A 57,671-nucleotide genomic window follows, 5' to 3' on the forward strand; every position below is an offset into this window, starting at 1 on the left:
GGAGCGACACACGAGGTTCGAACTCGTGACCTCAACCTTGGCAAGGTTGCGCTCTACCAACTGAGCTAGTGTCGCATCAACAACGTTTCCGCTGTTTAGGGCTGCGAATTATAAGAGCATTTTTTTGTGATGCAAGTCCTTCCTTCAAAAAAACTTTATTTTTTTACTGAACGACGAAAAAGCAATCAAAAGCGATATAAATTACAACAATTTGGATCGCAACCTTAACAGTTAAATCTTGAAAATAGTACCTCGATAGTACTTAAGTTCTGCGATGGACTCACGAATGTCGTCCAAGGCCAAATGTGTTCCCTGTTTTGTGAACCCATTTAGCACCTCAGGTTGCCAGCGACGTGCTAGTTCTTTAAGAGTACTAACGTCAACATATCGGTAATGGAAGAACTCTTCCAGCTCAGGCATATGCTTGTATAAAAAGCGACGATCCTGCCCAATGCTGTTACCACATATTGGCGACGCCCCTTTTGGCACCCATTTTTCTAAAAATTCAATGGTTTGTGCGACTGCGTCTTGTTCTGAGATTTGACTGTTTCGAACGCGCTCAACCAAACCGCTTGCCGTATGCGTATTAGTACACCAGTCGTCCATTTTCGCCAGTTCTTCTTCCGGCTGATGAATCGCTAACACTGGACCTTCAGCCAAAATATTTAGTTCGCTATCCGTGACAATAGAAGCAATTTCGATGATTTTGTGCGTTTCAGGATCAAGCCCTGTCATCTCTAAATCAACCCAAATTAGGTTTTGATCGCTAAAGGACATGGTTACGCCGCCTATTTGTTTATCGATAAAAGAGGTACTATACCTCAAAATACGAGAAACACGATACTCATACACGGAGCCAAGAGTACGGCTCAACCATTTGAGTAAATTCACATAAAGTACAGAATTGTGGCAAAGAAGAAAAAGTTAACCAAAGGTCAGGTGCGACGCGTACGTAGCAACCAACAAAAGCGTTTGAAGAAGCAAGAAGAGTCCATCCAGTGGGATGAAAACATGCTAGGCGCCAGCAAGCAAGGTCTCGTGATCACTCGTTTTGGTCAGCACGCGGACATTGAAGACCTTGAAACAGGCGAAATTCAACGCTGTAACCTCCGCCGTGGTATTGAGTCTCTAGTATCTGGCGATCGTGTTTTATGGCGCGAAGGATTGGAGTCTATGGCGGGCATCTCTGGTGTTGTTGAAGCGGTAGAACCTCGCTCTTCAGTGCTCACTCGTCCAGATTATTACGATGGCCTAAAACCCGTTGCAGCCAATATTGATCAAATGGTCATTGTCTCTTCGGTATTACCAGAGCTATCGCTAAATATTATTGACCGCTATCTCGTTGCATCAGAAACACTGAATATTGCGCCATTGTTGGTCTTAAATAAGGTCGACCTTCTAGAAGCCGATGACCGTGCAATGTATGAAGAATGGCTCAAAGAATATGAACGTATTGGCTATAAAGTGCTTCTGGTCAGCAAGAAGTCTGGAGAAGGCATTGCTGAACTAGAAACCCTGCTGCGTGATCGAATTAATATCTTTGTTGGTCAATCAGGCGTAGGGAAATCCAGCTTAGTCAACGCGTTAATGCCGGAACTAGAGAGCGAAGTGGAAGAAGGCGAAGTCTCTGAGAACTCTGGCTTGGGCCAACACACCACGACGGCTGCACGTTTATACCACATTCCAACGGGTGGCGATTTGATCGACTCACCTGGAGTACGTGAATTTGGTCTTTGGCATTTGGAAGCAGAAGAAGTAACAAAAGCATTCGTTGAATTTCGACCATATTTAGGCGGTTGCAAGTTCCGAGATTGTAAACACAATGATGACCCAGGCTGCCTTCTACGTGAAGCTGTCGAGAACGGGGAAATTAACGAAACTCGCTTTGAAAATTATCATCGTATTTTGGAAAGCATGGTTGAAAACAAAGCAAATCGTCAGTATTCACGTAATAAAAAAGCCGATCTGTAATTGAGTTAAGGCTGTAACTGTGTAAAAAGTCTTCACCTAATACTGACAAGCAAATTAAATTTCAGTAACATCACGCGCCCTAAAGCGCGAATCTAACAGAAGTATCGGAATTAAAGATGGACAAGTTTAAAGTTGGACTGCAGTACTGGATCCCACAACACGGCCTCACTCGCCTAATGGGTAAACTGGCTTCAGCAAAAGCTGGCGGTCTAACAACAGCAGTTATTCGTTGGTTTATCAAACAATACAATGTGAATATGGATGAGGCAAAGCACTCAGATCCTAAGCATTTTAAAACGTTCAACGAGTTTTTCGTTCGTGAGCTAAAAGAAGGCGCACGCCCAATTTCTGAAGGCGAAAACGTCATCACTCATCCAGCCGACGCTTGTGTTAGCCAGTTTGGCCCTATTGAAGATGGTCAACTTATCCAAGCAAAAGGTCATCACTTCTCAGCACAAGAATTGCTGGGCGGTGACGCGAATTTAGCGGACGAATTTAAAGATGGTTCTTTTGCCACATTGTACCTATCTCCGCGCGATTACCACCGTGTACACATGCCATGTGACGGCACTCTGCGCCAAATGATTTACGTACCAGGTGACCTGTTCTCAGTAAACCCTCTGACAGCAGAAAACGTACCGAACCTATTTGCACGTAACGAGCGTGTGGTGTGTATCTTCGATACTGAGTTTGGTCCAATGGCACAGGTGCTTGTTGGTGCGACAATTGTTGGTAGCATTGAGCAAGTATGGGCTGGCACTATCACTCCGCCTCGTGGAAACACTGTCTACAAATGGGATTACCCAGCAGAGGGTGACAAGGCCGTGATCTTGAAAAAAGGCGAAGAGATGGGCCGCTTCAAACTGGGTTCTACTGTTATTAACCTGTTTGCCAAAGACGCGATTGAGTTTGACGCAAGCATGGAAAACGGTAAGCCAACCGTTATGGGCACACCTTACGCCTTGAAAAAATAAGTAAAACACCGTTAAAGAGCCCTTTATTAAGGGCTCTTTTTATTGATAAAAAGCAAAACTCCGTTCGAAATTTAGCCTCTATTTCTCAAACTCATACCTGCCTCTAAGACCCTCATTCCACAATCAATTATCCTGCGCTTAGAATGAATATTTAGAGGGGCAGCCAATGCCAAAGATGAGTGTAAACACGTTGGCGAAATTGCTGGTGTGCTTTTTAATTCCGCTCGGTGTTTTGATGATGCCGATCGATGCTATTCCTATTGACGATCTCACTTTAATTCAGCATCGCCTGTTAGCTATTTTTCTTCTTGCTGCCCTACTTTGGGTTCTCGAGCCGGTTCCCGTTTTTGCTACGTCCATTCTTATTATCGCTCTTGAACTGATCATGATATCGGATAAAGGTTTGCATCTATTTCGCAATCCACCAGCGGGGCATGATTTAGGAGAGTTAATTGCTTACACCGATATTTTCTCGGCCTTCTCTTCACCGATCATTATTCTTTTTATGGGTGGTTTTGCTCTCGCGATTGCGGCTTCCAAATACGAGCTCGACAACAACCTCGCCCGAGTGCTACTAAAACCATTCGGCACACAACCTAAGTTCATCATGCTGGGCTTGATGTTAATTACCGCCGTTTTTTCAATGTTTATGTCCAATACTGCCACGACCGTGATGATGCTAGCCCTGCTTGGCCCCATCGTCGCTTCAGCACCTAAAGGGGATTTAGGGATTAAAGCACTGGTGTTGTGTATTCCAATTGCCGCGAATACAGGCGGCATTGCGACTCCGATAGGCACGCCACCTAATGCGATAGCGCTTCAATATCTCACTGGAGAAAACGCGATAGACTTCCTATCGTGGATGACAATGGGTCTACCATTTGTGTTGGTACAACTCACTGTAGCTTGGTTCTTGTTGCAAAAGCTGTTTCCGTCTAGCGAACCAGAAATGAAACTAAAGCTAGATGGTACATTCAAAAGGAGCTGGCGTGCGATCGTCGTCTACATCACTTTTGCACTAACCATTGTGCTTTGGATGACAACGAAAGTGCATGGCATGAATACATACGTTGTCGCGATTATCCCACTAGCAGTGTTCACGTTAACGGGCATTATGGGAAAAGAAGAGCTCAAGCTGATTAACTGGGATGTTTTATGGCTGGTTGCCGGTGGTATAGCAATTGGTATTGCCTTAGACAAAACGGGCTTAGCCGAAGCATTAGCGCACGCCATTGATTACAGCCTGCTATCACCATTTGCCGTTGTTTTAGCCCTATCGGTAGTGTGCTGGTTAATGGCGAACTTTATGTCTAATACCGCAACGGCAAACTTATTGATGCCTATTGCTGCCGCTATTGGTACATCCATGCCAAGCCTTATTGCGGTTGGTGGCCTACAAGGTTTACTGGTTGTCGTCGCCTTCTCCGCATCACTTGGCATGATCTTACCGGTTTCCACACCACCAAACTCTTTGGCTTATTCAACAGGCCTCATCGAGAGCAAAGACATGGCGAAAGTAGGCCTGATTCTCGGTTTGATTGGTCTACTTATCGTGTATGGCGCAGTTTTGGTACTGTTTTAATCGAAGAGCTCCATGAAAAAGCGTGTTGTCATGGAGCTGCTCTCCAGCTACTGCCCTTACAGAGCGGCTTTTACATCCCATAAATTTCGTGCATATTAAGACTCCTCTACTCTACAAGGACGTCGACACATCATGGGTTACGAATGGCTTGCTTTATGCGCCGCTTTTCTGTGGGCAGTTTCTAGCCTAATTTCGGTCATTCCTGCACAACACCTAGGCGCATTTTCTTACAGCCGCTGGCGTATGGGCTGCACAGCCGTGATCTTATCAACAATGGCTTGGATAACTGGCGGCTGGTTAACGGTTTCTTGGGAACATGTAACGCCAATGATGGCCTCAGGACTGATTGGTATTTTTATTGGCGATACCGCTCTATTCGCGTGTTTGAATCGTATGGGGCCAAGACAAGCCGGGTTACTCTTCTCTTGCCACGCCGTGTTCTCTGCCATCTTGGGCTACTTCTTATTTAGCGAAGTCATGACCACAATAGAACTACTGGGCGCATCATTGGTATTTAGCGGCGTGGTGATGGCGATATTCTTTGGCCGAAGAGGTCAAGTGAATAACGTCTTGGAAGACATTAAAGGTAACATCTGGGTGGGTATTGGACTTGGCTTAACCGCAGCAATGTGCCAAGCATTGGGCGGCATCATCGCCAAGCCAGTAATGCAAACCAGTATTGACCCAGTTGCGGCTTCTGCTATTCGAATGATCAGTGCCTTTTTCGCCCACAGCATGTTGTTAATTCTAGGAGTCAAAGTCGCTCGCTCGACGCAACACATTACTTGGCGCATATTTGGTATTACTGCGCTTAATGGTTTCTTGGCGATGGCCGTCGGCATGACGCTAATCTTATACGCACTGCAAGAAGGAAATGTAGGTATGGTTGCACTTCTATCTTCAACCACGCCAATTATGTTGCTACCACTGCTCTGGATTTACACTAAACGCCGACCAAACCGATTTGCATGGTTGGGCGCAGCCCTAGCTGTGATTGGTGCGGGCATTTTGGTTCAGTAACCTTACAGACCAGCCCTTATTGCCAGATACAAAAAAGCCCGAGTTTAAACTCGGGCTTTTGTCATTCGGAGCCGTTAGTTAACTATTTAACTAGTACTTCACCCGTCATTTCTGCTGGGATTTCTAGACCAGCTAGAGAAAGCATGGTTGGTGCAAGGTCAGACAGTTTACCGCCTTCTTTGAATTCAACCGCTTTGTCACCTACATAGATTAGAGGTACTGGTAGGTTAGTATGAGCAGTGTGGATGCCGCCAGTTTCAGGGTCGATCATCATTTCTGCGTTACCGTGGTCCGCAGTGATCAATAGTTGACCGCCAACTTCTTTGATTGCTTCAACCACTTTACCCACGCTTTCATCTAGAGCTTCGATTGCTTTCTCAGCCGCTTCATAAACGCCAGTGTGACCAACCATATCTGCGTTCGGGTAGTTACAGATGATGGTATCGAACTTACCAGACTTAATAGCCGCAACCATCTTATCTGTTAGTTCTGGAGAGCTCATTTCAGGCTGCATGTCGTACGTTGCAACTTTTGGAGAAGCAACCAATTGACGCTCTTCGCCTTCAAATTCGTTCTCAACACCACCGTTGAAGAAGAAAGTCACGTGTGCGTATTTCTCTGTTTCAGAGATACGTAGCTGAGTTTGACCTTGTTTAGATAGCCACTCACCGTAAGTGTTTTCTAGAGACGCAGGTGGGAATGCGATAGCTAGAGGGATATCAGCCGCGTATTGAGTCAGCATCACAAAGTTGATTGCTGGGAATACTGCACGCTCAAAGCCGTCAAATGCAGGAACGAATGCACGAGTGATTTGACGTGCACGGTCAGCACGGTAGTTCATGAAGATAACCGCATCACCATCTTGCATGATTGCGTCTTCTTGACCTTCTGCTTTGATAGCTGTTGCTTTAACGAATTCGTCGTTTTCTTCACGAGCGTAAGCCGCTTCTAGACCTGCAACTGCCGTTTCTGCTGTGAACTCAGCTTTAGCTTGAGTTAGAAGATCGTAAGCAACTTGGACGCGATCCCAATTGTTGTCACGGTCCATTGCGTAGTAACGACCTACTAGAGAAGCAACGCGGCCTTTACCTAGTTTCGCAAATAGGTCTTGGAAACGTTGTAGTGAGTTTTCAGCACTACGTGGTGGTGTGTCACGGCCGTCTAGGAAGCAGTGTAGGTAGATTTTCTCTGCGCCACGAGCCGCTGCCATTTCAACTGCAGCGTAAATGTGGTCTTCGTGAGAGTGAACACCGCCTGGAGACATCAGGCCCATGATGTGTACTGCTTTTTCAGCTTTCACAGCAGAGTCGATTGCTTCAACTAGCGCAGGCGTTTGTTCGAACTCACCATCAGCAATTGATTTAGTGATACGAGTCAGGTCTTGGTATACAACGCGGCCTGCACCAATGTTAGTGTGACCAACTTCAGAGTTACCCATTTGACCATCAGGAAGGCCAACATCCATGCCTGAAGCAGAGATTAATGTGTGTGGGTTATTCGCAATCAGAGCATCCATTACTGGTGTTTTCGCATTCGCAATTGCGTTACTTGCTGTGTCTTCACGGTAACCGTAACCGTCAAGGATAACTAGAGCCAGTGGCTTCTTAGCTGACATAGTGATGACCTCATCAAATTTAAGTAACTTTTGGCGTAGGGCCTCGCTGCCCTATCTAACCTTGAAACAAAACTAGCGTAATTTTACTACACTTTTTAACCAAAACTGTAGGTTAAGATCAAATAATGTTTGCGATTTATTGTTGCTATCTTACAAGTTAAGCGAACAACGAGTCAGTGCCGACAAACGTGTTCCACAAGCATAGTCATTCCTAATACGCTTTGTACACCCCAGTCTAAGTTCGGTTTTCTTACGCTTCTCATTCTTATTTTTGCACTTGAAACAGTGCTAATTTAAAGCAACATCAAACAAGATGGGTTAATACCTATTGTTCTCTTTTCTCAGTAAAACAGAAGTCACTTAAACCGATAAGTCCAATAGGCAAAAGCAATCAAGCTACCAGAGCGAAATGTACGGATAGTAAGGGCATAACGGGTTTATAGAGATCTCAATTATTCGTTAGAAAATTTTAACCCTCTCGCCTAAGAGCCGTAACCTCGCTATACTCCTGCTTTATTTTTCCGCCAACAGCGTAAGAGCTCAAGACATGCAAGAGTACATTGAATTTTTCCAACAGAACATGATTCTATCTTTGGTTTGGGTAGGTCTTCTTGTCGCCTTTATCATGAACATCGTGAAATCAGCGACAGCCGCATACAAAGAAATCAACGTAAACCAACTGACTCATCTTATGAACCGTGAAAACGGCGTTGTAGTGGATATCCGTACCAAGGACGAGTTCAAAAAAGGTCATATCACCGACTCACTTCACATTTTACCGTCAGACATCAAAGCGGGTAACTTGGGTAGCCTTGAAAACCACAAATCAGACCCAATCATTGTTGTATGTAAGACAGGACAGACCGCTCAAGAAAGCGCAAACCTACTAGTAAAAGCTGGCTTCGAAAACGTGAGCCTACTAAAAAATGGTTTGATTGCGTGGAACGAAGCGAACCTGCCGTTAGTTCGCGGTAAGAAGTAGGAACGTGGCAAGAACGAAAGTTCGCATTTAAACGCGCTTTTACCAAGCCTCGCGGACAAAAAACTGAGCAAATTGAAAGCAGTTGGAGCACTAAGTTGTGACGCTTTGCACGTAATACACGCTTCATCTAGTCAAGGTAGATTGGCTCAGTTAGTCTCAGGACATACCAGTTTTCTGAGCTTAGACGTTTCTAGGCTCAACAAATATTGATTTAAGGATTAAAAAATGGCTGAAGCAGCACCTCAAGACGCACAACAAAACTTCGCAATTCAACGCATCTTCCTAAAAGACGTTTCTTTTGAAGCGCCGAACTCTCCAGTAATTTTCCAGAAAGAGTGGAACCCAGACGTTAAACTAGACCTAGACACTCAAAGCCGTGAGCTTGGTGAAGGCGTTTACGAAGTGGTTCTACGCCTAACCGTTACTGTGAAGAACGAAGAAGAGACTGCGTTCCTATGTGAAGTTCAACAAGGTGGTATCTTCACTGCTGAACAAATGGAAGCTGGTCAACTTGCACATTGCCTAGGCGCATTCTGCCCGAACATCCTATTCCCATACGCTCGTGAAACTATCTCAAGCCTAGTCGTTAAAGGTACGTTCCCTCAACTGAACCTAGCGCCAGTAAACTTTGACGCGCTATTCATGAACTACCTACAACAGCAAGCTCAACAAGGCGAAGCTGAAGCGTAATTCACGTTTTATAAGTGACGAATAGCCACAGTGCTGACGTCACCGACTCAAATAAAATGCACAGAGCGTCTACCATTCGATGCAATGTGCATTTTTTATTTCTGACAAAAGTTCCTAGTTCCTAATCGCCAGAAGGCGTAAAATTTGACGATTAGGAACTAGATTCTACTAGTAGCAAGACAATTAGGCGGTAGCATGACACAAGCAAATACAAACAATGCTTACGGTAAAGACATCGCAATGACTGTGATTGGCGCAGGCTCATACGGCACCTCTTTGGCAATCTCACTCGCTCGTAACGGCGCGAACGTTGTCCTTTGGGGACACGAGCCAGAGCACATGGCTCGCCTAGAAGCAGACCGAGCTAACCATGCCTTCTTACCAGGTGTTGATTTCCCTGAAAGCTTGATCATTGAATCGGATTTAGAAAAAGCCGTTCAAGCAAGCCGAGATTTGTTGGTTGTGGTTCCAAGCCATGTCTTTGGCATCGTGCTAAACAGCTGTAAACCATTCTTGCGCGAAGACTCTCGCATCTGTTGGGCAACCAAAGGGCTTGAACCTGAAACGGGGCGCCTACTGAAAGACGTTGCTTATGACATTATCGGTGAAAACTACTCACTAGCAGTATTGTCTGGCCCAACGTTTGCGAAAGAGCTCGCAATGGGTATGCCGACTGCAATTTCAGTTGCGTCTCCAGATTCTGAATTTGTTGCGGATCTACAAGAAAAAATCCACTGTAGCAAAACCTTCCGCGTATATGCCAATAGTGACTTTATTGGTATGCAATTGGGCGGCGCTGTGAAAAACGTTATTGCGATTGGTGCGGGTATGTCTGATGGTATCGGTTTTGGCGCCAACGCCCGTACTGCATTAATTACTCGTGGCTTGGCTGAAATGAGTCGCCTTGGTGCTGCGCTAGGTGCACAGCCAGAAACCTTTATGGGCATGGCGGGTTTAGGCGATCTTGTCCTGACATGTACCGATAACCAATCACGTAACCGACGCTTTGGCTTGGCATTAGGCCAAGGTAAAGACGTTGATACGGCTCAAGAAGAAATTGGCCAAGTGGTTGAGGGTTACCGCAATACAAAAGAAGTATGGCTACTTTCTCAACGTATGGGTGTTGAGATGCCGATAGTTGATCAAATTTATCAAGTATTGTATCAAGGAAAAGATGCGCGCTTAGCAGCGCAAGATTTACTTGCTCGTGACAAAAAAGCCGAAGGAAAGTAGCAATCTACCGCCCTTTGCAGCTCATCTGAGAAAAATTGAAGTTGTCGGGTCACGGAAGAACCACTCTGGATATTGAGAATGAAACACTGCGAAAAACAAAAAGTCTGGAACAAAATTGTCTCAGAAGCCCGTGAAATGTCAGAACAAGAGCCTATGCTGGCAAGCTTCTATCATGCCACCATTATCAAGCATGAAAGTTTATGTGCCGCTCTGAGTTATATTCTGGCTAACAAATTGAACACCGCTTCCATGCCAGCGATGGCTGTGCGTGAAGTGGTTGAAGAAGCCTTTGCGGCTGATCCAACCATCACTGACGGTGCGGCTTGTGATATTTGTGCCACGGTCAATCGCGACCCTGCTGTTTCAATGTACTCAATGCCATTGCTGTACCTAAAAGGCTATCACGCACTGCAAGGCTACCGAGTAGCAAACTGGCTGTGGAAGCAAGGTCGTCACGCTCTTGCGACTTACCTACAAAATCAGATTTCGGTAGCATGTCAGGTCGATATCCACCCTGCAGCGCGCATTGGTAGTGGCATCATGCTCGACCATGCAACAGGCATCGTGATTGGTGAAACTGCCGTGGTCGAAAACGACGTGTCTATACTGCAAGATGTCACCCTTGGTGGTACTGGTAAAGAATGCGGTGATCGTCACCCGAAAATTCGTGAGGGTGTGATGATCGGAGCTGGTGCAAAGATTCTTGGCAATATCGAAGTCGGTGAAGGCGCGAAAATCGGATCTTGCTCTGTGGTATTGCAAGCCGTGCCTCCTCACACAACGGTGGCTGGCGTGCCTGCAAAAATCGTCGGACGTCCAAAAACGGACAAACCCTCTCTCGATATGGATCAAGGCTTTAACGGCAAGTCGCAAAGCTTTATCCATGGAGATGGTATTTAATCGTCAACAAACCTTTTTGACAACAACGTGGTAGGTAACTCTCAAGTGCGAAAACAAAATCACCCTGTTCTACGCTCGGCTATTTTATTAACTTGTGCTTTATCTGCCACTTATCCCATTACCTCCTCTGCTGTGAGTCAGCAAGAGCTCAAAGGCGTATCCAGTGAGATAAGCCGTCAGCGCAAATCGCTCTCTTCCCAAGAAAAGCAGCTCAATGAGTTACAGAAATCACTAAAAGATCAAGAGCTTGGTATTTCTAAGCTTGAGCGTGAAATACGACAAACCAAGTCTAACCTCGCACAAGCAGACAAAAACATAGAAAACCTGGAAGAGAAAATTGCCTTGCAAGAAGCACAGCGTCAAGAGCAAGAAGAAGAACTCAAACAGCTGCTGCAAACGTATTACGTAACCGAGCGAGCGAAGGCCAATGGTCACTTGTTAAATCAAGGTGTGGAAGAAGACCGCATGAGCCAATACTTCCAGCATTTAGCTAAAGCACGTGCTGAAGTGATTGATGCGATCACCAAAATAACCCAAGAATTAGCGCACAACAAAAACCAGCTCGAGCTAGAAAAAAAGCAAATCGAGACTCTGCTCAAGCAGCAATCCGAAAAACGTACAGCGCTAGCGAGTACACAATCCAAGCGTAAGCAAACCCTGAATAAAATTCAGAGCAGTATCAAGAATGACAAACGCTACTTAGCAGAGCTGCAACGCAACGAAACCCGTTTAAAAGCAGAGATCGCCAAAGCAGCGAAGCGTAATGCGGTGCCAATGGACGGACTCGGCAAACAGCGCGGTAAGTTGCCTTGGCCACTAAAAGGCAGTGTGTTACACAACTTTGGTACGCGACAAACCGGGCAGGTAAACTGGAAGGGCATGGTGCTGTCTGCCAACTATGGTCAACAAGTGAAAGCCGTTTATCCTGGTACTGTCGTATTTGCGGAGTATCTGCGCGGATACGGTTTAGTGGTACTGCTCGACCACGGCAAAGGTGACATGACCCTCTATGGTTACAACCAAGCCTTAACTAAAAAAGAAGGCGACCGAGTCACCGCCGGCGAAGTGATTGCTCTCGCGGGTGATACGGGCGGTCAAGACAGGCCATCGCTGTACTTCGAAATTCGTCGTAATAGTGAAGCGCAGAATCCGAAATCTTGGTTAAAGCGCTAATTATCTGACTTATTGACTTGTCATAAAAAAGGAGCCACTCGGCTCCTTTTTTGTATTCATATTTTGGAAAATACTATGCGTAGTAGGTTTCTACCGCATCAATAAAAGCATTCACATCATCTTTGCTTAACGCGTTGATTCCTGCCGCCGCCTCTCGCCCCCCACCTGTCGGGAACTGACCACACACGGCCACGGCACCTTGTTTATTGTTTAACGGGGCACGGAGTGAAACCGTATAAGTCCCATCTGCATTTTCAGTAAGTACCGCATGCGCAGAGTCAGGGTTTTGGTTTGCCAGCCAGTTGCCATAAACACCACTGATTCGGCGTGATGCCGCCGTGTTTGGTAACTCAAACAACTTCAGCTTACCGCTCTCATGCATGGCAGGCACTGCGAGAGCCGCCTCCATGTCTTGTTGGTAAGCCGATTGCAATTGGTAGTATGGCGAGGCCTTATCTTCAATAGCTTCAAATGGCGACGTGTACTTCAGCAAAGCTCGGTACAGCTCCGCAGGATGAAAGTGTAAATCTTCGACCTTCGATCCGTAGCCGTTGTAGTTAATTAAAGTACCCAGCTCTTTTAGCTGCTCTTTCTGTTGCTGCGACAAGCCCGCGTTATTCGCTAACTCATCGGCTTTAGCAATCATGTTATCGCCATAAGCCGCCGTAATCGCCCAGTCATGAAAACGCCCATCAAGCAACTTATCGACAATCAACGCCGTGCACATGTTGGCATCGAGATCGATGTGCGCATCCAAATTACCATGCTGAGGAATGTCGCCCGCTTTGTGATGATCGGCGTAAAAGACGTGCGCGCCTTGAGCCAAAGCTTGCTCTAGACCTGCCATGTTCTTTTCCATCGAAATGTCTAACACAGTCAGCTCATCACCCGCTTGCACGTCTACTTTTTCCACCAGCTTGATGTCGCGCTTTACACCGGTTATTAACTGGGCATCGACAGGATCAGCCAAACGCAATTGTAGAAGAGCAATGATGCCATCAGCATCACCATTAAAAATGTCGTAATTCATGGGGCGATAGTTCCTTTATCGAGAATCTTATCCCTGCAAGGGTTTTTAGCGTATGGGACTATTGTGCGTGGCATATTTGACAAGTCAACTCGAGCCACGACTCGAAAATGAGAGTGACTCTCGAAATATTAAGCAGTTTGACGTTTAACTGTGTAGATTGCTAACCGCATCTTCTAATAACAGTAGCTGCTCTAAGCCCTGCTCAGTTGCTAATGGCTTAACGACATTAAGCATCTGCAACATCCCTTGCTTCACCATTTGCTCGGTAATGTTGGTTTTTGAAGCCATCGCGGATTGATACGCCAACCAACTACACGCAATCAAGTGCAATGTACATACCAATGACTTCAACTGTTGTTGATCGACTTTCAACAGCTTCATCGTTACGAACTCTTGCATAATAGCAATGAGGTTCGCTTGCAGCTTCTCTTGCACATCGATGTACTGTTCGTGTAGCTGTTCATCTCGTGACAGGATTTCTGGTAAGTTTGCGTAGAAAAAGCGGTATTTCCACATCAAGGTAAAAATAGAGTCTAGGTAGCTCTTCAGCATAGTAAGGCTCTCTTGCGAACCTTGAATAGGGGTAAATCTTTCTAAAAGTTCTGCTGAATAAAGCGCAAAGATCTCACGAACGATTTCTTGCTTATTGCGGAAGTGGTAATACAGATTACCAGGGCTAATTTCGATGTGATCGGCAATGTGATTGGTGGTGATGTTTCGCTCACCATGTTGGTTGAACAACTCCAGTGCCGCGTAGACGATTTTGTCGCGCGTTTTCATTGTTATCGTGTTCCCTCTTCATTAACGAATCGAGTATAGCGACTTCACCAACCTAGGTCGATAGAGGCTCCAAATACGGTAACATAACAGACCAGTTAAGATGCCAGTTGAGTTGGCGACAAGGTCTAACCAAGAAGTTTGTCGCCCTACATACCCTTGCAACCACTCAATAACGGCGCTGAATAGCAAAATACCAATCGCCACCGCCCAACGTTGACGCCAACGCCACACGCAAAAGCAACCTAAAAACGCAAAGCCGCTATACGCCATAGCGTGCTGCATTTTGTCGAGATACGCGATATTGCCCCAGTCTTGCAGTTCACCTGAACTCAGAGATAAAAAAGCGATCAATATGGCGTAGCTAAAGATGACGAAACGTGCAGCCGTCAGGTTCATTGGACGTCCTTATGCAATTGGAAATGGAAAGGCCGTCACTTGATCAATGTGGTCACAGCCTAGCGCCAGCATGATCAAACGATCGATACCCAACGCGACCCCTGCACAATCTGGCAACCCTGCTTCCAGTGCAGAGATCAGATGATAATCGATCGGCTGTGGTTTTAAACCCATTTCGATACGCTTTGCGTTATCTTGTTCAAAGCGCGCTAATTGCTCTTTCGGGTTATCCAGTTCATGAAATCCGTTCGCCAGCTCTATCCCCTTAAAGTACACTTCAAAACGATCCGCGACGCGATGATCTTGAGGATTGATTTTCGCAAGCGCCGCCTGTGATGCAGGGAAGTCGTACACAAAAGCCGGCACGTCCTGACCAATTTTGTTTTCTACTCCCACGCTAAATAGTAGTTGCAGCAGCGTATCGCGATCTTCTTCTGGCTCAGCAATGTCACTCAAACCCAGCTTGCTTGCCGCCGCTTTCAGCTCAGTCATCGAGCCTTCCAGTGGACACACACCCAACACATCAATGAAGGCTTGCTGATACGTCATGCGCTGCGCTGCGCCACACTTCAATACCAGCTGCAACAGGTCATCCATTTCATCCATCAATTTATGATGGTCAAAGCCAACGCGATACCACTCCAACATCGTGAATTCAGGGTTGTGGTAGCGACCATTCTCTTCATTACGAAATGCTTTGTTGATTTGATAAATACAACCGCTGCCCGCAGCCAAAAGGCGCTTCATATGGAATTCTGGGCTGGTCATAAAAAACAGCTTACTGCCATCGGCATAGCCTGGGCCAACAAACTCGGTTTGGAAAGTATGCAAATGGATGTCAGTCACGGTTGCGTGACTCATGGCTGGCGTATCGACTTCCATCACCTGTCGGTCAGCGAAGAATTGTCGAATCGACGCGATTAACGTCGCACGTTGACGAAGTTGGTCAATGGAAGCAGTAGGTTGCCAGTTGGTTTGCATAACAAGTCTCTCAAACTTTAATTCAGCGAGGAAAGTCTCATTCTACATGCTTTTTCCTCTTCAAGAAGAGAGGAATATCCCTTCTTCTTTTTACTAATGTGCTCGCAAATTTGAGGCAAGCATTACTCGTGCCGCAGAACAAAAAACACTCAGTTAAAATCCTATTATCCATGCGGTTAATGTCACGCAACACGGGTTTAACATCCCTAATGTTAATGCTTGAGGGCCAAAACCTCGATGCCGTGATAGCAGTCACATAACCTATAAATTCTATGCCCTTAAGTGCATTACCGAAGCAAAAACCCAATTACATCAATTTTTCTGCCATGTGGCTCATCTACACTAACCCTACTACTTTTGGGGAGTTCTTTTTAAGGAGCGCCTCGTAATGACAATAACAAGCGGATTTCCGCAATCACACACTGGAGGATAACTGTGCAAATTATCACCACAGATATCGCAGTCATCGGCGCAGGCGGCGCTGGTCTTCGTACTGCTATTGCAGCGGCTGAAGCAAACCCAGACTTAGAAGTCGCTCTGATTTCTAAAGTTTATCCAATGCGCTCCCACACGGTCGCTGCAGAGGGTGGCTCAGCAGCAGTTATCAAGGATGAAGATAGCTTAGACAACCACTTCAACGACACTGTTGGTGGTGGTGACTGGCTATGTGAACAGGATGTTGTTGAATACTTTGTAGAGAACGCGACTCGCGAAATGATCCAAATGGAGCAATGGGGTTGCCCATGGAGTCGTAAAGAGAACGGTGAAGTCAACGTACGCCGCTTTGGTGGTATGAAGGTTGAACGTACTTGGTTCGCTGCAGACAAAACTGGCTTCCACATGCTTCATACGCTATTCCAGACATCAATGAAGTACAGCAACATCAAACGTTTTGATGAGTACTTTGTGGTGGATCTGCTTGTTGATGAAGGCGAAGTTCAAGGTCTGATTGCTATTCACATGTCTGAAGGCGAGCTTGTTACTATCAAAGCAAAATCTGTTGTTCTAGCAACAGGTGGCGCGGGCCGTGTTTACCACTGTAACACCAACGGCGGTATCGTAACGGGCGATGGTATGGCAATGGCTTACCGTCACGGCGTTCCTCTACGTGATATGGAATTCGTTCAATACCACCCAACCGGTCTTCCAGGCACAGGTATCCTGATGACGGAAGGTTGTCGTGGTGAAGGCGGTATCATCGTTAACAAGAATGGCTACCGTTACCTACAAGATTACGGCATGGGCCCTGAAACTCCAGTTGGCCAACCGAAGAACAAATACATGGAACTGGGTCCTCGTGACAAAGTTTCTCAAGCTTTCTGGCACGAACAACAGAAAGGCAACACCATCAAACACCCACTGGGTGACGTGGTGCACCTAGACCTTCGCCACCTTGGTGAAGAGTACCTACAAGAGCGTCTACCGTTCATCTGTGAGCTAGCAAAAGCTTACGTAAACGTAGACCCAGCAAAAGAGCCGATTCCAATTCGTCCAACCGTTCACTACACCATGGGTGGTATTGAAACGGACGGCGGCTGTGAAACTCGCATTAAAGGCCTATTCGCGGTTGGTGAATGTGCATCTGTTGGCCTTCACGGTGCGAACCGTCTAGGTTCTAACTCACTGGCTGAATTCGTGGTATTTGGCCGCGTAGCTGGTGAAAACGCAGTGAAACGTGCGGCAGAATTCAAAGGCTGGAACGACGCGGCAATTGACGCGCAAGTAAAAGCAGTTGAAGAACGCATCGCGAAACTGATGAACCAAGAAGGCGACGAAAACTGGGCAGAGATCCGCACAGAAATGGGTCACACCATGGAAGCGGGCTGTGGTATCTACCGCCAAGAAGATTTGATGCAAGCGACTATCGACAAAATCACTGAGTTGAAAGAACGCTACAAACGCATCAGCATCAAAGACAAAGGTAAAGTGTTCAACACAGACCTTCTATACGCAATCGAAGTGGGTTACGGCCTAGAAGTCGCAGAAGCGATGGTTCACTCTGCGATTCTACGTAAAGAATCGCGCGGCGCGCACCAGCGTCTAGACGACGGTTGTACAGAACGTGATGACGTGAACTTCCTAAAACACTCACTTGCTTTCTACAAGCCAGAGTCAGCACCAAGTATCGATTACAGCAATGTGACCATCACTAAGTCACAACCAAAAGCTCGTCTATACGGTGAAGCAGCAGAAAAAGCAGCGGCTGAAGAGAAGAACGCAGAGGAGCAAGCATAATGTCAGCAAATCGCATTCAAAAAGTAGACATCCTGCGTTACGACCCAGAAAAAGATGCAGAACCATACAAGCAAACATTCGAAGTCCCATTCGATGAAACCATGTCTGTACTTGACGCACTTGGTTACATCAAAGACCACCTAGACAAAGATCTGTCTTACCGTTGGTCTTGCCGTATGGCGATCTGTGGTTCTTGCGGCATCATGGTGAACAACGTACCGAAACTTGCTTGTAAGAGCTTCCTACGTGACTACCCAGACGGTGTGGCTATCGAGCCTCTAGCGAACTTCCCAATCGAGAAAGACTTGATTGTTGATATGACGCCATTCATCGAGCGCCTAGAAGCAATCAAACCATACATCATTGGTAACGATCGTAAACCAGAAGACGGTACGAACTTGCAAACGCCAGAACAGATGGCGAAATACAAGCAGTTCGCTGGCTGTATCAACTGTGGTCTGTGCTATGCCGCATGTCCTCAGTTTGGTCTTAACCCAGAGTTCATCGGTCCTGCTGCACTAACGCTAGCCCACCGCTACAACCTAGACAGCCGTGACAACGGTAAAGATGAGCGCATGAAGCTTATCAACGGTGAAAACGGTGCTTGGGGTTGTACGTTTGTTGGTTACTGTTCTGAAGTTTGTCCGAAGAACGTTGACCCAGCAGCGGCAGTAAACCAAGGCAAAGTGGAGTCTTCTATGGACTTCGTGATTGCTATGTTGAAACCTGATGGTTCACCAAAGAAAGTGGAGGCATAAGGATGAGCAATCGTAAACCTTACGTTCGTGAAGTTAAACGCACTTGGTGGAAGAACCATCCTTTCTACCGCTTCTACATGCTACGTGAAGCGACGGTGCTTCCGTTAATCCTATTCACTCTGTTCCTAACTTTCGGTTTAGGTTGCTTGGTGAAAGGTCCTGAAGCATGGCAAGGTTGGTTAGCGTTCATGGCGAACCCAATCGTCGTCGCAATCAACATCGTTGCACTACTCGGTAGCCTATTCCACGCTCAAACTTTCTTCAGCATGATGCCACAAGTAATGCCAATTCGTTTGAAGGGCAAACCAGTGGACAAGAAGATCATCGTATTGACTCAGTGGGCCGCTGTTGCGTTCATCTCACTGATCGTTCTCATCGTGGTGTAAGGAGCTGAGCAATGAAACCGAATTATAGTGTAAACACATCACCAAAACGTTCTGATGAGCCAATCTGGTGGGGTCTGTTTGGCGCAGGTGGTACTTGGTTCGCGATGATCACGCCAATCACGGTATTGGTGCTGGGCATCTTGGTCCCACTAGGCGTGATTGATGCAGAAGCGATGAGCTACGAGCGTGTCTCTGCATTCGCAACCAGCATCATCGGTGCGCTATTCATCATTGGCACGCTAGCATTGCCAATGTGGCATGCAATGCACCGTGTACACCACGGCATGCACGACCTTAAATTCCACACTGGTGTGATTGGTAAAATTGCATGCTATGCATTTGCAGGCCTCATCACTGCACTAGCAGTTATCTTTATCTTCATGATTTAAGAGACTGACCAAAAAAGAAAAAGCTGGCTAAATGCCAGCTTTTTTATTGCTTTGGGTTACCCATGATCTTTTTGCTTTTTAAGCTTTTGACCACCCATGATCTTATTGCTGTGCGACCTTCTTTGTCTGGTCCATAAGACCCAGAGCACCAAAGCCAGTAATCACATCTAGGTTTGTTTTCAAGCCCGTTTCGTCACTTCCACCAATGTAATTTTGTGGCATCTGAACTTGGAAGTTTTGCAAATTGTTGTACAGCGAGTTCGCTACGTCTCGATTCAATTCTGCCAAGTAAACTTCACGGTTTGCTCCTAACGCTGCATACTTACCTTTTAGGACTTCAGATTCTGCGCGACCTTTCGCTAATATCGCTTTCGCTTCAAACTCAGCAGAAAGTGCGTTCGCTTTTTGAATCGCTAAGTTAGCCTCTGCGATAGCTAGCTCTTTCTCCTTCTCGACTTCAGCAAGTCGTTTGGTCTTTTCCACTTCAACGATTTCACGCTCTGCAATCTGACGTGCAACTTCCACTTCTTTTTGCTGAGCAATAATTGCGAGTTCTTTACCACGCTGGGCGTCTTGCACCTCACGTGTTCGTTGAATCTCTTTGCGTAACTGCTCGGTCTCTGCCTGTGCTTTCGACGTTTCTTGTTCCTGAATCGCGCGAATACGATCCGCCACTAAACGCTTTTTATCTGCCAATAGCTGATCTAATTGCTTTTCTGGCTGCGGGTCACCAATGGTCACCTGCGTCACTTGAATACCGTATTGTTGTAACGGATTGTCTTGACGAATCGGTTGCCCGGTTTTGTCTACGACAGGTACGGTTTTCCAAACCAGTTGATTGGTGCGCTGTAATTGGTTCGGATTAGCTTGATTCGCCCCAACAGGCGCAAGATCCAACTCTTCCACTTCAACCTGACGTCGCTCTGTTAGATAAATCCCCTCTCGTAACTGATCGCCAAGTTTCGATTTGAACTGGTTCAAACCACCTTGGAAAAACTCTTCACCCGTGTATTGGGTTGCGGTAATCACCGTTACGTTACGTGCGTTCTTTACAAGCAGCGCATCGATCAAGTTACTGTTGTTGCGGAACTCTTTATGCATCTTCTTCACCGCTTCAGGGTCATTACTGAGCTTAAAGCGGAATGTTACGGGGATCTGACCAATATAGGTGTCGGCAAATCGAACCTGAATCGCATCAAGACGTTGATAAAAATCTTCGCCCTTGCTGTTACCGAATGACACGGTGATCACTTGGTCATACTTGGTGATTTTGGACAGAAATGGCATACGAAAATGAATGCCAGGTTCAGTAAACACATCCAACTCACCAGTAATATTATTCTGATGCACGTAGCTGTAACCCGCATCGGTCATCAGCACCGAGCTATTAATCGTTAAGCCTATTGCCAACAGCGGTACGCCAAATACGGCTGCTTTTAATCCTTTATGTAGTAACTGACGTCTTTCTTCCACCTTTAAACCCCTTCCTAAACCTCTGCTTTCCATTTTGTTCTCCTTTTTGGATTGTTACTGAGTTAAATCGATAAAAATCAGATTGCTATGCAACTCAGCAACAAGTACTAATGTATCAAAATGTTACATTAAGGAATAATCGACAGATTCATGGAATAAATAAGATTTTTACGAATAATACAAAATCATCAAAAATTTGCGGAGGATATCGATGTTTTACGCAGAGGGATTAAAAGAGAAGAATCACAGGCAATAAAAAAGGCCGCCGAAGCGACCTTTCTAACAATCATATAAAGTGCTTACTTCACACGACCTACGTATTCAGCAGTACGAGTATCTACGCGAATCACTTCACCAATTGAGATGAACAGAGGAACACGAACAACAGCGCCAGTTGATAGCGTCGCTGGTTTACCGCCAGTACCTTGAGTATCACCTTTCAGGCCTGGGTCTGTGTCTACAACTTCTAGCTCAACGAAGTTTGGTGGAGTAACAGTAATTGGGTTACCGTTCCAAAGAGTGATCATACAAGTGTTGTTTTCTACCAACCACTTAGCGTTTTCACCTACCGCTTTTGCATCCGCTGCGATCTGTTCAAACGTTTCACTGTTCATAAAGTGGTAGAATTCGCCGTCTGAATATAGATAATCTAGGTCGATATCCATTACGTCTGCCACTTCACAAGTGTCACCAGACTTGAATGTTTTCTCTAGCACTTTACCAGAAAGAAGTTTACGAATTTTAACACGGTTGAACGCTTGGCCTTTACCTGGTTTAACGTATTCGTTTTCCAGAATTACACAAGGCTCGTTATCAAGCATTAACTTAAGACCGCCTTTAAATTCATTGGTGCTAACTGTAGCCATTTTTTCCTCTTACATTCTTAGAGCTAAATTCAATGCCGCACATAATAACCCGAAAAGTCGAATCTGTTGAGCAAAACTGGCTCAAACAGTTGGCGAATGGGATCTCTGATCCTGCAAGATTGCTCGAAATACTGGAAATTGATCCTTCACCGTGGCAAGACGGGTTTGCCGCGCGCAAGCTGTTTGCACAGCGTGTACCGCAAAGTTTTGTCGATAGGATGGAGAAAGGCAACCCTAAAGACCCTCTTTTACGTCAGGTTTTACCACTGAGCGACGAATTTGAGGTGCATCCGGGTTACTCCAATGATCCATTGGAAGAGCAGGACAATGAAGTCCCTGGCATGCTACACAAGTATCGCAACCGCGCCCTGATGATTGTCAAAGGTGGCTGCGCGGTAAATTGCCGTTACTGCTTTCGTCGTCACTTCCCTTATCAAGAGAACAAAAGCGGGAAACAAGCCTGGACCAAGTGCTTAGAGTACCTGGCACAACAACCAGAGTTGAACGAAGTCATCTTCTCAGGTGGTGATCCATTAATGGCAAAAGACGATGAACTTCATTGGCTTTTAGAGCACATTGCTCATATTCCTCACATCAAACGTCTGCGTATTCATAGCCGTTTACCTGTGGTGATTCCAGCTCGAGTCACTGATGAACTATGCCAACTGCTGCAAGCATCAAGGTTACAAATCATCCTCGTCACTCACATCAACCATGCCAACGAAATCAATGACGAATTTTCTGAACAGATGTTCAAGCTCAAAAGAGCGGGCGTTACGCTTCTAAACCAAGGCGTTCTGCTGAAAGGCGTGAATGATTCGGTAGAAGCTCAAGTGGCGTTAAGTGAGGCCTTATTTGATGCGGGCATCTTGCCTTATTACCTCCACGTTCTTGATAAGGTGCAAGGCGCAGCGCACTACTTTATTTCGGACGAAGAAGCGAAAGCTATTATGCGCGGACTCATCACGCGTGTATCGGGTTATCTGGTACCAAAACTCACACGAGAAATTGGTGGTAGGCCAAGTAAAACGCCGTTGGATTTGCATTTAGAATAAGCTCTGACACTCAATTAAATTTGTCGTCTAGATTGATTATTTTTGTTCGCTTTGCACGGTAAGTCTATGCATACTCCGCACTTTTGGAGGTCAAGATGCATACAGCATTCGAACAAATTTTCGATCTTGGCCCATTCAGTTGGCCTGCCCTACTATGCTGCGCCATTAATGGGCTCATGATCGGTATAGAGCGCCAAACTCGTGGTAAACCGGTTGGCATTCGCACAGCAATATTAATTATTTCAGGCACCTACCTGTTTATGTCGATGGCAGTGTCGTTATCGCCAAATACACTTGATCAAGCACGAGTGCTTGGTCAGATCATTACTGGCGTCGGCTTCTTAGGTGCTGGCGTTATGATGACACTTGATGGAAAAATCCATGGCGTAACATCCGCGGCTGTAATATGGGTGCTAGCAGGTTTAGGTTTGATGATAGGTTTGGGTTATTTAACGCAGTCGGTGGTTATTACTCTCCTGACACTAACCGTGTTGTTAGGTGTGGATAAAGCAGAAAACCACATCAAAGCATTACGCCGCGGTGTTCATCAAAGAATTCAACAACGCAAAACTTCATCACGATTAATTAAATAGTTAACGCTCCGAGAAACTCACTTCATCTCATCAGTAATTAAAGAGCCCTCGACGAACATCGAGGGCTTTCTGTATATAAAGATTCTGACTTTCTCAGGGATTACTTAGCAAAGTTGATGAGTGGGAAACACTTGAAGAAACCGTTATCCGCACAGTTCAAAAGACCAATTTGCACGCCATCGATTTGATCGGTCATGTTGAAGAAACCAAACTGGAAATTAGACTTCTTAGAGATACTCGCTAAGCCCACATCCGCCATGGTGTAGCCTTCAGAATAGTTCACCGCGCTCCAGTTCAAGCCTTTTACGTTGTTCGTAATGTTAACAGCACCCAAGTTAACACCCGTCGTCTGACCTTGGTTCCAGTTAACTAAGCCTAAAGACGCGCCTTTCATTTCTTGATTTACTTTTGCTGCGCCAAAAAACAGACCGAAGTTCACACCTGTCGTACGATCCGTTTCTGACATACCAAGCAGTGAAAAGTCGACACCTTTAACCTCATTTACCTGTCCATGCAACACAGCTAAACGAACACCACCAACTGAAGAATTCGAAGGTGCGTTTGTGTTATCGATAGTAGAGAACATCACAGGTGTACTGTCGGCAAAAGCAACAGGTGATGCGATAGCGACTGCAACCGCCAATGACGTCATAAGCTTTTTCATTTTCATCTCCATGATGGGAAGCAACAATTTACAACATAGTGTAATGTTCAGATTTTGCTCTGTCCCAGTTCAAAAAGTGTTAGCAATAGGTCAGATTTAACCATCTGACTCAAAAGAAAAAATATTTCTCTTCGATTTTTTGCTTCTGAAATGGCGCTTTTTACGCTCAAAAATTTCATGATAAGCCACACCAGGACGTCATGTTTCTCAGGTGGCACGCATAAAAAAGTCGAGGCATCTGCCTCGACTTTTAAAGGTTTGGTCGGTTATCTTTCCGCTATAAGGGCTTCCTTAGAGCGATGAGATAAGCTGGCTTACATCATGCCGCCCATACCGCCCATGCCACCCATGCCGCCCATGTCAGGCATCGCTGGCGCGTCTTTTTGCGGTAGGTCAGTAACCATCGCTTCAGTTGTGATCATCAGACCTGCAACCGATGCTGCGAATTGTAGTGCAGAACGAGTAACTTTAGTTGGATCTAGGATACCCATTTCTAGCATGTCGCCGTATTCGCCTGTTGCCGCGTTGTAGCCGTAGCTACCTTCACCCGCTTTCACGTTGTTCGCAACAACTGAGTCTTCCTCACCTGCGTTCTTCGTGATTTGACGGATTGGCGCTTCCATTGCACGTAGTGCAACGCGGATACCAACGTTTTGTTCTTCGTTGTCACCCGTTAGGTGAGCAATCTTAGATGCCGCGCGGATAAGTGCAACACCACCACCAGCAACAACACCTTCTTCAACCGCTGCGCGAGTTGCGGCTAGCGCATCTTCTACACGGTCTTTCTTCTCTTTCATTTCAACTTCAGTCGCAGCACCAACTTTGATTACTGCAACACCGCCAGCCAGTTTAGCTACGCGCTCTTGTAGTTTCTCTTTGTCGTAGTCTGAAGTTGCGTCTTCGATTTGTTGACGAATCTGAGCAACACGGCCAGAGATCATCTCTTCTTCACCGATACCATCGATGATAGTCGTGTTTTCTTTCGTGATAGAAACACGCTTTGCTTGACCTAGATCTTCTAGTGCAACTTTTTCTAGCTCTAGACCGATCTCTTCAGAAATCACAGTACCGCCAGTTAGGATAGCGATGTCTTGTAGCATTGCTTTACGGCGGTCACCGAAACCAGGTGCTTTCACAGCTGCAACTTTTACGATGCCACGCATGTTGTTCACAACCAATGTTGCTAGCGCTTCGCCTTCTACATCTTCTGCAATGATAAGCAGTGGACGAGATGCTTTCGCGACAGCTTCTAGCGTTGGAAGAAGCTCACGAATGTTTGAGATCTTCTTGTCTACTAGAAGAATGAATGGGTTTTCTAGATCAACACTGCCTGATTCTTGGTTGTTGATGAAGTAAGGAGACAGGTAACCGCGGTCGAACTGCATACCTTCTACTACGTCTAACTCGTCTTGTAGCGCCTGACCTTCTTCAACCGTGATAACGCCATCACGACCCACACGCTCCATTGCTTCTGCAATGATATTACCTACGCTTGCGTCTGAGTTTGCAGAGATAGTACCAACCTGCGCGATCGCTTTTGTGTCGTTACATTCAACAGAAAGCTCTTTTAGTTGCTCAACTGCCGCAGCAACAGCTTTGTCGATACCACGCTTAAGATCCATTGGGTTCATGCCCGCCGCGACTGCTTTTAGACCTTCGTTAACGATAGATTGCGCTAGTACCGTTGCTGTTGTTGTACCGTCACCCGCTGCGTCGTTTGCTTTAGACGCAACTTCTTTAACCATTTGTGCGCCCATGTTCTGGAATTTATCTTCCAGCTCGATTTCACGCGCTACTGATACACCATCTTTAGTGATAGTTGGTGCACCAAAAGATTTGTCTAGAACGACATTACGTCCTTTAGGACCCAGTGTTACTTTTACTGCGTCAGCCAGAACGTTTACACCTTCCAGCATTTTAACTCGTGCGTCATTACCAAATTTAACGTCTTTAGCAGCCATCTTTGATTTCCTTTCTAAAATTCTTTGTGTGTAATTTCGTAATTGAATCTGAGCAAAAAATTACTCAATGATTGCTATTATTCAACGATCGCCATGATGTCGTTTTCAGACATGACAAGCACTTCTTTACCGTCGATTTTTTCAGTTTTTGTACCGTAACCTTCAGCGAAGATAACGGTATCACCGACTTTAACGTCTAGTGGCAGTACGGTGCCGTTTTCTAGGATGCGGCCTTTACCCACAGCTAGAACAACACCGCGAGTCGATTTTTCTGCAGCAGAACCAGTCAGAACGATGCCACCAGCAGACTTAGATTCAACTTCTTTACGTTCAACGATAACTCGGTCATGTAATGGACGAATGTTCATCGGTCGTCTCTCCTGAAAATTTCCATGTTTATTTGATAATTGTCCTTAGGGACTGTAGCCCCAGACACGTGATCCCTATATAAGGGGTCGAAGCAGCGATCCCAAGGGGGTGGCACAAAATTTTTGTGACTTAGTTAAAATAACGAACAACTAGGCAACGGTTTGCGTTAGAAATGCTCACTCGCTCGACATCTCGCTTTCTTGTATCCTTGCAGTTTGCTCACCAGATAGTTGTCACACATGCAGGAAAATAACAAGCTGGAACCCCAAGCGACCGATAAGCATGGTTTGTTGACCGCACCCATTCCTGAAACGCTGCGGAAAATGACCGTACCCATGACCATGGGCATGATCGCAATTTTGATGTTTAACTTGGTGGACACGTTTTTTATCTCGTTGCTTGGCACTCAAGCGCTAGCAGCTATCAGCTATACCTTCCCTGTCACCTTTGCGGTTAACTGCATTACGATGGGGATTGGGATGGGACTATCGACCAATATTGGTCGCTTGCTTGGGCAAGGTCATGCACCACAAGCTGCTCGGTTCACCACCCACGGTTTGTTATTAGCCGTGTTACTTGTGGCTATCGCGTCTTCTATTGGCTTTACCACCATTGCGCCATTGTTTCGTTTTCTTGGTGCGTCTGATGATCTCATCCCTCTTATTGAGCAGTATATGCAGGTCTGGTATCTCACCATTCCTCTGCTAGTGATCCCAATGGCGGGCAACAGTGCTATCCGAGCTACTGGCGACACAAAAACACCAGCAAAAGTCATGATGTTGGCTGGTTTGATTAATGGCATGCTCGATCCATTGTTGATTTTCGGTTATGGCCCTTTTCCGGAACTTGGCATTCAAGGCGCAGCCATAGCAAGTGCCTTTAGCTGGTTAGGTGCTTTGTGTGGCTCATTCTATGTGCTAATTAAACGGGAAAAATTGCTTGCTCAACCCCAATGGGCTTTGCTGAAACAAGACTGGCAACAGACACTAAAAATTGGTACCCCTGCAGCGCTATCAAACGCGATGAATCCGTTGTCCGGTGCCATTCTGATGATGCTGTTATCCAACCACGGTACAGCGGCGGTTGCTGCTTACGGCGCAGCGCAGCGTATTGAGTCTATATTGATTTTAGTATTGATGTCGCTGACCTCTGCCCTCACACCGTTTATGGCACAAAATTTAGGAGCCAAACAACCGCAACGAGCCTTTTCCGGTTTATTTATTAGCATGCGTTTTGCAGTGGTATTCCAAGGGTTTATCTTCTTGATGATGGTACCGCTGAGCATTCCTCTGGCTGCGCTGTTTTCTCAGGAAGATGCGGTGAAAAACCTGCTTTGGCATTATTTACTGGTGGTGCCATTTAGTTATGGCTTCCAAGGCATCGTGATGATGTTAGTCAGTGGTTTGAATGCGATGCACAAGCCATTGCGTGCATTCCAGTGGAGCTTTATGCGGCTGTTCATTTTTACCTTGCCATCGGCGTGGGTCGGGAGCCAAATCTACAGCATTGAAGGCTTGTTTATCGGTATCGCGGTTGGGAATACGTTGGGTGGGCTACTGGGCTACTTGTTTGCGCTGCGCGAGCGCAAATTAACGCTCATAGAGCAGAGCAGCGTGTCTTAACACTCGTCTATCACTAGTTTCTTTTTGTTGATTATCAAATACAAAAAAACCGCGGAAAGCCGCGGTTTTGTTTATCTATTTCAAGCTTGCTTAGAACAACTCTTCAGCAACTTTGTATAGATCGTTGCGTACTGGACGCTTCATGTTTTCGATTGCGTCGATGATATCGTGGTGAACAAGTTGCTCTTTCACGATACCTACACAACGACCACCATGACCTTCGATCAATAGGTGAACAGCGTAGTTACCCATACGAGATGCTAGTACGCGGTCAAATGCAGTTGGACGACCACCACGTTGGATGTGACCAAGTACTGTTGCACGAGTTTCACGACCTGTCGCGGCTTCGATGTCACGTGCTAGTTCATTAGCATCCATCATTAGCTCAGTAAGCGCGATGATCGCGTGTTTCTTACCTTTAGCGATACCATCTTGGATGTTGCTGATCAGCTTGTCTTTGTCTAGACCAGTTTCCGGAGTGATGATGTATTCACAACCGCCCGCAATTGCAGACATCAGAGTCAAATCACCACAGTGACGGCCCATGATTTCTACAATTGAAATGCGTTGGTGAGATGAAGAAGTATCACGTAGACGGTCGATTGCATCGATAACGGTGTTTAGTGCACTTAGGTAGCCCACAGTGTAATCCGTACCTGCGATATCGTTGTCGATTGTGCCCGGAAGACCGATACATGGGTAACCCATTTCAGTCAGTTTCTTCGCACCCATGTACGAACCATCGCCACCGATTACCACTAGTGCATCGATACCATGTTTTTTCAGGTTCTCAATCGCTTTTTCACGAACTTCCACTTGTTTAAATTCAGGGAAACGTGCAGAACCTAGGAACGTACCACCTTTGTTGATCACATCTGAAACGCTAGAACGATCTAGCTTCTCGATGCGGCCTTCGTATAGGCCTAGGTAGCCGTCGTACACACCGAATACTTCCAATCCTTCGGATAGTGCTGTACGTACTACGCCGCGTATCGCAGCGTTCATACCAGGTGCGTCACCGCCACTTGTTAAAACACCGATCTTCTTAATCATGCTCACCCTCGATCTTTGGCAATCAATTATTTAATTTTCTTTTAGGCCCCTTGTTACCAAGCAACCTGCATAATCCAGAACTGTGCGTTATGTTACATTTCCTCTACAGGATTACCAATGAAAACGCACTTTTTTATGTAACTTTTCTACTTATGTAAGAGTATTACAGTTTCTCTATGAAACTTTGTTGATTCATATCAGGATCACGAATCTTAATAAGTATTGATGGAAAGATAGTCAATAAGTACCTGTTTGTCGTCGGGCACTGATGGATTTTTCAAGCCTACCAATCTTGCGCTTTCTGCTCTTTCTCAGGTCCGAAAACGACAGACAATGGATCTTGATGGATCAATACGTCCGCATCAGGAAACAGAGCCAATAAATTATCTTCCACTTTATCAGCGATGTAATGCGCCTCAATTAATCGTAAGTTATCGTCTAGCTCTAAATGCAACTGTATAAAGCGCGTCGGTCCGGACATTCGCGTGCGTAACTGATGCACGCCCAATACCCCTTTTACGCTCAAACAAGCTTGGTTAATTTGCTCAAGTTCTTCATCGGGCAACTTTCTATCAAGTAAGGTTTGAATCGCTTCGCTGACCATTTTGAAAGCGCTATAAAGAATGAAGACACCAATACCAATCGCAAACACAGCATCCGCTTGAGTCACTCCAAAATAACTGAGCCCCAGAGCAACCATGATCGCAGCATTCATATACAAGTCAGTCTGATAATGCAGAGAATCCGCCGCTATTGCTTGGCTCCCCGTCACGCGAACCACATGTTTTTGGAACATCACCAAGCCAAGTGTGACCACAATCGCAAACAGCGATACATACACACCTAACTCCGGTGCGTGTAAAGCATGCGGGCGGAAAAATCGGTCAATCCCGTTAAGAATCAAAAATACTGCCGAGCCCGAAATAAACATTGCTTGGGCTAGGGCCGCTAAGGACTCAGCTTTACCATGTCCAAACGCATGTTCGCGGTCTGCCGGTTGTAAGGCGTAACGAACCACCACAAGATTCACAACCGAAGCCGCGATATCTAACATGGAGTCAATCAATGACGCCAATAAGCTCACTGAGCCGGTTACCCACCACGTGATGACTTTTACTATCAGAAGAAGCGTCGCCACAATGGTTGCAGTCCAAGCGGCGGTCGTAACTAAACGTGCGTATTGCTGTTTCATAATCAAAGAGTTAACTAAAACCATACGTTGAGTATATTGAATGACCATGAAATAACCAGATCAAAAAGAGGCAACCAATGGCTGCCTCTTTATATAACATCAATTCATGACTTAATTATTGCGCGACTTTTCCATGCGCTTGTGCATTCTGTCGCCACACTCTTGCATACGTTCATTTTGTAGCTCAACAAATTTCGCTTTCTGCTCAGGTGTTAATACGCTAAGCATTTGGTGCTTTCTTTCTAGCATTTGCACGCGACGTTCCGTTTGGCGCTCAACCATCTCTTTTGCTAATTCGGTAGCTTGAGCTTCATCAAAATTATCCGCCAGCAAAAGCGATTGCACTTTTGCGTGATGCGCTTGACGCTCAGTCATACGTGCTTCTTTGCCATCAGAGAATTTTGCTTTCATTTCCGCTTTGTTTGCTTCACGCATTTCTTTTAGCTGATCTTTTTGTGCATCAGTCAGGTCTAGTTGACGCATGACACCTCGGTCCATACCCATGCCGCATTCGTCACGAGGACCTTTATGATGGTTTTTACCACCGTAAGCGAATGCGCTTGCGGCGCCAAGAGTAAGAGGTAGAACAACAGCAGCTAACACAAGTTTTTTCGCAGACTTCATAATACGATTCCTTACACAGGTGAGTGGTTCTTCTGAGCTGTTCTCACAGCGCTTGAGTATAGAATACGACCCGCTAGGTAAAGCGACGTATAGGGAGCGTAAAGAATCGTAAAGAGTGATTTTTCTCCTCTTCGTTGCGCATCATTCCAATGTAATATTAGGCTATCGGTAACTTACTATAGGTGCCCCCATGGCAAACATTCTTTTAATCGATGACGATATCGAGCTAACTAGCTTATTAAAAGAAGTACTCAGTTTCGAAGGGTTTGAGGTCAGCGAAGCAAATGACGGTGAAGCCGGCTTAGCCGCGATCAATGATAAGATTGATTTGATTTTGTTGGATGTCATGATGCCAAAACTCAATGGCATGGAAACGCTGAAACGCTTACGTGAAAATTGGGAAACTCCCGTCTTGATGCTGACCGCTAAAGGGGAAGAAATTGATCGCGTGATCGGCTTGGAACTGGGCGCGGATGATTATTTACCAAAACCTTTTAGTGACCGAGAGCTGTTAGCGCGAATCCGCGCGATTTTACGCCGCACTAGCAGCACACAAAAAAATACCAAAAACAGCGATTGCATTGAGTATCAAGAAATCCGCCTCTATCCCGGTAAGCAAGAAGCGTATTGTGAGCAACAGCTACTCGATCTCACGGCAACCGAGTTTGCGCTACTCACCCACTTCGTACAAAACCCAGGACAAGTGCTGACCAAAGAGACACTGAGCTTAGATGTGCTTGGTAAACGACTCGCTGCTTTTGATCGCGCTATCGATATGCATGTCTCGAACTTACGTAAAAAATTACCAGATCAAAGCAATGGCAAGCCGCGAATTAAAACCCTGCGTGGTCGTGGCTACATGCTGCTTGAGGAGGATTAATGCGCCTATCACGCATCAAACTGCCAAACATCAATAGCCTGTATGGACGCATCTTTGCCATTTTTTGGTTCACCATGTTATTAGTATTGATAGCCGTGCTATCACTGCCACATTTGGACCCACGCAAAGCTCGCGATATTCCAGAAGAACACTACAAACGTATGGTAGAAACGCGTGACTCAATCCAACAAAAATACAGCCAGCAAACTGATTTAGGCCGCATACTTTTTCGTATCGAGGGCAACCGCCACGGCAAGCACGACCCTCGCCCACGAGTCTTTTTTTCTGACTACAGCGGTAATGTTCTTACGACAGAAAAACGCAGCAATTTTCAATTGCGTGCCATGCAAAACTTTGTCACCAGTATCGAAGATTACAATAATCCAAAGCAGAAGCTGTATGGTCGATACATGATTGCGGGCCCAATTCCTATCACTTTGGCAGGTTCCGATATCTTGATGTACGTGGGCTTCAAGTGGAATGAGCCACCACCTCTACTCCTGCGTCTGTTTGATCACCCATTCCAGCTCTTGCTTGCGGTCATGCTGGTTAGTACACCATTGCTGTTATGGCTTGCTTGGGCTTTGAGTCAGCCTGCACGTCGTCTTGAAGCCGCTGCTCAACGTGTGGCGAAAGGTGAATTTGTCACAGACCCAAATTTAGAAAAAGGTACGGCGGAATTTCGTCAAGCAGGCAGCAGCTTCAACCAGATGGTCGAAGCGGTTAATCAAATGATTTCAGGACAACAACGTTTGCTATCCGATATCTCTCACGAGCTGCGCTCACCTTTAACTCGTCTGCGTATGGCAAGCGCATTAGCGACGCGTAAACAAGGCGAAAGCCCAGAACTGACTCGTATCGATACCGAAGCGCAGCGCTTGGAACAGATGATCAGCGAACTATTAGAGCTTTCTCGCATGCAGGCGAACAGTCATATGACTCGCGAAACACAGCCACTAGAAAGTTTATGGGAAGAAATCATTAAAGATGCGCAGTTTGAAGCAGAGCAAATGGGCAAACAGCTACACTATTCAGAATTACCTAAGCGCAATATTTCCGGTAACCCTAAACTGCTGATGAGTGCGGTGGAAAATATCGTTCGTAACGCCATTTACTACGGAAAAGATGAGGTACAAATCGACATCAAAGCCGATGACGATACGCTTCGTATCACGGTTGACGATAATGGAGAAGGTGTACCAGAAGAGGAACTGGCCGCGATTTTTCGCCCGTTCTATCGCGTTTCCACGGCACGCGATCGCCACTCTGGCGGCACAGGTCTCGGCCTAACCATTACCGAAAGTGCCATTCGCCAGCACAGTGGCACGATCGCAGCCAGCCGAAGTCCGTTAGGCGGATTGCGCATGAGTATCACCTTACCGATCAATTGTTAGTCTCAATTTGATGAACTAACAATAATTCGCACCATATTTCTAGAGTGAGTGATTCACAGCCCCACCCTCACTTTAGAAATTGGCGAGGCTTCTTAGAATACCCTTACAAAGATCAAAGTTGATAATAATTATCGTTAGCATTAAAGTAAATTTTCCAATTAAGGAGGATTTACTATGTCACATACATTTCCCGCTCTGCCTTACCCGTACGATTCACTAGAGCCGTACATCGACGCGAAAACCATGGAAGTGCATTACAGCAAACATCACAAGACGTACTTTGATAAGTTTGTAAATGCCGTTGAAGGGAGCGAGCTCGAAACTCAGTCATTAGACGAGATCTTTGACAATATCTCTAAGCTCAGTCCAGCAGTACGTAATAATGGTGGCGGCTATTACAACCACATCATTTATTGGAATTGCATGTCACCAAACGGTGGCGGAGAGCCTCAAGGCGCGCTTGCTCAAGCAATTAACGATAAATTTGGTAGCTTTGCGCAATTTAAAGAGGCGTTTGCCCAAGCTGCCATCAATACCTTTGGGTCTGGCTTTGCATGGCTGATCGTAAAAGATGGTGAGATTCACATTACGTCCACCAGTAATCAAGACAACCCTCTGATGGACGTAGTGGATGTGCGCGGTGAACCAATCCTCGCATTAGACGTGTGGGAGCACGCGTATTACATCAGCTACCAAAACCGTCGCCCAGAATATATTGATGCGTGGTGGAACGTCGTCAACTGGCGAGCAGTTGAAGAAAACTATGCTCACGCTCTCTTATAAAGAGCATCACTACTCACGGTATTAACATCCGCGCTAATGCCTGCTTTCATACCCAGGTCAATCTTGCTGAATCTCGCATATCTCGGTGACTTGGGTATATACTGCCCCTCTCTTTGACCAACTCTATTTCAATACCATGTTTGATATCGCTTTATACGAACCAGAAATCGCGCCGAACACCGGCAACATCATTCGACTATGCGCCAACTGCGGTGCAAACCTTCACTTAATTGAACCTCTGGGTTTCGATCTTGAAGAGAAAAAAGTCCGCCGTGCTGGTTTGGATTACCATGATTTAGCTCGCGTAACACGCCATAAAAACTATCAAGCGTTCTTAGAGTATTTAGAGAAAGAGAAGCAAGGTAACTATCGATTGTTTGCCTGCACCACCAAAACCACAGGTCACCACGTTGATGCACAATACCAAGCGGGTGATGTTTTGATGTTTGGTCCAGAAACTCGTGGCTTGCCTGCTGAAATCATCGATAGCTTGCCAATGGAGCAGCGTATTCGCATTCCAATGATGCCAGATGCGCGCAGCCTAAACCTTTCGAATGCCGTTGCGATCATTGCTTTTGAAGCATGGCGTCAAATGGGCTTTGAAGGCGCATTGTAAGCAGCACGAATTCCAAATACAGAAAAGGGCGCTTGGTGCGCCCTTTTGTTTTCTTTACTGTCTAACTCAATCAGTTGAGCTTGTTGCGATCATCATCGTCTTTACGCTCGTATTCCCCTTCGAAGGTCTTGCCATTATCTGACTGGGAATCAAAAGGGTCACGACGGAACGGGTCTTGCTCAAATGGCCCCTGGTTAGAGAAACCACCTTGGAAGCCACCACCATGCATGGTTTTCACCACCATTTTGCTCATCAAGTATTTAGCTATCGCGGCGCGTGGCGCAGGAAGCAACACCAACATACCAAGGGCATCGGTCATAAAGCCCGGGGTTAACAGTAGCACGCCAGCCACCGCTAACATTACGCCTTCAAAAATTTGCTGGGCTGGAATTTCACCTTGTTCAAGACGCCCCTGTACTGACATCAGTGTTTGTATACCTTGGCTACGAACCAACGACGCACCAACAAATGCAGTGATTAAGACTAGTGCAATGGTCGGCCATAAACCTAAAAAGCCGCCCACCTGAATAAATAAGCCGATTTCAATGATCGGAACAAAAATAAACGCTAATAATAAGATAGGAAACACACGCCCTCCTTTGTTTAATTCAGTGTAATGGTAAAAGCAGACTAAGCTCAAACGAATCGTTGTAAAAAAGCGTGTTCATACTGGTCTCCTTCTCTTTTAGACAAAGTAGCGGGAACGCGTTTCATTCAATTGCATACCGATTTTTTCGTGCTTTTAAAGTGCTAATTTCGAACTCTAAAAACTCATGTTTGTCGAGGAAAATCGAGTACCTATAAAGGGTTATTAATAACCCGTTCATACTTTGCAAATTATTGACTCATGAAAAACGAAAAAGGTGATCTAGTTACTATTTTTATGCGCTAGGTGCAGTATCATGTGCCACATAAGTCAGGACGGATTTTCCAGCCAAAAATTCTGATGAATGGATTCTAGATTGCAGAAATGGCTAATAAATAACTTTATTATCAGAATTATCATCTAAGGATCCTGCTATGGCTACCCTATCTGATGCTCCAAAAACAGCAAACCCAGCCACTCGTATTGAAGAAGATCTATTAGGTCAACGTCATGTCCCTGCAGATGCGTACTACGGTATTCATACGCTACGTGCGATCGAGAACTTCAACATCTCCAATATGACCATCTCTGACGTACCAGAATTTGTACGCGGCATGGTAATGACCAAAAAAGCAGCAGCGTTAGCAAACAAAGAACTTGGCGCTATTCCAAAAGACGTTGCAAACTACATCATCGAAGCGTGTGATTTGATCCTAGAAACTGGCAAGTGTATGGATCAGTTCCCATCAGACGTATTCCAAGGCGGTGCAGGCACTTCAGTTAACATGAACACGAACGAAGTGATCGCAAACGTTGCGCTTGAGTTGATGGGTAAAGAGAAAGGCCAATACGAATTTGTTAACCCAAATGACCATGTAAACAAGAGCCAATCAACCAACTGTGCGTACCCAACAGGTTTCCGTATTGCGGTATACAACAGCGTACACAAGCTAATGGAAGCAATTGAGTACCTAAAAGGCGCATTCGAACTTAAAGCCGTTGAGTTTAAAGATGTACTGAAAATGGGCCGTACTCAGCTTCAAGACGCAGTACCAATGACAGTAGGTCAAGAGTTCCATGCGTGGGCGGTAACACTAAACGAAGAGATTCGTGCTCTAGATTACACATCTAAACTCCTCCTAGAAATCAACCTAGGCGCAACCGCAATCGGTACTGGTCTAAATACACCAACTGGCTACCAAGCGCTTGCAGTAAAACACCTAGCGGAAGTAACAGGCCTTGACGTTGTTGCAGCAGAAGACCTTATCGAAGCAACGTCTGACTGTGGTGCATACGTAATGACTCACGGCGCGCTAAAACGCCTAGCAGTGAAACTATCGAAGATCTGTAACGACCTTCGTCTACTTTCTTCTGGTCCTCGTGCGGGTCTAAATGAATTGAACCTACCTGAAATGCAAGCAGGCTCTTCAATCATGCCAGCTAAAGTAAACCCAGTTATCCCAGAAGTAGTAAACCAAGTTTGCTTCAAAGTTCTCGGTAACGACAACACGGTTTCTTTCGCAGCAGAAGGCGGTCAGCTACAGCTAAACGTTATGGAACCTGTGATCGCACAAAGTGTGTTTGAGTCTATCTCTCTACTACACAACGCGTGTGTGAACCTACGTGATAAATGTATCGACGGCATCACTGTGAACAAAGAAGTTTGCGAAAACTACGTTTACAACTCTATCGGTATCGTCACTTACCTAAACCCATACATCGGCCACCACGAAGGTGACATCGTAGGTAAGATTTGTGCAGAAACTGGTAAAAGTGTTCGTGAAGTCGTGCTAGAGCGCGGTCTGCTTACAGCAGAGGAGCTTGATGAAATCTTGTCAGTAGAAAACTTCATGCATCCTACTTACAAAGCAAAACGTTACGAGTAATAACGAATCCGAAGGGGGCCACTCAGGCCCCTTTTTTAGGCTCTCATACGGTTAACCACATTTTTTATATGCTTTTATTGCCGCTAAACCACTAGGTTCTCATTCTCTGAGCATTTACTCCTGTTCCTGAGTGTTCAAAAAATCAGAATCAAATAAAAAACTAAAGAGGTATCAATATGGTCATGGTCGAACTCTTCGTGGTTCTGCTCTTCATCTATTTGGGGGCAAGAATCGGTGGTATCGGCATTGGTTTTGCCGGTGGTGCTGGGGTCATTGCGTTGTCTTTGATCTTGGGCGTACCAACAAGCCAAGCTTACATTCCCGTTGACGTAATTTTGATCATCATGTCTGTAATCACCGCTATCGCAGCAATGCAAGTAGCTGGTGGTTTAGACTGGATGGTGCAAGTTGCTGAAAACTTTTTGCGCAAGCATCCTGAGCGCATCACCTTTTATGCGCCTATCGTAACTTACCTAATGACATTAATGGCGGGTACTGGCCACACGGCATTCTCTACTTTGCCAGTGATTGCAGAAGTAGCGAAAGGCCAAGGCGTGCGCCCTTCTCGTCCACTGTCTATCGCGGTCGTAGCATCGCAAATCGCTATCACCGCATCACCAATCTCAGCGGCTGTTGTAGCGTTCGCGGCAATGCTGCACCCATTTGGCGTTGACTACCTAACACTACTAGCAATCTGTATCCCAACGACGTTCATCGCGTGCATGATCGGTGCGTTCGTGGCGAACTTCATGGGCTGTGAGCTAAAAGACGATGCTGAATACCAAGAGCGTCTAGAAAAAGGCTTAATCAAGCTAAATACAGAAGCAAAACGCGAAATCCTACCAACAGCGAAGAAAGCGACATTCATCTTCCTAGGCGCAATCGCATTCGTAGTATGTTACGCAGCAGCAATTTCTGGCTCTGTGGGTCTTATCGAGAACCCTGCTCTAGGCCGTAACGAAGCTATCATGACGGTAATGCTAGCAGCTGCGGCAGCTATCGTAATGAGCTGTAAAATCGATGCTGGCAAAATCCCAGCCGCAGCAACATTCCGCTCTGGTATGACAGCGTGTGTGTGTGTTCTTGGTGTGGCATGGCTAGGTTCTACGTTCGTTAACGCGCACGTTGACGGCATCAAAGAAGTGGCTGGTGCGCTACTAGCAGACTACCCATGGATGCTAGCACTTGTTCTATTCTTCGCTTCAATGCTGCTTTACTCACAAGGTGCAACCACTGTTGCGCTGATGCCAGCAGCACTAGCAATCGGTGTCGCACCACTTACCGCAGTTGCATCTTTCGCCGCAGTAAGTGCGCTATTCGTGCTGCCAACTTACCCAACGCTACTTGCCGCGGTTGAGATGGACGACACGGGTTCAACTCGTATCGGTAAGTACGTATTCAACCACCCATTCTTTGTACCTGGTGTGGTAACCATCGCTTCTGCGGTAGCACTTGGCTTCGCATTCGGTGGTCTACTGATCTAGTAGAAACAGAGTCTTACTCGGGGAGCTTCGGCTCCCTTTTTTATTGCCTGTTGTCTTGATTTATGCTCAATAAATCTTCATTTTCATGAAACTTATTGACTCGCCTCCGGGTCTGATTGAGTTACACTAACGGCAATTATCTAAGATGAATTGACTCTTTTATGCGCGCATTACTTTCCGTTTTACTCTTAGGGCTCATTACCTTTTCCACTCCGTCTTTAGCTTTATTTGGCAAAGACCAGTTTAACAGTAGCCAGAACAACAGTTTTGGTAGCAGCAGCGACAGCTTTGTTCCGGTTGATCAGGCGTTTCCATTTAACTTCTACCAGCAAGATGACAAATTGATGCTCGATTGGCAGGTACGTGACGGGTACTACCTATATCAAGAGCGCTTGTCTGTAGCTGGTGAGAAAGTATCGCTAGGCGAACTGCAAATGGAAGACGGCACACCGCATAAAGATGAATTCTTTGGTGACGTGCATATCTATACTCAACCTCTCTTCGTTAATGTACCAATGCATGATTGGCAAGACGGTGCTCGCGTAGTCGTGCAATACCAAGGTTGTGCGAAAGCAGGCTTCTGTTACCCGCCAGAAACTCGCGTGATTCCTATCAACGCGTTTACTTCGTCGAACTCAGATTCAACAACGGCGACAACTGCATCAAAAGCAGAACAGGCACCAACAGCAACGCCACCAGCGGCGCAATCATCTACGTCTGATGACACATCATCAGCGCCAGTAACACAGCAAGATAGCCTTGCAGCCAACCTTGCTGATAACTGGTGGACACCACTTCTGTTCTTGGCGCTTGGTGTGGGCTTGGCGTTTACACCTTGTGTGCTGCCGATGTACCCAATTCTGACCAGCATCGTGCTTGGCAGTGGCAAACTGAGTCAGCGCCGTGCGCTAGGCTTGTCGTTTGTCTATGTACAAGGCATGGCGCTGACTTACACCCTACTCGGCCTTGTGGTGGCATCTGCAGGTATGCAGTTCCAAGCGGCAATGCAACACCCTTATGTGCTGATTGGCTTGAGCGTACTGTTCATCGCACTCGCTTTGTCTATGTTTGGTCTGTACTCATTACAGCTACCAAGCAGCGTTCAAACGTGGTTAAACAACCTCAGCAACAAACAGCAAGGCGGCAGCAGTGCTGGCGTGTTTGCAATGGGGGCAATATCTGGCTTGGTGTGCTCACCATGTACCACGGCACCTCTATCTGGTGCGCTACTTTACGTAGCACAAAGTGGCGACTTACTCACCGGTGGGGTCGCCCTTTACGCGCTAGCGATGGGCATGGGTATTCCGCTGATCCTTGTAGCGGTATTTGGCAACAAGTTGCTACCAAAAGCCGGCGGTTGGATGGACCGCGTGAAAACGCTGTTCGGCTTTATTCTGCTTGCCGCACCTATCTTCTTACTAGAACGCATCATGCCAGAAATGTGGTCAACGATTCTGTGGTCAGCACTGGGTATTGCTGCTTTTGGTTGGCTATACCACATCAAAAACAGTCTAGAGTTTGGTGGCTGGAAACAAAGTGCCGTGGGCATAATCGCCGTCTTAGGTTTGCTAGCCGCAGCACAACCTATCTTAAATTACTGGTTTGGCAACAGCACAACACAAACTCAGCAAGCCACTGTTAGCTTTACTCGCATTGCTAACGTGGCGGAGCTTGAAGAACAACTGGCACTTGCGAAAGCGGCAGGTAAACCCGTCATGCTCGATTTCTACGCCGATTGGTGTGTAGCATGTAAAGAGTTTGAAAAGTACACCTTCCATGACCCAAGCGTCGAAGCAAAACTGCAAGACTTCGTTCTTCTGCAAGCGGACGTGACCAAAAACCAAGTGCAAGACATCGAACTACTGAAGCACATGAATGTACTTGGTTTACCAACAATTGAGTTTTGGGATGCCAGTGGCGAACACGTTTCAAACGCTCGTTTGACGGGATTCATGCAAGCTGAGCCTTTCTTAGAGCATATCAAGCAGTTCTGATAACCAGATATTCAAACGCCAGTGATGTCCACTGGCGTTTTTTATTGCTCAGATTTGAATAAGAACATTGCGTTTATATGCAATTTTCCTAATAAAAGTCGATTTGGTTCAGACTTTTAGCGAATAAATATTGTCCACTCTCTCAAAGCTGGACAATAATAAATTTAACGAAATAGTCAAAAGTGTTTAACGTCATGGATTCGACCTACACCATCATTATTGCAGATGATCACCCACTCTTCCGGAATGCCTTGTTTCAATCTATCCACATGGCTATTAGTGGTGCAAATTTGCTGGAAGCGGACTCACTCGACGCACTTCTGGCTTTGTTGGAGCGAGAGGAAGAGCCAGATTTAGTGCTATTGGACCTCAAAATGCCAGGAGCAAATGGTATGTCTGGCTTGATTCATTTGCGAGCAGAGCATCCAGATTTACCTATCGTCGTCGTTTCAGCGAGTGAAGAGCCGGCGATCGTGACGCAGGTGAAAAGCCATGGTGCATTTGGTTTTATTCCCAAGTCCAGCGACATGCGCGAATTAGTGAACGCGCTCAATCAAGTGCTGAATGGCGACCCATACTTCCCTGAAGGGTTGATCACCAATAACGCGGCATGTAATGACTTAGCGGAAAAGATTGCTGCGCTAACACCGCAGCAATATAAAGTGTTGGGAATGTTGTCCGATGGCTTGCTGAACAAGCAAATCGCTTACGAATTGAATGTTTCAGAAGCCACCATAAAAGCGCACATGACAGCGATTTTCCGTAAGCTCGGTGTAAAGAACCGCACGCAAGCCGTGATTATGCTGACGGAAATGAGCGACTAGATTGACGTCTTATCGTCAGACTTACTTTTTTCGTTTGGCAATCGGATACCGACTTTAGTGACCTGCTGATCAACAACATCAGCGACGATCCAATGCAAACCTTGCCACTCGAAATGGTCTCCCAATACTGGCGTGCTACCTAATTGCTCTTCGACAAGGTTTCTCAAACTTTTATCCAGCGGTTCATCCCCCAGATTCAAACCATACATCACGGCAATATCGGCAAGCTTCACTTCAATATCGAGGAAGAAGTCACCGAAGAATCGCGCTAGCGACGCTTTCTCTGGGGCTTCACTAAACAGTAAGCTCAGTGCATCTAAATCCTTTTCTTGTGCTAATACACACAAGGTATCATCTTCCTCAAGACGCGTACTGCCGGATGGGTGCAATAGCTCTTTACTGCGAAATACAGCGGCGATACGCGTTCCTTCCGGCATCGAAAGACTACGTAATGGCTCACCAATGCACCATTTATCTGCTTTAAGTCTATAGATAAACAGCTCCCACTCACTGGTCGGGTAAATCTCTACACCCGTACGCGAAATTGGCTCAGGCTTAGAAGGTAGCTCGACCTTTGCAAGAGACATCGCCTTAGTCAACGTGCCCCCTTGTACTATCAAAGACACCATTACTACAAAGAATGCCAAATTGAAGTACAGTTGAGCATCTGGCAACCCTGCCATCATCGGAAATACCGCGAGGATGATAGGTACAGCACCACGCAGTCCTACCCAAGAGACAAACCACTTTTCACGTGGCGTGAAACTCTTGAATGGCAGTAAACCAATCCAAACTGAGATTGGTCGGGCAAACAAAATCATCCCGAAAGCAAGCGCAAGACCTGGCAACGCAATAGAGAGTAAATTGGATGGCGTAACCAACAAACCAAGCACCAAGAACATACCAATTTGAGCTAGCCACGTCATACCATCTAAAACATGAAGAATAGAGTGGCGGCTGCGTGTTGGACGGTTACCTAATAAAAGACCAACAAGGTAAATCGACAAAATACCACTGCCACCCAAAGTGTTAGATAAAGCGAAAATAAGCAAGCCACCACTGACCGTTAAAATAGAATACAGCCCATCTGGTAATTGATTGCGATTGATAACTTTCCATAAGATCCAGCCACCAGCGAAGCCAAGTAACGCGCCAATACCAAACTGCTTAAGAAAACTGAACGCCAAAAAGCCCGCACTTAAATCTGCGCCAGGGTTCGCTAAAATAGCAATCAGAGTTACGGTCAGAAACACCGCCATTGGGTCATTGGTGCCGGATTCAATTTCCAGCGTTGAACCAACACGTTCGTTCAGGCTACGACCTTTGAGTAGAGAGAAGACCGCGGCAGCATCGGTGGAACCAACAATCGCACCAACCAATATGCCTTGCAATAAATCTAAGTCGAATAACCACGTTGCCATCAGCCCGGTCAAAATGGTGGTGATCGCAACGCCAAATGTCGCCAAAGAGACCGAGGGCCATAACGCAACCCTAAAGCTGGCGACCCGCGTTCTCATCCCACCATCAAGCAAAATGATGGCTAATGCGAGGTTACTAACCAAATAAGCGATGGAAAAGTTATCGAATAAAATGCCGCCTAAGCCATCTTCCCCCGCCAGCATTCCAACGGCTAAAAATACCAAAAGAATTGGGATCCCCAACTTAGAAGACACTGGGCTTAAAAGAACGCTAAGTGCGATTAACAACGCACCTATTAGAAAAAAACTGTTAATGGTGTCTGCGTCCATTCTCACCCTCCCTTAATGAAAAACGATAATAATTGTGATGAGCAAGGCTACTTCGTTAATGAGGTAATGCCCTAATCCGCCTCCCCTTTACACCGTCTCAAAATGCGAGGTTGTACGAGAATGACTCAGTTATATTACTTTATTGTGAGTTAAAACGGTGATTTGATGCGAAAACTTTATGTAAATAAATTACTTGTGAGCTTTCTTATCTACGCCTTCTCTCATTGAGAGCCACAAGATCACCACCAATATTTACACAGCATCTCCAAATTCAATGAAGAAAAGATTAATGGCCAGTCTTAATCATGCTTGTTTATCCAATCAACCTTTAGACCTTTGGCTAACTTAACAGTTTATTAACATAACATTTTACCCCTTTATTCGCTGCAAAAGCCCATAGTATGGAGGTTCCTCATTTTTAACACCCCGACTAAAGTTGAAAAGAGTTATTGCCAACACCTTGCTAATGTACACATTGAAACATTTCATTAACAACAATACCAATCGTAAGGAGACGGCAATGGCATTTGAAAGCGAAGAAAGAGCCAAAGCCTATTGGGACAAAAACGTGAAGCTCATGATCGGCCTAATGGTCATCTGGTTCGTCGTGTCTTTCGGCTGCGGCATTTTATTTGTCGACGTACTAAATCAATTTCAACTAGGCGGTTACAAACTCGGTTTCTGGTTTGCTCAACAAGGCTCCATCTATGCCTTCCTAGGAATTATTTTCTATTACGCATGGAAGATGCGCCAAATTGACCGTGAATTCGGCGTGGACGAATAAGGAGTCACTCAGATGGATTTGAAAACTATTACCTACCTGGTCGTTGGCGCCACGTTCATCCTGTACATCGGGATTGCTATTTGGGCTCGCGCCGGCTCAACCAAAGAGTTTTATGTTGCTGGTGGCGGTGTAAACCCGATTGCAAACGGTATGGCAACCGCAGCCGATTGGATGTCCGCAGCGTCGTTTATCTCAATGGCAGGCTTAATTGCCTTCATGGGCTATGGCGGCTCAGTATTTCTAATGGGTTGGACTGGTGGTTACGTTCTGCTTGCGCTGTTGCTAGCACCTTACCTACGCAAATTTGGGAAGTTTACGGTGCCAGAGTTTGTTGGTGAACGCTTTTACTCCAATACCGCACGTATCGTAGCGGTTGTTTGTCTTATCATCGCATCAGTGACTTATGTTATCGGTCAGATGAAAGGCGTAGGTGTTGCGTTTGGTCGCTTCTTAGAAGTGGACTACTCCACTGGCCTATTAATTGGTATGTGTATCGTTTTCATGTACGCGGTTCTTGGCGGCATGAAAGGCATCACTTACACGCAGATTGCTCAATATTGCGTACTCATTCTTGCTTACACTATCCCTGCAATCTTTATCTCTCTGCAACTCACTGGTAACCCAATCCCACAAATTGGTCTGGGGAGTACCATGGCTGGTACCGATGTCTATCTACTCGATCGGCTTGACCAAGTTGTGACCGAACTCGGATTCAGTGAATACACGACCCAAGTACGTGGCGACACACTTAATATGTTTGTCTACACCATGTCACTGATGATTGGTACTGCCGGTCTACCACACGTAATTATCCGTTTCTTTACCGTGCCGAAGGTTCGCGACGCACGTACATCAGCAGGCTGGGCTCTGATCTTCATCGCAATCCTTTACACTACAGCACCAGCGGTATCAGCGATGGCTCGTCTCAACCTAATGAATACGGTAAATCCAGCTCCGGGTCAGCACCTAGCGTATGACGAGCGTCCTGCGTGGTTCAAAAACTGGGAAACAACTGGACTACTCGGTTTTGACGATAAAAATGGCGATGGCAATATCCAATACACTTCAGATGCGTCCACCAACGAACTGCGCGTTGATAACGACATCATGGTATTGGCTAACCCAGAGATCGCTAAACTACCAAACTGGGTGATTGCACTTGTGGCAGCAGGTGGTCTTGCAGCTGCACTATCTACCGCAGCAGGTTTACTACTCGCCATTTCTTCAGCTATTTCCCATGACTTAATCAAAGGGGTTATCAATCCGAACATATCCGAGAAAAAAGAGCTACTTGCTAGTCGAATATCAATGGCAGTAGCGATAGCAGCCGCAGGCTATCTCGGTTTAAATCCGCCTGGATTTGCCGCAGGTACGGTAGCACTCGCCTTTGGTCTTGCCGCCTCATCCATCTTCCCTGCATTGATGATGGGCATCTTCAGCAAGAGCATCAACAAAGAAGGCGCAATCGCCGGTATGATTGCGGGTATCAGTATTACGCTGTTCTACGTATTCCAACACAAAGGCATTCTTTTCGTTGCTGATTGGAAATATCTAGAAAGCTGGGGAACAAACTGGTTCCTGGGTATTGAGCCAAACGCGTTTGGTGCTATTGGCGCACTATTTAACTTCATCGTCGCATTCGCTGTATCCAAAGTAACTGCAGAAACGCCACAAGAAGTAAAAGACCTAGTCGAACACGTTCGCGTACCAGTAGGTGCTGGTAGCGCAGTGGATCACTAAAAACTAATCAAAACCACAAAAGCCCCGTTTGGAACCAGCCGTCCGGGGCTTTTTTATTCTCACTTTTCAGTTACCATATTCGCAGTATGTCGTTGCAAGGAAGCCAAGATGTTCAAAAACAAGCACTTTATTCTCGCTCTACTGATTGCGCCAGTTCTCTCTTTGATCGCTTACTTCGGTACCGATATGGCCCTCAGCGAGAAACCCCACGCGGCGCAAGAAGGGGAAACTTACAAACTCGCGAGTAAGTCTAATTGTCGTTACACCAGTGGTCTGTGTGATATGGAAAATGGCGATTTTAAAGTGAAATTTCGCTCTGAAAAACTCACTAAAAATAACTTAGAATTGTCACTCAACGCCGCTTACCCACTTGAAGGGGTTAAAGTTTCTATTGTGAGTGACAAAGAGAAAAACGCTCAACCGATTGATATGAAGCCCGCCGATCAAGCTGGCCAAAGCTGGTACATCACCTTACCAAAGCCTGCATCTGCAGAAAGCTGGTTAAGAGTCGTCATTCAATCAGGCGGCACACTGTATTATGGTGAAACACAAACCGCATTTGTGAAGTACGAAACCTTATTTACTGAATAACGGCGACAAGCTAATTCACCGGTATTCAAACGACAGTGACTTAGTTTCACTCAGCATAAATGAATTCCTACTCAGCCGACGCCTTTGCGTCGGCTTTTGTTTCCGTAAGTCTTTCTTCAACAACCTCTTACTCTAAAAAGGGTTGCCAACCCATAATTTAATTGATAATAATTATCATTACATTTAATGAGAGGTGGTTATGGACAACAAACGGGACATCTTTAACGCATTTTTTAAAGCCCAAGATAGATTCCTTCTCGCCGCACCACATGGCTTTGAGCCAGACGTGATTCATGACTATATTCATTGGGGAATGGTGTTGTCTTCTTGTTATGAACACGATGCCGATGAAGAAAATCTATTGTTGTGTGAGCTGTTTTTACGTCAGGTTTATTTCCATTTACTAGACGCAATTCAAGACTCAACTCGCAGCCGTATCTTCCGTCGTGTCTGTCTCGATTCTATCCATACGCCATTATTCTGCCTCAAACGCTATTACTACCAGTTTGAACAAGGCGACGTGAAATTTCTCGCACTACAACAACAATTACGCCTGATTCAAATCTCACTCGATTAACCAAAAGGATCCCTACCATGAGCACCGAATTCCGCATAGAAACTGACAGTATGGGCGAAGTAACTGTCCCTGCAGATGCTCTCTACCAAGCCCAAACTCAACGCGCCGTCGATAACTTCTCATTCAGTCAACATAAAATGCCATCTGGTTTTATCAAAGCGTTAGCACACATCAAGCAGACTGCGGCACTCACCAACGCACAGCTAGGGCTGCTTGAAGGAGATATTGCCAACGCGATTGCTGACGCAGCTCAAGCAATTATCGAAGGCAATCATATTGAGCAATTCCCAATTGACGTGTTCCAAACAGGATCAGGCACTAGCTCAAATATGAATGCGAATGAAGTAATTGCAACACTGGCCTCCCAGCATCTAGGCGGCACTGTTAGCCCTAATGATCACGTCAACATGGGGCAAAGCAGCAACGATGTGGTACCGACGGCCATTCAAGTTAGCGCAGCATTAGCCATCGAAAAACAGCTCTTCCCGGCCCTTTCACACCTCAGCCAAACACTAGAGTCTAAACAGCAAGCATTGAAAGATGTTGTAAAAACCGGTCGCACCCACTTAATGGACGCGATGCCAATTACCTTTGCTCAAGAACTTGGCGGTTGGCAGTTCCAAATCGAGCATGCAAAACAAGCGATTGAACAAACACTTCCTGCTGTAAAAGCCTTAGCCCAAGGTGGTACGGCGGTTGGAACGGGGATCAATGCCGATCCACGCTTTGCAGACTTATTCGCTAGCAACCTAACCCAATCAACTCGCATTCAGTTCACGGCCAGTGATAACTTCTTTTTCAATTTAAGCAGTCAAGATGCGATCGTCGCTCTGTCGGGACAGCTCAAAACAGCAGCAGTTGCGATCATGAAGATCGCAAACGATCTTCGTTGGATGAATTCAGGCCCATTGGCTGGTTTAGGTGAGATTGAATTACAAGGCTTGCAACCGGGTTCTTCCATCATGCCTGGCAAAGTAAATCCTGTGATCCCAGAAGCCGCAGCGATGGCATCAGCGCAAGTCATTGGTAATGACACCACCATTACCGTCGCAGGCCAAGCGGGCAACTTCCAGCTTAACGTCATGCTGCCAGTTATTGCTCATAACGTATTGGAGAGCATCGAGTTACTCTCTAACAGCGCAACCGCTTTAGCTGACAAAGCCATTACGACGTTTGAAGTTCGCCAAGATAACTTGGATGTAGCACTCGCCAAAAACCCTATTTTGGTCACGGCTCTCAACCCGGTCATTGGTTACCTAAAAGCGGCAGAAGTCGCGAAAAAAGCCTACAAACAGGGACGCGCGATTATTGATGTCGCGGAAGAAGAAACTGATTTGGATAGAGCCACACTAGAGCGATTGCTTAATCCAGCCAAACTGACCCAAGGCGGCGTCGCAGAATAAACGGCAAACTCAGCCTATCAACTAAGATTACAAACATCGAGACCTCCATTCGGAGGTCTCTTTTATAGCGATTTTTCAAACACTCCAATCCTAAGCGACTCGATTGAGCACCGAACGCAGCTTAAGCGGCTTAACTGGCTTAGCAATAAAGCTGAACCCATTTGCTTTGATGCCATCAAGCATATCATCGGTACGATCTGCACTGATGATGACGCCTTCAAAGCTGTGGCCTAATCTCAGGCGGCATTGCTGTAGCACTTCTAAACCAGTACGACCATCATCAAGTCGGTAATCGGAGAAAATTACATCCGGAATCCAACCATCCTCAAGCGCTTGTAGACTTTCAACTAAATCAATCGCAACTCGTGTATCGCAGCCCCATCGGGAAAGTAAGTTTTCCATGCCGACTAGAATGTCAGGCTCATTATCGACACATAGGATTCTCAGATGACCAAGTTCAGATTGCTTACTCATTGCCACGTGCACTGGATGAGGCTGAACATGATCAGCTTTATCTAGGGTGATGGAAAAAACACTGCCTTTTCCAACCCAAGAGCGCATCGAAATTTCATGCCCAAGTACCTGAGCAATTCCTTTCGAAATCGCCAAACCAAGTCCGAGGCCTTGGTCGGAACGAACTTGAGTTCCGCGATTAAACTCTTCAAAAATCTCTTGCTGCTTCTCTTCTTCAATCCCCACTCCATTATCCCATACATCAATACGCACTCGCCCTTTCACGCGGCGAACACCGAGTGCGACTTTGCCATTCGGGTTATAACGAAACGCATTGGTCAGGAAGTTTTGCACCACACGGCGCAGCAGTTTGGGATCCGACTTAACCATGAGTGAGGACGGAATCATGGTGAACTCTATACCTTGCTGTTTGGCTAACGCACTAAACTCAGCATTCAAATTCGATAACACATCATTTAACGCAAAGCCATGCACGTTGACTTCCAACTTGCCCGATTCCAAACGCGAGATATCCAGCAAATCTCCAATTAAGTCTTCGGCAGCCTCTAAAGCACTTTCAATGTGTGCTGACAGCTTTTTGGCTTCGCTGTCTTTGGCGACTTCCGATAGTGAAGATGCAAATAGACGCGCCGCGTTGAGCGGTTGCATCAAGTCATGGCTTACTGCCGCCAAGAACCGTGATTTGGACTTCGATTCCAAATCCGAGCGCTGCGTCGCTTCCACCAGCTGCTTGTTAAGTTGTTCTAATTCTCGAGTCCGTAGACGTACCCTTTCTTCCAATGTCTCGTTGGCGTCTTTCAGTGCTTGCTCTGCATCACGGAATACGGTGATGTCGGTAAAGCTCATCACAAAGCCACCACCTGGCATTGGGTTACCTTGCACCTCTATCACGCGACCATCGGGACGAACCCGAGAAGAGGTGTGCCGAGTCCCTTGCTCAAGGTGATAAACACGGCGACGGACGTGGTCATCAGGGTCACCAGGGCCACACAACCCCTGCTCTGCATTGTGCCGAATCACATCCGCAATCGGTCGACCTACTTGAATCAGGCCTGGCGGAAATTCAAAGAGTTCTAAATAGCGTTGGTTCCACGCTACCAAGCGTAGTTGCTTATCGACGACCGCAATACCTTGTCCAATATGCTCAATCGCGCCTTGGAGTAAACCCCGACTAAAATCGTACAGTTCAGAGGCTTCATCGACGATAGTCGCCACCTCTTCAAGCTGCATGTTTCTTCCTTGCAGAGCGGAAGTAAGTACTAACTTAGCAGAAGATGCTCCAAATACCCCTGCTAGCACACGCTCCGTATGCCGAATCAGAGAAGATGGCGCTTGTTGATTCGGCATCAACTCTTCTCGTTGCTGGCTCCAGTAGGCTTGAAACGCCGCTTTAACTCGCGTTCGTCCTACAAATCTGGACGCTAGCATTTCCAGTTCTGCAACCGTAACGCGGCTCTGGTACAGACTCATATTTTCGCTTTCAGGCAACGGTGTACCAACGAATGATGCCGATTGTAAGCGCTCACTTAGGCTTGGTCGGGTAGCCATAGAAACCACAACAAAACACACTGCATTAGCGACCACGCTGAGGATCATCCCCCAATCTGAAATCGCGATATCAAAGCTAGCCAATACCTCTGGTGGCGTAATCAACCAGATCAGGAAGTTATTACTGGCGTCTCCGGCAAGCATGTCTGTTTGGCTCATTAACGTAATCAACCAGGTAGCAAAACCCACCGCGAGGCCAACATACACACCTTTCTTATTCCCTTGACGCCAATACATACCGCCAACCAGCGCAGGAGCGAATTGCGTGATAGCCGCGAACGAGAGAAAGCCGATAGCAGAAAGTGAATGAATGGTGTCCAACGCTTGATAGAAACACCACGCGCCAATCAACAAAACTAAAATCAAACCACGGCGGATCCGCAGTAATAATTCAGAAAAATGGTGATGGTTACGCTGCGTCAGTCGCATGCGACGCAATAGCAATGGCATAACCAAGTCATTCGAGACCATGATCGCTAAGGCAATCGTCGATACGATAACCATGCCACTTGCCGCTGAAGTACCGCCTAGAAACGCAAGCAAGGCGATTTCACTCGCCCCTACCGACATCGGCACACTGATGACATAAGTATCAGGCGAAGCGCCACTCAAGAGACCTTGCCCTACCCACGCAATAGGTAAAACAAAAATCCCCATTAAGATCAGATAAATGGGGAACAACCAACGAGCCACATGCAAATCTTGAGCACGTTCATTTTCCACCACCATCGTATGGAATTGTCGCGGAAGGCAAACGATCGCCAGCATCGTGAGTACAGTATGAATCAATATAGTCGGGATATTTGGTGACTGATACGTCTGTGCGGCAACATCAATTAAGCTCAAATTCTCGGTGTTCATCGCCAACCAAACAATGAAGACACCAACCACTAAAAAAGCCAGCAGTTTGATAATGGATTCGAAGGCAATTGCCATCATCATCCCACGATGGTGTTCCGTGTTATCAATGTGGCGGGTACCGAATAGCATCGTAAAAATCGCCAATGCGACCACAACAAACCACGACACGCTACCGTTTTGATAACCAAAATCAGTAGCCAGCTCCGGAGCAATAATTTCAAGCCCCATAGTGATACCACGCAGCTGTAAAGCGATGTACGGCAAAATTCCCGCAACCGCTATGAGCGTAACAACCACGGCCAAACCTTGGGATTTACCGTAGCGTGCTCCGATAAAGTCAGCAATCGACGTGATGTGTTCCCGTTTAGCAATCAAAATAAGCCGAGCTAAAACGCGCCATCCGATGGTAAACACTAAAATGGGAGCAATATAGATGGGCAAGAAAGACCAAGGATTACTGCTGGCCTGCCCGACCGTGCCGTAGAAGGTCCATGATGTACAGTACACCGCAATGGAAAGGCTATAAATCCAAGGCCGCCAGCGCGCTAGCCACCTTTTCTGAATATCGCCGTACCACGCGATGATAAATAAAGCTCCCAAATACGCTAAAGAAACGGGAACCACCAGCCATCCTTGCATCCGATATCCTTTCTTGCCTTTCTTGCTACTTTTAAAGCAAGAGAATAAAAAAACCTCTCCATGAGGGAGAGGTTTCATTTAACACTGCTTTGATAACGGAGACAAAGCTTAGTTTTTAACCTTTGTTACATAAGTCTAATTCTGTGTTTCAAGTGGCTTGTCTGATACATCAACCACCTGATGTGGGTCTTGCGAATCAAGCTTGATGAACAGAGCCAATAACCCCATCGCGGCCATGCCCCAGAACACAAGAGGTCCCCAGTGCTCATAACCCCAGCCACTCAATACGGTCATTAACGCGATAAATGCGCCCAACGGAATCGCGTTATACAACGCTTGCAACGCTACGATCTTATTTTCTTCGGAGTTTTGGATATATTGGATCGCGGCAATGTGCGCGGTAGCGAAAGTCACACCATGCAATAGTTGAACAACCACCAAAGCAATAATTGATGTTGTCGACGCCGTAATACCCCAACGCATCATTACACCAACGGCAGCAGCAATAAACAGCGCGCGTATTGACCAACCTACGAATAAGCGCTTACTCAATGCAAACACTGCCACTTCTGCGGCTACTCCTAAGCTCCACAAGTAGCCAATGACATCTTCCGAGTGACCAGCGGCCTTCCAGTGAATCGCACTAAAGCCGTAGTAAGCCGCATGACTGCCCTGAATTAGTGACACCAACACTAAGAATTTTAGTATCGGCTTGTCGGTCAAAAGAGCGGTCAGCTTTGGACGTTCTGCGCTTTGCCCACCGTGCGTTACAGGCATTGGGTTAGTCGGTCGCATAGCAAACAGCAACGAGATAAACACGCCGAACATCGCAGTGTACAAGATCATATCGGAGCCAAATTCAGCCACCAGGTAGCCCACTGCCGTCGAGCCTGCGATAAAGGCGATCGAACCCCATAGCCGCGTGCGGCCATAATCGAGCATTTTCAGGCGAGCGTAGTAATTTGCCATCGCGTCCGACAACGGAATAATCGGTCCACAACAAAGATTGAACAACACTGTCGCTAGTGCCATTAACCAAAAGCTACCACCCGTAAAAAAGTGAAATCCAACAAAAAGGAGGGCAGCGAAACTCAACCAACGTAAAGCAGGCATAAGATGTTCGACTTTGTGTACTCGTGGGGTGATCACGATATTGGCAACACAACGTGTCGCAAGGCCTAACCCGACCAGCAAACCGATATCTGTCGAAGATACGCCCTGATCCTTAAACCAAAGTGACCAAAATGGCAGATACACGCCATACGCAAAGAAGAATCCGAGAAAGTACTGGGAAATCCAGCCATACGGAGAAGGTTTCAACATTACTAATATCCTAAAACGGGAACACCAACGTTCGAGCCGGGAATTATGGATCGCCATGCGTATTATAAAAAGGGAAGAATAAGAAACTTATCGTTTCCTCGATGGAATACTAACTTTGCGACATTTGGCATCTTCAAGCGAAAACATCGTAATTTAGACCAAAGTCGTCTGGCTTCCGGTAAGAAATTTGTCAGACTTAGAGAGTGTTCCTTCCATCATTATTGGGTGTTCTCATGCCTGACAAATTTAACATGCAATCTCCACCGTTCGATCGCTTAACTGAAGCACAACAAACGCGACTGCGATCGTCTCTGGACGTCGCCTACTATCGAGCTCGAGATGTTATTTTATCCTGCGGACAGAAGAACCCCCACTTACATATTCTGATCAAAGGCGCGGTAGAAGAGCGCTCCAACGATCAACAGGAAGTGTTCGCACATTATGCCAACGACGATATGTTCGATGTACGCTCGTTACTTGAAGACAAGGTACGTCATCACTACATCGCGCTTGAGGACACGCTCTCTTACCTACTGCCGAAAGAAGTTTTCCTTGCCCTTTACAACGAAAATGGCCAGTTTGCAGCCTATTTCGATAACAATTTATCGAAACGGCAAGAGCTCATCGAAGCGGCCCATCAACAGCAAAACTTAGCGGAGTTTATTCTCACTAAAGTTGACCGCAGCATTTATCACCCACCGATGATCCTTGAACCAAATACACCAATTAACGAGGTAACACGTTCCTTAAAAGAAAATGGGATTGACGCTGCATTGGTTCAACTCCATGGCGATGATCCACGATTGGAAAAATGGCCATCAGCCCACCCGTACGCAATAGTGACTCGTACTAATATGCTGCATTCTGTGATGTTGGATGGTTGCGCGCTCGACACACCAGTGGGTGAGATCGCGAGCTTTCCTGTTTATCACGTTGATGATGGTGACTTTCTATTCAACGCCATGATCACAATGACCAGAAACAGAATGAAACGCCTCATGGTATGTGAAGGCAACAGAGCCGTTGGCATGCTGGATATGACCCAAATTCTCAGCGCGTTCTCAACCCACTCTCACGTGTTAACGCTCAGTATTGCTCGAGCAAGCAGCGTGGAAGAGCTCGCTTTGGCCTCAAACCGCCAACGTCAATTGGTCGAGAGCTTATTGAAAAACGGCATCCGCACTCGCTTCATCATGGAGCTTATCTCAGCCGTAAACGAACAAATTATAGAGAAAGCGTTCGAGTTAGTGATACCACCAGCCTTGCACGACCATTGTTGCTTGATCGTACTCGGCTCTGAAGGCCGAGGAGAGCAAATTCTCAAAACCGATCAAGACAATGCCCTGATTATTCAAGATGGTCTGGAATGGCCTCATTGCGAACAAGTGATGCGATCCTTCACACACACCCTACAACAGCTCGGTTATCCACTTTGCCCTGGTAAAGTGATGGTTAACAACCCGAAATGGGTCAAAACACAGCAAGAATGGATAAGTACCCTAAACCACTGGATAGCTAAAGCCGAACCAGAACAAATCATGGACTTAGCCATTTTCAGTGACGCCCATGCTGTTGCTGGGAATTGCGAGCTGCTGGCTCCAATTGCGGCGCATCTTCGTGACACAATGAAAGATCGCATGTTGATATTGTCTGACTTTACTCGCCCTGCCTTGCAGTTTTCGGTGCCCCTAACTCTATTTGGCAACGTAAAAAGTGCTAAAGACGGATTGGACATTAAACGCGGCGGTATTTTCCCAATTGTACACGGCATTCGCGCCTTGTCTTTGGAGTATGCCATTGAAGAGAAGAACACGTTTGAACGCATTGAAGCTCTGAGAAATAAGCGCATCTTAGAACCCGAAACAGCAGATAATCTCAACGAAGCACTAAAATTGTTCTTTAAACTTCGCCTTAATCAGCAACTCAAAAAGCAAGAAGCGTTGAATAACATTGATATTAAACAACTGGATAGAACTGAGCGTGATTTGCTTCGCCACAGCTTACATGTGGTGAAGAAATTTAAGCAATTTTTAGGCTTCCATTATCAAATTCGTGATTAACCCTGATTTTCATAAATCACAGAGGCGTAGGCAATGAACTGGTTACAACGCAAATACTGGCACTACAAACTGAAAGGTTCGCCTTATCAGTCGCTGTTTTGCACGCCAGATAAAACAGAATACGTCTCTCTTGACTGCGAAACCACCAGCCTTGACCCAAATCGCGCCGAGCTGGTTACTATTGCAGCCACCAAGATCATCGACAACCGCATCATCACCAGTCAACCATTTGAAGTCCGCTTACGCGCTCCGCAATCGCTCGACTCTGGCTCGGTCAAGATCCATCGAATTCGCCACCAAGACTTAGCCGATGGCATCAGTGAAAAAGAGGCGCTGCTCGAGCTGCTCGACTTTATCGGCAACCGACCACTTGTGGGCTATCACATTCGTTACGATAAAAAGATCTTAGACCTTGCTTGTCTGCGGCAACTTGGCTTCCCACTTCCTAACCCACTTATCGAGGTCAGTCAGATTTATCACGATAAGTTGGAACGACATTTGCCGAATGCCTATTTCGACTTAAGTCTGGATGCCATTTGTAAACACCTCGAACTTCCTATCCAAGACAAACACGACGCCTTGCAAGACGCGATTTCTGCCGCTTTGGTCTTTGTCCGCTTAACGAAAGGCGATTTACCCAACCTAACCGCGCCGTATACATAAAAATCAGTTGACCTAGCTCCCAGAAATACTTTTGTTTCAGCGATTTCCCGGCGCTTCCATCACTCTCATCCTAAAGTCTAATTGTGGAAATACGCGCGGTGACTGACAGTTATAAGCGCAACGTCGTCATTACCACGACCAAGTTATTTAGAACCAAAAAACAGCCCTACAAAAATATATTCAAAATCTTATCTAGATTGGTGTAAGGCCGAGAAATAAGGCACAAGGAGAGAAGCCATGAGCGAAGCCCACGTTTATCCGGTAAAAGAAAATATTAAAACTCATACACACGCGGATAATGATACTTACTTAGCCATGTATCAGCAGTCGGTAACCGATCCAGAGGGCTTCTGGAACGAACACGGCAAAATCGTTGATTGGATCAAACCTTTCACCAAAGTAAAAAGCACTTCTTTCGACACTGGCCATGTTGATATTCGCTGGTTTGAAGATGGCACACTGAACGTCTCGGCTAACTGTATTGACCGTCATCTTGCAGAACACGGGGACGACGTCGCCATCATTTGGGAAGGCGATGATCCAGCCGACGACAAAACACTCACTTTCAACGAACTGCACAAAGAAGTGTGTAAATTCTCCAACGCATTGAAAGAGCAAGGCGTACGCAAGGGAGACGTGGTGTGTCTATACATGCCAATGGTGCCAGAAGCCGCTGTGGCTATGCTCGCTTGTACCCGTATTGGTGCGGTTCACACCGTAGTATTTGGCGGTTTCTCACCAGAAGCACTATCCGGCCGTATCATCGACTCTGACGCTAAAGTCGTGATCACCGCAGACGAAGGCGTACGTGGCGGACGCGCTGTTCCACTGAAAAAGAACGTGGATGAAGCACTAACCAACCCAGACGTAAAAACCATCAATAAAGTCGTCGTGCTTAAACGTACAGGTGGTGATGTTGAATGGCATGAACACCGTGATGTTTGGTGGCACGAAGCAACAGCCAACGTTTCTGACGTTTGCCCACCAGAAGAGATGAAAGCCGAAGACCCGCTGTTCATCCTCTACACATCTGGCTCGACAGGTAAACCTAAAGGCGTACTACATACTACAGGCGGTTACCTCGTCTACGCGGCAATGACCTTTAAATATGTCTTCGATTATCAACCAGGTGAAACCTTCTGGTGTACCGCGGATGTGGGCTGGATTACAGGCCATACTTACCTAATTTATGGTCCACTAGCGAACGGGGCCAAAACCATTCTGTTTGAAGGTGTTCCAAACTACCCAAGCACGGCTCGTATGAGTGAAGTGGTTGATAAGCACCAAGTGAACATTCTCTACACTGCGCCAACCGCTATTCGTGCACTAATGGCAAAAGGTAACGAAGCGGTAGCAGGGACATCACGTTCAAGCTTACGTGTTATGGGTTCAGTAGGTGAGCCTATCAACCCTGAAGCGTGGGAGTGGTACTACAAAACGATTGGTAACGAGAGCTCGCCTATCGTTGATACTTGGTGGCAAACAGAGACCGGCGGTATCTTAATTGCACCACTACCAGGTGCAACAGACTTAAAACCAGGCTCAGCAACTCGACCATTCTTCGGAGTCCAACCTGCACTGGTTGATAACATGGGCAACATCATTGAAGAAACCGCAGCAGAAGGTAACTTGGTGATCCTTGATTCATGGCCAGGTCAGATGCGTACTGTTTATGGCGACCACGAGCGCTTTGAACAGACCTACTTCTCAACCTTCAAGGGAATGTACTTTACTAGTGATGGGGCTCGTCGTGACGAAGACGGTTACTACTGGATCACGGGCCGTGTTGATGACGTACTAAACGTGTCGGGTCACCGCATGGGTACCGCTGAAATAGAATCGGCTCTTGTCGCACATCATAAAATTGCTGAGGCCGCTATTGTGGGCATTCCGCATGATATCAAAGGCCAAGCTATCTACGCTTACATTACCTTGAACGATGGTGAATTCCCGTCAGCAGAGCTACACAAAGAAGTGAAAGATTGGGTGCGTAAAGAGATTGGTCCAATTGCAACACCAGATGTACTGCACTGGACGGATTCCTTACCGAAGACTCGTTCTGGTAAGATCATGCGTCGAATCCTGCGTAAAATTGCAACGGGTGATACCAGCAACCTCGGAGACACATCAACGCTTGCCGATCCGAGCGTTGTAGATAAACTTATCGCAGAGAAAGCAGAATTGGCATAAATTCAACCAACTGTTTTAAAAGCACTTTAAAAACCGCCATCACTCATGGCGGTTTT

The 57,671-nt window shown here is 46.3% G+C and carries 50 protein-coding genes and 1 tRNA gene; 32 read left to right on the forward strand and 19 right to left on the reverse strand.

Annotated elements, in window-relative coordinates; genetic code table 11:
- Nucleotides 1-2 precede the first annotated feature (2 nt).
- Both R7R24_RS21465 and orn read right to left on the reverse strand, forming a co-directional pair.
- A tRNA-Gly gene (locus R7R24_RS21465) sits at nt 3-75 on the reverse strand.
- Between the two features lie 156 nt (nt 76-231).
- Nucleotides 232-777: an oligoribonuclease gene (orn, locus tag R7R24_RS21470; protein ID WP_017635574.1), complete on the reverse strand. Its 546-nt coding sequence runs from the start codon at nt 775-777 to the stop codon at nt 232-234.
- Between the two features lie 129 nt (nt 778-906).
- Here orn and rsgA point away from each other — a divergent pair, with 129 nt between their 5' ends.
- The 4 genes from rsgA (at nt 907) to R7R24_RS21490 (ending at nt 5,547) form a co-directional block, all read left to right on the forward strand.
- The gene (gene rsgA, locus R7R24_RS21475; RefSeq protein ID WP_025768798.1) at nt 907-1,971 is read left to right on the forward strand and encodes a small ribosomal subunit biogenesis GTPase RsgA; all 1,065 of its coding nucleotides are present in this window, start codon (nt 907-909) and stop codon (nt 1,969-1,971) included.
- Between the two features lie 116 nt (nt 1,972-2,087).
- A complete protein-coding gene (asd, locus tag R7R24_RS21480; protein ID WP_005381465.1) occupies nt 2,088-2,945 on the forward strand; it encodes an archaetidylserine decarboxylase in 858 nt (285 codons plus the stop codon).
- A gap of 166 nt (nt 2,946-3,111) precedes the next feature.
- Nucleotides 3,112-4,527, forward strand: a complete 1,416-nt coding sequence (locus R7R24_RS21485; protein WP_025768799.1) for an SLC13 family permease — start codon at nt 3,112-3,114, stop codon at nt 4,525-4,527.
- A gap of 132 nt (nt 4,528-4,659) precedes the next feature.
- Complete coding sequence (locus R7R24_RS21490; RefSeq protein WP_005386417.1) at nt 4,660-5,547, forward strand: DMT family transporter; 888 nt, start codon at nt 4,660-4,662, stop codon at nt 5,545-5,547.
- Nucleotides 5,548-5,629: 82 nt separating this feature from the next.
- Here R7R24_RS21490 and gpmM read toward each other — a convergent pair whose 3' ends face one another.
- On the reverse strand, nt 5,630-7,162 hold the full coding sequence (gene gpmM / locus R7R24_RS21495; RefSeq protein WP_005381471.1) for a 2,3-bisphosphoglycerate-independent phosphoglycerate mutase: 1,533 nt from the start codon (nt 7,160-7,162) through the stop codon (nt 5,630-5,632).
- Nucleotides 7,163-7,709: 547 nt separating this feature from the next.
- Between gpmM and R7R24_RS21500 the strand changes: the two genes are divergently transcribed.
- The 5 genes from R7R24_RS21500 to R7R24_RS21520 all read left to right on the forward strand — a co-directional run bounded on the left by R7R24_RS21500 (nt 7,710) and on the right by R7R24_RS21520 (nt 12,140).
- A complete protein-coding gene (locus R7R24_RS21500; RefSeq protein WP_005386415.1) occupies nt 7,710-8,144 on the forward strand; it encodes a rhodanese-like domain-containing protein in 435 nt (144 codons plus the stop codon).
- A gap of 225 nt (nt 8,145-8,369) precedes the next feature.
- Nucleotides 8,370-8,834, forward strand: a complete 465-nt coding sequence (secB, locus tag R7R24_RS21505; RefSeq protein WP_005386410.1) for a protein-export chaperone SecB — start codon at nt 8,370-8,372, stop codon at nt 8,832-8,834.
- A 195-nt stretch (nt 8,835-9,029) separates the two neighbouring features.
- Nucleotides 9,030-10,067, forward strand: a complete 1,038-nt coding sequence (gene gpsA / locus R7R24_RS21510) for an NAD(P)H-dependent glycerol-3-phosphate dehydrogenase (protein ID WP_005381474.1) — start codon at nt 9,030-9,032, stop codon at nt 10,065-10,067.
- Between the two features lie 78 nt (nt 10,068-10,145).
- Nucleotides 10,146-10,967, forward strand: coding sequence for a serine O-acetyltransferase (cysE, locus tag R7R24_RS21515; RefSeq protein ID WP_005381475.1), 822 nt, complete (start codon nt 10,146-10,148; stop codon nt 10,965-10,967).
- Nucleotides 10,968-10,994: 27 nt separating this feature from the next.
- Entirely contained in the window at nt 10,995-12,140 is a 1,146-nt protein-coding gene (locus tag R7R24_RS21520) for a murein hydrolase activator EnvC family protein (RefSeq protein ID WP_191116270.1), read from the forward strand.
- 73 nt (nt 12,141-12,213) lie between these two features.
- Here the strand turns inward: R7R24_RS21520 and R7R24_RS21525 are convergent, their stop codons facing one another.
- The 4 genes from R7R24_RS21525 to epmA all read right to left on the reverse strand — a co-directional run bounded on the left by R7R24_RS21525 (nt 12,214) and on the right by epmA (nt 15,327).
- On the reverse strand, nt 12,214-13,170 hold the full coding sequence (locus tag R7R24_RS21525; protein WP_191116271.1) for a DHH family phosphoesterase: 957 nt from the start codon (nt 13,168-13,170) through the stop codon (nt 12,214-12,216).
- A gap of 144 nt (nt 13,171-13,314) precedes the next feature.
- Nucleotides 13,315-13,950 carry a TetR/AcrR family transcriptional regulator gene (locus R7R24_RS21530; protein WP_042523716.1) on the reverse strand — a complete coding sequence of 212 codons (636 nt, stop codon included), beginning with the start codon at nt 13,948-13,950 and terminating at the stop codon, nt 13,315-13,317.
- A 21-nt stretch (nt 13,951-13,971) separates the two neighbouring features.
- Entirely contained in the window at nt 13,972-14,346 is a 375-nt protein-coding gene (locus R7R24_RS21535; RefSeq protein ID WP_005381482.1) for a VanZ family protein, read from the reverse strand.
- 9 nt (nt 14,347-14,355) lie between these two features.
- Nucleotides 14,356-15,327, reverse strand: a complete 972-nt coding sequence (gene epmA, locus R7R24_RS21540) for an elongation factor P--(R)-beta-lysine ligase (protein WP_005381485.1) — start codon at nt 15,325-15,327, stop codon at nt 14,356-14,358.
- Between the two features lie 435 nt (nt 15,328-15,762).
- On the opposite strand from epmA, the gene frdA reads away from it, so the two are divergent.
- The 4 genes from frdA to frdD are packed head-to-tail and all read left to right on the forward strand — an operon-like array spanning nt 15,763 to nt 19,095.
- The gene (gene frdA, locus R7R24_RS21545; protein WP_005381487.1) at nt 15,763-17,562 is read left to right on the forward strand and encodes a fumarate reductase (quinol) flavoprotein subunit; all 1,800 of its coding nucleotides are present in this window, start codon (nt 15,763-15,765) and stop codon (nt 17,560-17,562) included.
- Nucleotides 17,562-18,320 carry a succinate dehydrogenase/fumarate reductase iron-sulfur subunit gene (locus R7R24_RS21550; RefSeq protein ID WP_053307393.1) on the forward strand — a complete coding sequence of 253 codons (759 nt, stop codon included), beginning with the start codon at nt 17,562-17,564 and terminating at the stop codon, nt 18,318-18,320. The genes frdA and R7R24_RS21550 overlap by 1 nt, the downstream gene beginning before the upstream one ends.
- Nucleotides 18,321-18,322: 2 nt before the next feature.
- On the forward strand, nt 18,323-18,706 hold the full coding sequence (frdC, locus tag R7R24_RS21555; RefSeq protein ID WP_005381491.1) for a fumarate reductase subunit FrdC: 384 nt from the start codon (nt 18,323-18,325) through the stop codon (nt 18,704-18,706).
- 11 nt (nt 18,707-18,717) lie between these two features.
- Complete coding sequence (gene frdD / locus R7R24_RS21560; RefSeq protein WP_005381493.1) at nt 18,718-19,095, forward strand: fumarate reductase subunit FrdD; 378 nt, start codon at nt 18,718-18,720, stop codon at nt 19,093-19,095.
- Nucleotides 19,096-19,197: 102 nt separating this feature from the next.
- Here frdD and R7R24_RS21565 read toward each other — a convergent pair whose 3' ends face one another.
- Both R7R24_RS21565 and efp read right to left on the reverse strand, forming a co-directional pair.
- Nucleotides 19,198-20,601, reverse strand: coding sequence for an SPFH domain-containing protein (locus R7R24_RS21565; protein WP_005386397.1), 1,404 nt, complete (start codon nt 20,599-20,601; stop codon nt 19,198-19,200).
- 266 nt (nt 20,602-20,867) lie between these two features.
- On the reverse strand, nt 20,868-21,434 hold the full coding sequence (efp, locus tag R7R24_RS21570; RefSeq protein ID WP_005381500.1) for an elongation factor P: 567 nt from the start codon (nt 21,432-21,434) through the stop codon (nt 20,868-20,870).
- Nucleotides 21,435-21,466: 32 nt separating this feature from the next.
- Between efp and epmB the strand changes: the two genes are divergently transcribed.
- Nucleotides 21,467-22,489: an EF-P beta-lysylation protein EpmB gene (epmB, locus tag R7R24_RS21575; protein ID WP_064368830.1), complete on the forward strand. Its 1,023-nt coding sequence runs from the start codon at nt 21,467-21,469 to the stop codon at nt 22,487-22,489.
- 95 nt (nt 22,490-22,584) lie between these two features.
- On the forward strand, nt 22,585-23,082 hold the full coding sequence (locus tag R7R24_RS21580; RefSeq protein ID WP_005381504.1) for an MgtC/SapB family protein: 498 nt from the start codon (nt 22,585-22,587) through the stop codon (nt 23,080-23,082).
- 100 nt (nt 23,083-23,182) lie between these two features.
- On the opposite strand, the gene R7R24_RS21585 is transcribed toward R7R24_RS21580, so the two are convergent.
- The 3 genes from R7R24_RS21585 to R7R24_RS21595 form a co-directional block, all read right to left on the reverse strand.
- Nucleotides 23,183-23,746 (reverse strand): VC2662 family protein, encoded by a 564-nt coding sequence (locus tag R7R24_RS21585; RefSeq protein ID WP_171345107.1) that lies wholly within the window; start codon nt 23,744-23,746, stop codon nt 23,183-23,185.
- 314 nt (nt 23,747-24,060) lie between these two features.
- Nucleotides 24,061-25,707 carry a chaperonin GroEL gene (gene groL / locus R7R24_RS21590; protein WP_005381509.1) on the reverse strand — a complete coding sequence of 549 codons (1,647 nt, stop codon included), beginning with the start codon at nt 25,705-25,707 and terminating at the stop codon, nt 24,061-24,063.
- A gap of 77 nt (nt 25,708-25,784) precedes the next feature.
- Nucleotides 25,785-26,075 carry a co-chaperone GroES gene (locus tag R7R24_RS21595; protein WP_005381516.1) on the reverse strand — a complete coding sequence of 97 codons (291 nt, stop codon included), beginning with the start codon at nt 26,073-26,075 and terminating at the stop codon, nt 25,785-25,787.
- Between the two features lie 240 nt (nt 26,076-26,315).
- Between R7R24_RS21595 and R7R24_RS21600 the strand changes: the two genes are divergently transcribed.
- Nucleotides 26,316-27,698, forward strand: coding sequence for an MATE family efflux transporter (locus tag R7R24_RS21600; protein ID WP_017635565.1), 1,383 nt, complete (start codon nt 26,316-26,318; stop codon nt 27,696-27,698).
- Nucleotides 27,699-27,788: 90 nt separating this feature from the next.
- On the opposite strand, the gene pfkA is transcribed toward R7R24_RS21600, so the two are convergent.
- From pfkA to R7R24_RS21615, 3 genes are all read right to left on the reverse strand, one after another.
- Nucleotides 27,789-28,751, reverse strand: a complete 963-nt coding sequence (gene pfkA, locus R7R24_RS21605) for a 6-phosphofructokinase (RefSeq protein ID WP_005381521.1) — start codon at nt 28,749-28,751, stop codon at nt 27,789-27,791.
- A 283-nt stretch (nt 28,752-29,034) separates the two neighbouring features.
- Nucleotides 29,035-29,943, reverse strand: coding sequence for a CDF family cation-efflux transporter FieF (gene fieF / locus R7R24_RS21610; protein ID WP_053350704.1), 909 nt, complete (start codon nt 29,941-29,943; stop codon nt 29,035-29,037).
- A 111-nt stretch (nt 29,944-30,054) separates the two neighbouring features.
- Nucleotides 30,055-30,567, reverse strand: a complete 513-nt coding sequence (locus tag R7R24_RS21615) for a CpxP family protein (RefSeq protein ID WP_054575301.1) — start codon at nt 30,565-30,567, stop codon at nt 30,055-30,057.
- 190 nt (nt 30,568-30,757) lie between these two features.
- Between R7R24_RS21615 and R7R24_RS21620 the strand changes: the two genes are divergently transcribed.
- The 4 genes from R7R24_RS21620 (at nt 30,758) to trmL (ending at nt 34,240) form a co-directional block, all read left to right on the forward strand.
- On the forward strand, nt 30,758-31,447 hold the full coding sequence (locus tag R7R24_RS21620) for a response regulator (protein ID WP_042523708.1): 690 nt from the start codon (nt 30,758-30,760) through the stop codon (nt 31,445-31,447).
- The gene (gene cpxA / locus R7R24_RS21625; RefSeq protein ID WP_005382383.1) at nt 31,447-32,841 is read left to right on the forward strand and encodes an envelope stress sensor histidine kinase CpxA; all 1,395 of its coding nucleotides are present in this window, start codon (nt 31,447-31,449) and stop codon (nt 32,839-32,841) included. The genes R7R24_RS21620 and cpxA overlap by 1 nt, the downstream gene beginning before the upstream one ends.
- A gap of 174 nt (nt 32,842-33,015) precedes the next feature.
- The gene (locus tag R7R24_RS21630) at nt 33,016-33,624 is read left to right on the forward strand and encodes a superoxide dismutase (RefSeq protein WP_005382382.1); all 609 of its coding nucleotides are present in this window, start codon (nt 33,016-33,018) and stop codon (nt 33,622-33,624) included.
- Nucleotides 33,625-33,760: 136 nt separating this feature from the next.
- Nucleotides 33,761-34,240 carry a tRNA (uridine(34)/cytosine(34)/5-carboxymethylaminomethyluridine(34)-2'-O)-methyltransferase TrmL gene (gene trmL, locus R7R24_RS21635; protein ID WP_005382381.1) on the forward strand — a complete coding sequence of 160 codons (480 nt, stop codon included), beginning with the start codon at nt 33,761-33,763 and terminating at the stop codon, nt 34,238-34,240.
- Between the two features lie 70 nt (nt 34,241-34,310).
- Here the strand turns inward: trmL and R7R24_RS21640 are convergent, their stop codons facing one another.
- A complete protein-coding gene (locus R7R24_RS21640; RefSeq protein WP_005386383.1) occupies nt 34,311-34,829 on the reverse strand; it encodes an FxsA family protein in 519 nt (172 codons plus the stop codon).
- Nucleotides 34,830-35,260: 431 nt separating this feature from the next.
- Between R7R24_RS21640 and aspA the strand changes: the two genes are divergently transcribed.
- The 4 genes from aspA to R7R24_RS21660 all read left to right on the forward strand — a co-directional run bounded on the left by aspA (nt 35,261) and on the right by R7R24_RS21660 (nt 41,014).
- Nucleotides 35,261-36,712, forward strand: a complete 1,452-nt coding sequence (aspA, locus tag R7R24_RS21645; RefSeq protein ID WP_005382379.1) for an aspartate ammonia-lyase — start codon at nt 35,261-35,263, stop codon at nt 36,710-36,712.
- Nucleotides 36,713-36,888: 176 nt separating this feature from the next.
- The gene (locus tag R7R24_RS21650; RefSeq protein ID WP_005382378.1) at nt 36,889-38,196 is read left to right on the forward strand and encodes an anaerobic C4-dicarboxylate transporter; all 1,308 of its coding nucleotides are present in this window, start codon (nt 36,889-36,891) and stop codon (nt 38,194-38,196) included.
- Between the two features lie 161 nt (nt 38,197-38,357).
- Nucleotides 38,358-40,190, forward strand: coding sequence for a protein-disulfide reductase DsbD (locus R7R24_RS21655; protein ID WP_182039312.1), 1,833 nt, complete (start codon nt 38,358-38,360; stop codon nt 40,188-40,190).
- Between the two features lie 194 nt (nt 40,191-40,384).
- Complete coding sequence (locus tag R7R24_RS21660) at nt 40,385-41,014, forward strand: response regulator (RefSeq protein WP_005382375.1); 630 nt, start codon at nt 40,385-40,387, stop codon at nt 41,012-41,014.
- Here R7R24_RS21660 and R7R24_RS21665 read toward each other — a convergent pair.
- The gene (locus tag R7R24_RS21665; protein ID WP_005382374.1) at nt 41,011-42,762 is read right to left on the reverse strand and encodes a potassium/proton antiporter; all 1,752 of its coding nucleotides are present in this window, start codon (nt 42,760-42,762) and stop codon (nt 41,011-41,013) included. The two genes, R7R24_RS21660 and R7R24_RS21665, sit on opposite strands and share 4 nt — an antisense overlap.
- 520 nt (nt 42,763-43,282) lie before the next feature.
- Between R7R24_RS21665 and R7R24_RS21670 the strand changes: the two genes are divergently transcribed.
- The 5 genes from R7R24_RS21670 to R7R24_RS21690 all read left to right on the forward strand — a co-directional run bounded on the left by R7R24_RS21670 (nt 43,283) and on the right by R7R24_RS21690 (nt 47,857).
- Entirely contained in the window at nt 43,283-43,546 is a 264-nt protein-coding gene (locus tag R7R24_RS21670) for a DUF4212 domain-containing protein (RefSeq protein WP_005382373.1), read from the forward strand.
- 12 nt (nt 43,547-43,558) lie between these two features.
- On the forward strand, nt 43,559-45,286 hold the full coding sequence (locus R7R24_RS21675; protein ID WP_005382372.1) for a sodium:solute symporter family protein: 1,728 nt from the start codon (nt 43,559-43,561) through the stop codon (nt 45,284-45,286).
- 108 nt (nt 45,287-45,394) lie between these two features.
- Entirely contained in the window at nt 45,395-45,877 is a 483-nt protein-coding gene (locus R7R24_RS21680) for a hypothetical protein (RefSeq protein WP_005382371.1), read from the forward strand.
- 199 nt (nt 45,878-46,076) lie between these two features.
- Entirely contained in the window at nt 46,077-46,454 is a 378-nt protein-coding gene (locus R7R24_RS21685; RefSeq protein WP_005382370.1) for a hypothetical protein, read from the forward strand.
- A 17-nt stretch (nt 46,455-46,471) separates the two neighbouring features.
- A complete protein-coding gene (locus R7R24_RS21690) occupies nt 46,472-47,857 on the forward strand; it encodes a class II fumarate hydratase (protein WP_182039311.1) in 1,386 nt (461 codons plus the stop codon).
- A gap of 90 nt (nt 47,858-47,947) precedes the next feature.
- On the opposite strand, the gene R7R24_RS21695 is transcribed toward R7R24_RS21690, so the two are convergent.
- Nucleotides 47,948-51,379: a PAS-domain containing protein gene (locus R7R24_RS21695; RefSeq protein ID WP_253657672.1), complete on the reverse strand. Its 3,432-nt coding sequence runs from the start codon at nt 51,377-51,379 to the stop codon at nt 47,948-47,950.
- A gap of 135 nt (nt 51,380-51,514) precedes the next feature.
- The gene (locus R7R24_RS21700; RefSeq protein ID WP_053307400.1) at nt 51,515-52,702 is read right to left on the reverse strand and encodes a 3-phenylpropionate MFS transporter; all 1,188 of its coding nucleotides are present in this window, start codon (nt 52,700-52,702) and stop codon (nt 51,515-51,517) included.
- Nucleotides 52,703-52,935: 233 nt separating this feature from the next.
- Here R7R24_RS21700 and R7R24_RS21705 point away from each other — a divergent pair, with 233 nt between their 5' ends.
- From R7R24_RS21705 to acs, 3 genes are all read left to right on the forward strand, one after another.
- Nucleotides 52,936-54,762 carry a DUF294 nucleotidyltransferase-like domain-containing protein gene (locus tag R7R24_RS21705; RefSeq protein ID WP_262663072.1) on the forward strand — a complete coding sequence of 609 codons (1,827 nt, stop codon included), beginning with the start codon at nt 52,936-52,938 and terminating at the stop codon, nt 54,760-54,762.
- Nucleotides 54,763-54,795: 33 nt separating this feature from the next.
- Nucleotides 54,796-55,425 carry a 3'-5' exonuclease gene (locus R7R24_RS21710; protein WP_237306808.1) on the forward strand — a complete coding sequence of 210 codons (630 nt, stop codon included), beginning with the start codon at nt 54,796-54,798 and terminating at the stop codon, nt 55,423-55,425.
- A 237-nt stretch (nt 55,426-55,662) separates the two neighbouring features.
- The gene (acs, locus tag R7R24_RS21715; protein WP_005386359.1) at nt 55,663-57,615 is read left to right on the forward strand and encodes an acetate--CoA ligase; all 1,953 of its coding nucleotides are present in this window, start codon (nt 55,663-55,665) and stop codon (nt 57,613-57,615) included.
- The last annotated feature ends 56 nt before the right edge of the window (nt 57,616-57,671 follow it).

Source organism: Vibrio sp. 704 (genome assembly GCF_033339295.1).

Excerpts from the sequence above, each read along its gene's own strand:
- orn (WP_017635574.1), bottom strand. The coding sequence starts at position 777 with ATGTCCTTTAGCGATCAAAACCTAATTTGGGTTGATTTAGAGATGACA.
- asd (WP_005381465.1), top strand. The coding sequence starts at position 2,088 with ATGGACAAGTTTAAAGTTGGACTGCAGTACTGGATCCCACAACACGGC.
- R7R24_RS21485 (WP_025768799.1), top strand. The coding sequence starts at position 3,112 with ATGCCAAAGATGAGTGTAAACACGTTGGCGAAATTGCTGGTGTGCTTT.
- R7R24_RS21490 (WP_005386417.1), top strand. The coding sequence starts at position 4,660 with ATGGGTTACGAATGGCTTGCTTTATGCGCCGCTTTTCTGTGGGCAGTT.
- gpmM (WP_005381471.1), bottom strand. The coding sequence starts at position 7,162 with ATGTCAGCTAAGAAGCCACTGGCTCTAGTTATCCTTGACGGTTACGGT.
- R7R24_RS21500 (WP_005386415.1), top strand. The coding sequence starts at position 7,710 with ATGCAAGAGTACATTGAATTTTTCCAACAGAACATGATTCTATCTTTG.
- secB (WP_005386410.1), top strand. The coding sequence starts at position 8,370 with ATGGCTGAAGCAGCACCTCAAGACGCACAACAAAACTTCGCAATTCAA.
- gpsA (WP_005381474.1), top strand. The coding sequence starts at position 9,030 with ATGACACAAGCAAATACAAACAATGCTTACGGTAAAGACATCGCAATG.
- cysE (WP_005381475.1), top strand. The coding sequence starts at position 10,146 with ATGAAACACTGCGAAAAACAAAAAGTCTGGAACAAAATTGTCTCAGAA.
- R7R24_RS21525 (WP_191116271.1), bottom strand. The coding sequence starts at position 13,170 with ATGAATTACGACATTTTTAATGGTGATGCTGATGGCATCATTGCTCTT.
- R7R24_RS21530 (WP_042523716.1), bottom strand. The coding sequence starts at position 13,950 with ATGAAAACGCGCGACAAAATCGTCTACGCGGCACTGGAGTTGTTCAAC.
- R7R24_RS21535 (WP_005381482.1), bottom strand. The coding sequence starts at position 14,346 with ATGAACCTGACGGCTGCACGTTTCGTCATCTTTAGCTACGCCATATTG.
- epmA (WP_005381485.1), bottom strand. The coding sequence starts at position 15,327 with ATGCAAACCAACTGGCAACCTACTGCTTCCATTGACCAACTTCGTCAA.
- R7R24_RS21550 (WP_053307393.1), top strand. The coding sequence starts at position 17,562 with ATGTCAGCAAATCGCATTCAAAAAGTAGACATCCTGCGTTACGACCCA.
- frdC (WP_005381491.1), top strand. The coding sequence starts at position 18,323 with ATGAGCAATCGTAAACCTTACGTTCGTGAAGTTAAACGCACTTGGTGG.
- frdD (WP_005381493.1), top strand. The coding sequence starts at position 18,718 with ATGAAACCGAATTATAGTGTAAACACATCACCAAAACGTTCTGATGAG.
- R7R24_RS21565 (WP_005386397.1), bottom strand. The coding sequence starts at position 20,601 with ATGGAAAGCAGAGGTTTAGGAAGGGGTTTAAAGGTGGAAGAAAGACGT.
- efp (WP_005381500.1), bottom strand. The coding sequence starts at position 21,434 with ATGGCTACAGTTAGCACCAATGAATTTAAAGGCGGTCTTAAGTTAATG.
- epmB (WP_064368830.1), top strand. The coding sequence starts at position 21,467 with ATGCCGCACATAATAACCCGAAAAGTCGAATCTGTTGAGCAAAACTGG.
- R7R24_RS21580 (WP_005381504.1), top strand. The coding sequence starts at position 22,585 with ATGCATACAGCATTCGAACAAATTTTCGATCTTGGCCCATTCAGTTGG.
- R7R24_RS21585 (WP_171345107.1), bottom strand. The coding sequence starts at position 23,746 with ATGAAAAAGCTTATGACGTCATTGGCGGTTGCAGTCGCTATCGCATCA.
- groL (WP_005381509.1), bottom strand. The coding sequence starts at position 25,707 with ATGGCTGCTAAAGACGTTAAATTTGGTAATGACGCACGAGTTAAAATG.
- R7R24_RS21595 (WP_005381516.1), bottom strand. The coding sequence starts at position 26,075 with ATGAACATTCGTCCATTACATGACCGAGTTATCGTTGAACGTAAAGAA.
- R7R24_RS21600 (WP_017635565.1), top strand. The coding sequence starts at position 26,316 with ATGCAGGAAAATAACAAGCTGGAACCCCAAGCGACCGATAAGCATGGT.
- pfkA (WP_005381521.1), bottom strand. The coding sequence starts at position 28,751 with ATGATTAAGAAGATCGGTGTTTTAACAAGTGGCGGTGACGCACCTGGT.
- fieF (WP_053350704.1), bottom strand. The coding sequence starts at position 29,943 with ATGAAACAGCAATACGCACGTTTAGTTACGACCGCCGCTTGGACTGCA.
- R7R24_RS21615 (WP_054575301.1), bottom strand. The coding sequence starts at position 30,567 with ATGAAGTCTGCGAAAAAACTTGTGTTAGCTGCTGTTGTTCTACCTCTT.
- R7R24_RS21620 (WP_042523708.1), top strand. The coding sequence starts at position 30,758 with ATGGCAAACATTCTTTTAATCGATGACGATATCGAGCTAACTAGCTTA.
- cpxA (WP_005382383.1), top strand. The coding sequence starts at position 31,447 with ATGCGCCTATCACGCATCAAACTGCCAAACATCAATAGCCTGTATGGA.
- R7R24_RS21630 (WP_005382382.1), top strand. The coding sequence starts at position 33,016 with ATGTCACATACATTTCCCGCTCTGCCTTACCCGTACGATTCACTAGAG.
- trmL (WP_005382381.1), top strand. The coding sequence starts at position 33,761 with ATGTTTGATATCGCTTTATACGAACCAGAAATCGCGCCGAACACCGGC.
- aspA (WP_005382379.1), top strand. The coding sequence starts at position 35,261 with ATGGCTACCCTATCTGATGCTCCAAAAACAGCAAACCCAGCCACTCGT.
- R7R24_RS21650 (WP_005382378.1), top strand. The coding sequence starts at position 36,889 with ATGGTCATGGTCGAACTCTTCGTGGTTCTGCTCTTCATCTATTTGGGG.
- R7R24_RS21655 (WP_182039312.1), top strand. The coding sequence starts at position 38,358 with ATGCGCGCATTACTTTCCGTTTTACTCTTAGGGCTCATTACCTTTTCC.
- R7R24_RS21660 (WP_005382375.1), top strand. The coding sequence starts at position 40,385 with ATGGATTCGACCTACACCATCATTATTGCAGATGATCACCCACTCTTC.
- R7R24_RS21665 (WP_005382374.1), bottom strand. The coding sequence starts at position 42,762 with ATGGACGCAGACACCATTAACAGTTTTTTTCTAATAGGTGCGTTGTTA.
- R7R24_RS21670 (WP_005382373.1), top strand. The coding sequence starts at position 43,283 with ATGGCATTTGAAAGCGAAGAAAGAGCCAAAGCCTATTGGGACAAAAAC.
- R7R24_RS21675 (WP_005382372.1), top strand. The coding sequence starts at position 43,559 with ATGGATTTGAAAACTATTACCTACCTGGTCGTTGGCGCCACGTTCATC.
- R7R24_RS21680 (WP_005382371.1), top strand. The coding sequence starts at position 45,395 with ATGTTCAAAAACAAGCACTTTATTCTCGCTCTACTGATTGCGCCAGTT.
- R7R24_RS21685 (WP_005382370.1), top strand. The coding sequence starts at position 46,077 with ATGGACAACAAACGGGACATCTTTAACGCATTTTTTAAAGCCCAAGAT.
- R7R24_RS21690 (WP_182039311.1), top strand. The coding sequence starts at position 46,472 with ATGAGCACCGAATTCCGCATAGAAACTGACAGTATGGGCGAAGTAACT.
- R7R24_RS21695 (WP_253657672.1), bottom strand. The coding sequence starts at position 51,379 with ATGCAAGGATGGCTGGTGGTTCCCGTTTCTTTAGCGTATTTGGGAGCT.
- R7R24_RS21700 (WP_053307400.1), bottom strand. The coding sequence starts at position 52,702 with ATGTTGAAACCTTCTCCGTATGGCTGGATTTCCCAGTACTTTCTCGGA.
- R7R24_RS21705 (WP_262663072.1), top strand. The coding sequence starts at position 52,936 with ATGCCTGACAAATTTAACATGCAATCTCCACCGTTCGATCGCTTAACT.
- R7R24_RS21710 (WP_237306808.1), top strand. The coding sequence starts at position 54,796 with ATGAACTGGTTACAACGCAAATACTGGCACTACAAACTGAAAGGTTCG.
- acs (WP_005386359.1), top strand. The coding sequence starts at position 55,663 with ATGAGCGAAGCCCACGTTTATCCGGTAAAAGAAAATATTAAAACTCAT.